Genomic DNA, 57,440 nt, shown 5'->3' on the forward strand with positions numbered 1-57,440 from the left:
ACCGCGCTCCGCCACCTGCTTGACCGCCGCGATCTTGAATTCCTCTGTGTACCGCTTTCCGCTCATACCTTCTCCTTGTGCCCAACATTATGGCTCAGGAGTGTCTACGGTAGTCGTGGCGATTCACGACACCATCATCAAGCAGCCAACCCTAGCGCATGCCCCACCCCACTCCCATCCACGCCATCGTCTTCGACGTCTACGGCACCCTGGCCGAAATTACCCAAAAACGCGCCCCATTCCGCCAACTGCTGCGCCTGGGCGAACAGCAAAGCCGTGTCATCACCGCGAACGACGCCGCCACGCTGATGAGCACCCCGCTCACCCTGCGCGAAGCAGCCCAGCACATGGCGATCTCGCTCAAGCCAGAAGAACTGGCACACCTCGAAGCCGACCTGCGCATCGAAATCGCCTCGCTACGCCTGTTCCCGGACACCACGCCCACCCTGCTCGCCCTGCGTGACCGCAACATCAAGCTGGCCCTGTGCTCGAACCTGGCCGCCGACTATGCGCCGCCGATCATGGAACTGCTGCCGCTGCGCCTGGATGCGTATGCCTGGAGTTTCGCGGCCGGCGCCATCAAGCCCGATCCCGCGATCTATGCCCACGTGTGCGCGGCGCTCGGCTGTGCGCCCGCGAACGTGCTGATGGTGGGCGATACGCCCGCCGCCGACGTCGACGGGCCGCGCGCCTTCGGCATGCAGGCCGTGCTGCTCGACCGCAAGGGCCGGCGTGGCGACGGCGACGCGCTGCGCTCGCTGGCGGAACTCCCTGCCCTGCTCTAGCTACAGCGCCGCCAGCGGCGGCATCCCGTCCTTGCCCAGCCAGGTCTTCGCGAAGCGCTCCTGCGCCTGCTTCAGCGACGCCTCGTCGCCGCGCCGCCGGTACACCTCCATCAGGCCGCGCAGCGCCCAGCCGTTGCTGGGCGTGCGCGCCAGCGCCGCGCGGAACACGTCCTCGGCGTCGTCGACCCGGCCGGCGCGCAGCAGCGCCACGCCGAGCGACTGGCGCGCCGGGTAGTACCAGTACGGCGGTTCCATGTAGGGCAGGCGGTCCTGCGTCTCGACGGCCGCCCGGTACGCGGTCAGCGCGGCCGCGGCGTCGCCGCGCGCGTCGGCCAGGCGGCCGGTGGCGACGTTGCGGGCGGTGGCGACGATGGCGCGCGCCGGCACGTGCCAAGCGTCGAACGGGCGGAAGTCGGCGTCGCGTTCGAGCGCCGCCAGCGCGCCGATCTCGTCGCGGCTTTCATCGACCATGTGCTTGCGTGCGAACCCGACGGCGCGCGCGTAGTGCCACATCGCCCGTACCAGCACGAGGTCCGGCCCCGGGTCGGGCAGCGCCAGCAGGGTGTCGGGACTGCTGAACTGCACGTGCGAGAAGTACACGGCCGATTTCACCGGCTGGATCAGCGGGAATTGCGCGACCAGGGCGTGCGGCAGCACCTTGTCCAGCTTGGCGGATGCCGCCAGCGCGGCCTGGCCGTCGCCCCCCATCAGGGCCGACACCATCACGAAGTGGATGTTGTGCGGGTAGTAGGCGCCCTTGTAGACCGGGTCGCTCCGTGCGCCGCGGAAGTAGCGTTCGTCGGTGGCGACGGCGTCCAGGTTGACGGCCAGCAATTCGCGGACCATGCCGAGCCGGTAGTAGATGTGCGCGGGCATGTGGACGATGTGGCCGGCGCCCGGGATCTGCCGGGCCAGCACGCGCGCCGCGGGCAGCGCGCGCTCGGGCGCCGACGAGGCTTCCACGGCGTGGATGTAGTAGTGGGCCGCGCCCGCATGCGTGGGATTGCGCGCCAGGACGCGCTCCAGCGTCGCGACCATCTCGCCGCTGCGGCCCTTCGGCCTGGCGCCGCCGCGTTCCCAGTAGTCCCAGGGCGACAGGTCCATCAGCGACTCGGCATACAGCACCTGGATGTGGTCGTCGGCGGGGAAGGCGTGCGCCGCTTCCATCATGGCGTCGGCATAGGCGCGGTCCAGCGCGGAGCGGTCTTCGAGCGGGGCGTCGGCGTAGCGCTGGACGATGGCGCGGATCAGCGCCCGTTCCTGCGGCCCGGCCCGGCCCGCGAGCAGCTGCGCGCGGGCGGCCGCGGCATGGGCCGGCGCCACCGCGTCGGGGAACATCGGCGCGTTGATGTTCGGGCCCAGCACCAGCGCCTCGCCCCAGTGGCACATGGCGCAGTGCGGGTCGAGCCGCTGGGCGGCGCGGAAGGCGCGCGCGGCCTCGGCATGGTTGAAGGCGAAGGCCAGGCGCAGGCCCTGGTCGAAGTAGGCCTGCGCCCCGCGGCTGTTCGTCGTGACCGCCATGTGCAGCCTGCCGAGGTTCCCGTACAGCGGCGGTGGCGACGTGTCGGCCGGCGCCGGCAGCTGCTGTCCGGGCTGGAAGGGGCGGGTTTCCGTCTGCGCCCGCACCAGGCGCGCCAGCAAGACCGGCGGTCCGGCCGCGGCCGCGGTACAGATGGCCCCTTGCACGAGCCGGACATCGGGGACGGCGCGGCCGGCCGCATACTGGCCGGCCGGGGCCGAAACGAGGGCCGCGCCTGCCAGCGCGGCCAGGATGCGATGGTGTCTCATGGCGTCATCTCCCGCAGTGGCAGGGTGGATGCCATTAGATGCGCGCGATTCTCCCCGGTTCCTTGAACGAGGCCGCTCAGCGCGCCTCCACCGTGCAGCGGTCGACCCCATCCACCCTGTCGAAGCGCAAGCGCACCGGCAGGAACAGTTCGATCACGCCGGCGTTGGTGCGCGCATGCATCGAGACCTCGTCCATCGTGAAGCCGCCGCCGCCGGCCAGCGCCAGCGGCAGCATCAGCTGGTCGGCCAGGTATTCGGCGAAGGCGGCCTGCGATGCCTGGTACTGGCGCGCCCGCTGCACGGCCTGGCGCGCCACCTGCTCGGACGAGACGGCCTTTTCGCCGAAGGCCGTGAACACTTCGCTCACGTGTTCGTAGTCGAGCGTCAGTACCAGCGCATTGCCCGGCCCCTGCTCGGCCGGCAGGACGCAGGCCTGCAGCTGGTCCGCGCTCCAGTTCATGGCCTGGCCGACGCATTCGAGCTCGCGCCGCGCCACGCGCTCCGGCACGCCAGCGACAAAGGCTTCGGCGCGGCCGCCCCTGCGTTCGCCGCGCGTCGTCCACGTGCGCGGTTCCAGGCGGGCGCAGGGTGCGACATGCGCCTCGACGATGCCGCCGCCGGCCGGGTAGAAGCCGAAGCGCTCGAGGCGCAGGTCGATGCGCGCGCCCATCTCGGCCAGGCGCGGGAGCCAGGCACGCTGCAGGAACTGCACCGGTGGCGCCATCGGGTTGTGCGTGCCGCCGACCAGGCGCAGCGTCGACGGCTGGCTGGCCGTCAGCAGCGCCGGCAGCACGGTCTGCAGCACCAGCGTGCAGCTGCCGGCGCTGCCGATCGCGAAGCGGTAGTCGCCGCCCGTCACCGGGCCCGGGCGGAATGCCAGCTCCTGGCTGCCGAGCGCCGCGCCGTCGACGGTGGCGCCGCAGATGCCGGCCGCGGCCTGCACCGCCACCAGGTGCTGGCGCATCAGGCCCGGCTTGGGGCGGTTGGCGCGGATGCACCGGATGCGGAACGGCCGGCCGGTGACCATCGCCAGCGTCAGCGCGCTGCGCAGGATCTGGCCGCCGCCTTCGCCGACCGCGCCGTCCAGTTCCAGCACGGCGGATTCGCTGCCCGTTGTGATGTCGCCGTCCATGTCAGCCCTTCACGCAGACGACCTGCTTGAGCGTGTGCACGACCTCGACCAGGTCGTCCTGCGCCCGCATCACGGCGTCGATGTCCTTGTAGGCCATCGGGATCTCGTCGATCACGGCGGCGTCCTTGCGGCATTCGACGCCCTCGGTGGCGCGCACCTGGTCCTCGACCGAGTAGCGGCGCTTGGCCTCGGTGCGGCTCATGGTGCGGCCGGCGCCGTGGCTGCAGCTGTGGAAGCTGTCCTCGTTGCCCTTGCCGCGCACGATGAAGCTCCTGGCGCCCATCGAGCCCGGGATGATGCCGAGTTCTCCCGCGCGCGCCGAGACCGCGCCCTTGCGCGTGACCAGCACGTCGCGGCCGAAGTGGCGCTCCCGCTGCACGTAGTTGTGGTGGCAGTTCACCGCCTCGACGTGGGTCTGGAACGGCTTCTTGATGACCGTGCGCACGGCCGCGATCAGGTTCTGCATCATGACCTCGCGGTTCATGCGCGCGAACTTCTGGGCCCAGCCCACCGCCTCGATGTAGTCGTCGTAGTGCCGCGTGCCCTCCTGCAGGTAGGCCAGGTCCTGGTCCGGCAGGTTGGCCATGTGGGTGCGCATGTCCTGCTTGGCCAGTTCGATGAAGTGGCTGCCGATCGCATTGCCGACGCCGCGCGAACCCGAGTGCAGCATGAACCAGACGGCGCCCTCCTCGTCCAGGCAGATCTCGATGAAGTGGTTGCCCGTGCCCAGCGTGCCCAGGTGCTTGTAGTTGTTGGTGTGCTTCAGCCTGGGCGTCTTCAGGCAGATCGTGTCGAACTCGTCCTTCAGCGTCATCCAGGCCGCGTCGACGGCCGACGGCGGCGTGTCCCACGAGCCCGCATCGCGTCCCATGCCGCGGCCCTTGAAGCCGCGCGTCTTGGGCGACATCCCGTGCGGGACGGCGCGCTCGATCGCGCTGCGCAGCAGGCCCAGGTTGTCGGGCAGGTCTTCGGCGCGCAGCGTGGTCTTGGCGGCCATCATGCCGCAACCGATGTCGACGCCGACCGCGGCCGGGATCACGGCGCCCAGCGTCGGGATCACGCTGCCGATCGTCGAACCCTTGCCCAGGTGGACGTCGGGCATCGCCGCCATGTGCTTGTAGATGAAGGGCATGCGTGCGGTATTGGCCAGCTGGCGCTTGGCCTCTTCCTCGACCGGGACGCCGCGCGTCCACATCTTGACCGGTTGGCCGCCGGCTACTTCCAGCACATCGTAATGCTCTTGTTTCGTCATGGTGTTCTCTCTGGTTCTCTCGTATCCGGGTGCCGCCGGACCGTCCCGGCGGCGATATCAGGGTGGCGACAAGATGTGGTGAAACACCGCCCTGCTCGGGCCACGATGTAGTTCCACCGGCATTCGCCATGAAGGGTGCGGCACTGCCGCTATTCGGTCCCGACCAGCGTGGACAGGACGTTCTGCCAGACGCGTTGCGCCTGCCAGGCCGGCATCGCACCGGCGTCACCCAATGTCGTCCTGTCGGCATTCGGGAAAACGGTTACCCGGGCCTTCAGGCCATGCGCGTCGATATCGATCGACAGCGCCTGCGCCTTGCGGCCCCGTGCTGCCGCTGTTGCCGTTGTGACTGCTTTTGCTGCCGCGCCGGCCGTGCCGACGCTGATCGTCCATCCCATCTTGACCTCCCCGCGCTCAAAGCGCAATCGATTCGATCTCGCCGACCCAGTGGCCGGCTCCCAGCCGTCCCGCCGCGAACGCGGCCAGGATGTCGAACACCGCGTCCGAGAAGCCGCCCACGTTCAGCACGTCCGGCGCTTCCGGCGCCTGCGTCGTCCCGTAGGGCGTGACGTCGATGCACGCCAGCTTCGCCTGCGGGTTGCGCTCCTTGAAGCGGCGCCACTCGCGCAGCGTCGCCGTCGCGCCGGCCCCGCGCGCGGCATCGATCCACGATGCGTTGTCGGACACGAATACCACCAGCTCGGCATCCACCTTGCGCCGGTTCAGCCAGGCCAGCGGCGCGCTGCAATCGGTGCCGCCGCCGCCGATGCCGGCCAGGACCTCGGCGTTGCGCATCACCGTGGCGTCGCGCTCCAGCGCCACCTCGACCACGCGCCGCGCGAACGGCAGCATGACGGTGTCCGGATTCCTGCGCGCCAGCGCCGCCGCGACCAGGGCCGCCACGTCGATGCAGCGCACCTTGCTGGTCGCCGCGCCGCGCCAGCCGGTGACGGGACTCGCCATCGACCCCGATACGTCCGGACACACGACGACCCGGCCGGCGATGCGCGGCACATTGGCCAGCGCGATGTCCAGCGCCTCCTCGAGCGCCGTGCGCAGCCGCGCCGGCAGTACCGCGCCGGCCGCGCGGCAGGCCGCCATCAGCTGGTAGGGGAACACCCTGGCCCGGGCGATCTCCTGCGGATCGCACAGGCGCGCCGCCACCGCGTCCGTCATGCCCGGCAGGGCGAACACGCCATGCCGCGCGAAGGTGTTCAGGTTCATGCGCAGCATCTGCCAGCCGCCCTGCAGCGCCAGTTGCGCCCAGTCCCGGTCCGCCAGCGGCAGCGCCGTCAGCAGCTGGAACGGCACCGCCGGCAGCGGCGCCGAACGGTCACGCTTCCAGGCGTCGAAGGCGGCGGTCAGCGGCGGCAGCGCCCGGGCGTCGTACGGCTTGCCCACCAGCCAGGCGAAGAAGGCCGCGCGCCAGGCTTGCGCAGGACGCGGATGGACCATCCTGACCACGTCCGCCAGCGACGGCGCGGTGCCCACGGCCGCCGCCAGCAGCGTCTTCTCGTCGGCCCGGTTCAGCCATTGCTGCACCAGCGTCTTCGGCCGGGTGCCGAGCGACTTGCGGCCGGTGGCGCCGGACCGGACGATCTGCACGAAGCTGCGCAGCATGCGGCCGTTGTCGATCACGCGGTCGAACGCCGGGGCCAGTTCGCGCGCGCCGCGGGCGGCCAGCAGCGCCACCAGCAGGGCCGGCATGTCCTTCATGTCGCCGCGCTCGCGGCAGTGGATCGCCGCCTGCGCCAGGAAGCGCGTGTCGAGGTCGCGGCCGAGTTCCAGCACGGTCGCGAGCTGGTCGCCGGCATCCGCGTAATACGTGTCGTTCAGGCAGCCGGTGGCGGCGTACTGCGCGAGCCGGTGCTTCGGCGGCAGCAGCCAGGCCGGCGCTCCGGCCACGTTGCGCGCATCGGCTTGCGGCAGCAGCTTGCCCCGCGGGGACTGGAACAGGTTCTGGTTGGCCATGATCGGTTTTCCTCGTCGTCTTCGTTCTTGTCCCTGTCCTTTGCAAGCGGCGTGCCAGGCCGTTGTCTCTTCGCGAAAAAGTATCTCAAGTGCTTGATTATTCGAATGAATTTTCTTGAATGCGTGGCTGGCACGCGTTTTACCCGATCGATCGCGAACGTGATAAATTTATCCTTGCTTATAAGGATTTATAAAAATGAAGAAGAAAAGAACGGTCGTCATCGGCTTCATCGGCACCCAGCTCGACAGCGGGCGCGGCAGCGCGCGCTGGGAAAAATGGCGGCCGACGGTGGCACTCACCCAGCACGAGGACGTGGTGATCGACCGGCTCGAACTGCTGTTCGACGGCAGGAGCGATGCCCTGGTGCGGCAAGTGGCCGAGGACATCGGCGGGGTATCGCCGGAAACCGAGGTGGTGCCGCGCCGCGTCGACATCGCCGATCCCTGGGACTTCGAGCAGGTGTACGGGGCGCTGTTCGATTTCGCGCGGGCGTACCCGTTCGATCCGGACCACGAGGACTACTGGATCCACATCACGACCGGCACCCACGTGCTGCAGATCTGCATGTTCCTGATGACGGAGGCGCGCTACTTCCCCGGCTGCCTGCTGCAGACGTCGCCGCCGCGCCGCCATGCGCCCGGCGCGGCCGGCTCGCTCGCGCTGATCGACCTCGACCTGTCGCGCTATGACCGCATCGCCCAGCGCTTCTCGCGCGAGCAGCAGGAGGGCGTGGCCTTCCTCAAGTCCGGCATTGCCACGCGCAACCCGCGCTTCAACGCGATGATCGACGAGATCGAGCGGGTGGCGATCAAGTCGCGCGCGCCGATCCTGCTGATGGGACCGACCGGCGCCGGCAAGTCCTTCCTAGCGCGCCGCCTGTACGAACTCAAGAAGGCGCGCCGCCAGGCCGGCGGCCGCTTCGTCGAGATCAACTGCGCGACGCTGCACGGCGACGGCGCCGCCTCGACGCTGTTCGGCCACGTCAAGGGCGCCTTCACCGGCGCCATGTCCGAGCGGGCCGGCCTGCTGCGCACGGCGGACAAGGGCGTGCTGTTCCTCGACGAGATCGGGGAACTGGGCCTGGACGAACAGGCGATGCTGCTCAAGGCGATCGAGGAGAAGCGCTTCCTGCCGGTGGGTGGCGACCACGAGGTGCACAGCGACTTCCAGCTGATCGCCGGCACCAACCGCGACCTGGCGCGCGAGGTGGCGCAGGGGCGCTTCCGCGACGACCTGTTCGCGCGCATCAACCTGTGGACCTACGCATTGCCGGGCCTCGTCGACCGCAGCGAAGACATCGAACCGAACATCGACTACCTGCTGCGCGAATTCGGCATCGAGGATGGCCAGCTGGTGCGTTTCAACAAGGAGGCGCGCGAACGCTACATGCGGTTCGCCATGTCGCCGCAGGCACGCTGGAGCGGCAACTTCCGCGACCTGTCGGCATCGGTGCAGCGCATGGCGACGCTGGCCGAGGCCGGCCGCATCACCGACGATATCGTGGCCGGCGAAACGGGACGCCTGCAGCGGCTGTGGGCGCCGCGGCGCGACACGCCGGGCGCGCGCGACGACGTCGACCTCGATGCGCTGCTGGGACAGGACGCGGCGGCGCGGCTCGATCCGTTCGACGCCGTTCAGTTGCAGGCGGTGGTCGCGGTGTGCCGGCGCGCGGCCTCGCTGTCGGATGCGGGACGCCAGCTGTTCGCCGTCTCGCGCCTGGCCAAGCGCCAGCCGAACGATGCCGACCGCCTGAAGAAATACCTGGCTCGTTTCGGGCTGGACTGGGATGCGCTGCGGAGTTGAGGCCGGGCGCCGACGGCGTTTCCGCCGATTTCGCGCTTCATTCCGCCGATCCTGCCGCCTGTCGCAATCCGCCGCCGCCGTGCCCGACGCCTGCCTATAGTGACGCCAACAGCACATTACCGGAGAACGCGCCATGAACAAATTGCTCGCCACCACCCTGCTTGCCACCACCCTCGCGCTGGCCTCGAACGCGGCCGCCGGCGCCGACGGCACCGTGCGCGAGAACCGCGCCATCGACGCCAGGGTATCGAAGGTCGTGCTCGGCGGCGTGGTGCGCCTGGACCTGCGCCAGGGACCGCCGTCGCTGGTGGTGTCGGGCGACAGCCGCTACGTGGCGAAGATCCGCACCACGCAGAACGGCGACACGCTGACGATCGACATGGACAACAATAGCCGCATCAACAACCCGAACGGCGAACTGCGCGCCGAGATGAGCGTGCCGAACCTGAAGGAATTCGTGTCGCAGGGCGTCGGCCGCAGCGAGGTGTCCGGCTTCCGGGGCGAGCGGCTGGTGCTGGCGCTGGATGGCGCCGGCGCGGTGAATTTCAGCGGGCAGTACCGCGACGTCGACGCGCGCCTGGGCGGCGTCGGCGGGCTGACGCTGAACCCCGGCCAGGCCGAGCGCGTCGAGTTGCACCTGGGCGGCGCCGGCCACATCACGGTCGCGGGCCAGACCAGGGTATTGCGCGCCCACCTGGGCGGCGTCGGCGGCCTCGATGCGCAGCAGCTGCATGCGGATACCGTCGACCTCGACCTGAGCGGCATGGGCGGCGCCAGCGTCTACGCCAGGACCACCGCCAACGTCAGCCTGAACGGCATGGGCTCGGCGACCGTGTACGGCAAGCCGGCGACGCGCAGCGCGACGACCAGCGGCTTCGGAAAAGTCCGCTGGCAGTGAGTCGTCGGCGAGGGCTTGCCCGCCGGCTGGCGGGCAAGCGGGTCAGCGGACCACCAGGTCGTTCTTGACCGACTTGACGCCCTTGACGCCGCGCGCCAGGTCGACGGCCTTCTGGGCGCTTTCGCGCGTGTCGACGAAGCCGCTCAGCTGGACGGTGCCCTTGAAGGTTTCGACGTTGACCTGGGTGGCCTTGACGGTCGGGTCACCGGCGAAGGCGGCCTTCACTTTGGTGGTGATGACGGCATCGTCCACGTACTCGCCCGTGCCTTCGCGCGTCGGGGTCGGCGCGCACGCGGCGACCGACACCAGCAGCGTGGTCGCGATGACGGATTGAGCAATTGCGGACTGGAAACGACGGGTCAGTTGCATGGCGATTCTCCAGAATGTGTTGAAGTTTTTTTATTATGACCATTCTCGAGCAAGGCTGTCGCCCGCTACTGTTGTGAAACCGATACTACCTTCCCGTCAGGGCGAACCGGCCATGTGCGCAAGGCCGGGCTGGCCGGCGGGCGCCGGCAGCGAGCGGCCGGCGACGCGTTGCGGCGCCAGGTCGTGGCCCAGCACCAGGCGCACGTCGGCGCGCCCGGCGCCCACCGCCACCGGCTGGCTCGCGCCGAAGCGCTGGGCCAGGCGTTCGGCCACGCCGCGGAAGGCCGGGCGGTATTCGATGCGGGTCTGGCGCACCGCGAACCCTTTTTCATTGCTCAGGCGCACTATCTTCACCTCGGGATCGCGGATGCGGCTGGCCAGCAGGCGCGCCAGGCCTTGGCGGCCGTTGCCGTTGCTGATCTCGAGCCCGGCGACGGCGCCCGCCCCGCCCGCGGTTGGCGGCTGGAACGGCGCCGCGGCCGGCGCGCCGCGCGGATGCAGCGCCGGCGTACGGCGCAGTTCGAGCATGCCGTTGCCCTTGTCGGCGATCTCGACGAACGCCCATTCCTGGTCCGGCCGGCGCGCGCCGTCGAGCGCCCGCGCGATCGTGGCGGGGCGCTCTCCCGGCACCATCGCGTAGTCGGCGCGCAGGTCGTGCTCGCGCAGGGCGCTGGCCTGGCGCAGCATCTGGCGGGCGCGCTCGTCCTGGCCGAGCCGTTGCAGCGCCTCGCCCAGGTTTTGCCAGGCGCGCCCGTTCAAGGGATCGAGCAGGCAGGCCTTTTCCAGCGCCGCCACGGCCTTTTCGTCGTCGCCGGCGAGCAGGTGGGCATAGCCGAGGTTGCTGAACAGGAAGGCGACGGCCGGACCGGAGGACAGCGTGGCGCCGCGCGTCATCTCTTGCCAGATCGGGATCGCGCGCGCGAATTCGCGCCGCTCGGCATACGCGATCGCCAGGCCGTTGCGGGCGTTCACATGGCCGGGATCGGCCTGCAGGGCCGCCTGGTAGGCGGCCACCGCCTCGTCGTAGCGGCGCGCCAGGTGCAGGGCGCGGCCGCGCGCATAGCGGTCGTCGGCGCGCGCCGGCGGTCCCGCCACGCCGGCGTCGGGCGCGGCGCCATCGGCGGCCGGGGCGTCGACCTGGGCGGGCGGCGCGGCGCATGCCAGCAGCAGCGCGCCGCACAGCAGGGACAGCGTGGTGGGCAGGATCCGGGAACGCGTGGTCAGGGGTCGCATGGCGGTTCTTTCGCAACGTGGGAACGGTGGACGGCGCGTCAGCGGGGGCCGAACGCCTCGCCCAGGGTGTGGGCGATCTGGATGCCGGCGGGGCCGAGCAGCACCATCAGCAAGGTCGGGAAGATGCAGAAGATCAGCGGGAACAGCAGTTTGAGGCCGATGCGCGCGGCGGCTTCCTCGGCGATCATGCGGCGCTTGGTGCGCAGGTTGTCCGAGTACACGCGCAGGGCGTCGCCGATGCTGGTGCCGAAGCGCTCGGACTGGATCAGCATCGCCACCAGCGAGTCGATGTCGTCGACGCCGACGCGCATCGCGAAATTGCGCAGCGCCTTGTCGCGGCTGAAGCCGGCGCGCATCTCCATCAGCACCAGCTGGAATTCCTGCGCCAGCGTCTCGCTCTTGATGTGGATTTCGGCAGCCACCTTGACCAGGCCGCGCTCCAGGCTCAGGCCGGCCTCGACGCAGACGGTCAGCAGGTCGAGCGCGTCGGGGATCGTCTCGAAGATCTCGCGCTTGCGGCGCTGGATGGTGCGCGCCAGCAGCGCGTTGGGCAGGTAGTAGCCGAACGCGCCCGCGGCCAGCAGCAGGAACAACACCTGGCTGCCGCCCGGCGTCCTGGGCGCCAGCGCCAGCACGATGCCGGCGCTGGCCGGGAACAGCAGCGCCAGGCCGCTCTTGGCGGCGAAGTACAGCGCCGGCGCGGACGGGTTGCGCCAGCCGGCGTTCATGAAGCGGATACGCAGCGCCGATTTTTCCCAGCCCTCTTCCGGCACCGACAGGCGGCTGAGAGGACGCGCGGCGCGGGCGACGCGCTCGATCCAGCCGGCGCCGTCCGGCGCGCCGTCGGGCTTGCCCATGAAGCGCGCCAGGCGCGCGCGCAACGCGCCGGGGGCGAACAGGATCATCGCCAGCCAGGCCAGGCCGCCGACGATCGCGAACACGATCAGCAGGAACAGCAACTGTGCGGCGCTCATCGACGGCTCCTCAGACGCGGATGCGGATCGCCTGGCGCAGCCAGGCCACGCCCAGGAGCAGCATCGCCAAGGCCAGCCACAGCAGCTTGATGCCGACCGGATCGGTCCACAGGATGCGGATGTAGGCCGGGTTCACCATCAGCATCATCCCGGCCACGACGAACGGCAGCAGGCCCAGGATCCAGGCCGACATGCGGCCCTCGGCCGACAGCACGCGCACCTGCGCCATGAGCTTCAGGCGGTCGCGGATGATGTGGCTGATGTTGCCGAGGATCTCGGCCAGGTTGCCGCCGGTCTCGCGCTGGATCAGGATCGCGATGACCAGGTAGCGCAGGTCGGTCAAGGGAATGCGCGCGGCCAGGTTGTGCAGCGCCTCGGCCATCGGCACGCCATAGTTAATCTCTTCGCGCACGACGCGCAATTCGCCGCCGAGCGGCTCGGACAATTCGTTGCCGACGATCTGCAGCACGTTGCTGAACGAGTGGCCGGCGCGCAGCGCGCGCGCGATGAAGTCGGCGGCGTCCGGCAGTTGCATCTCGATGCGCGCCAGGCGCCTGCGGCGCATGCGCCGCGCCAGCGCCAGCGGGAGAAGCGCGAACAACAGCGCCGCCACGACGCGCGCCGCCAGCGGCAGCGGCCAGCGCGCCGTCGCCAGCACGCCGGCCAGCAACGCGGCGCCGGACCACAGCAGGAACACCTCGACCGACCACTTCATTCCCGACTGCACCAGCAGGCGGTCGATGCGGGGCGCGAACGCGGCGCGGTGCAGCAGGCGGTCGAGCGCGTCCTGGCGGCTGTAGCGGCGCTGCTTGAGGATCGAGATGCGCTCGCCGGCGCGGCCCTGCCCGCCGGCCATCAGCTGCAGGCGGCGCGCCACGCGGCGCGACGCGGCGCCGTGCGCGCCGATCCACCACAGGTAGGCGCCCTCGACGCCCAGGATGATGGCGGCGAACAGGAACACGACGAAACCGTAGAAGAGGATGTCCATGCGAGGCTCCGCGCTGCCGTTCAGGCGAAGATGCGGTCGGGGTCGAAGGTGTCTTCCGGCACCGCCGCGCCGAACATGCGCAGGCGCTCGGCGAAGCGCGGGCGCACGCCGGTGGCGCAGAAGTGGCCCTGCACCTTGCCCTCGGCGTCGATGCCGGTCTGCTCGAAGCGGAAGATCTCCTGCATCGAGATGATCTCGCCTTCCATGCCGGTGATTTCCTGCAGGCTGACCAGCTTGCGGGTGCCGTCGGCCAGGCGCGACGCCTGCAGGATCACGGTGATGGCCGAGCAGATCTGCTGGCGCGTCGCGCGCGGGGTTAGGGTGACGCCGGCCATGCCGACCATGTTTTCCAGGCGCGCCAGCGCGTCGCGCGGGGTGTTGGCGTGGATCGTCGCCAGCGAACCCTCGTGGCCGGTGTTCATCGCCTGCAGCATGTCGAGCGCTTCCGGGCCGCGCACCTCGCCCAGGATGATGCGGTCGGGCCGCATGCGCAGCGCATTGCGCACCAGCGCGCGCTGCGTCACCTCGCCCTTGCCCTCGATGTTGGGCGGGCGAGTCTCCAGGCGCACCACGTGCGGCTGGCGCAGTTGCAGCTCGGCCGCGTCCTCGATCGTCACGATGCGCTCGCTGGCGGGGATGAAGCCGGAGATCAGGTTCAGCAGCGTGGTCTTGCCGCTGCCGGTGCCGCCCGAGATCAGGATGTTCACCTTGGCCAGGCCCAGGCTTTCCAGCACCTTGATCATGGGCGGCGTGACGCTCTTGTAGTCGAGCAGGTTCTGCACCGTCAGCGGGCTCGCGCCGAAGCGCCGGATCGATACCAGGGGACCGTCGACGGCGAGCGGCGGGATGATCGCGTTCACGCGCGAGCCGTCCGGCAGGCGCGCGTCGACCATCGGGCTCGACTCGTCGACGCGGCGGCCGACGCGCGAGACGATCTTCTCGATGATCTTCATCAGGTGCGCGTTGTCGTGGAAGCTGACGTCGGTGAGTTCGAGCCTGCCGCGCCGCTCGACGTACACGCGGTTGAACGTGTTGACCAGGATGTCGGAGACGGTCGGGTCGTTCAGCAGCGGCTCGAGCGGGCCGAAGCCGAGCATCTCGTGCTGGATGTCGAGCACCAGGTGGTGGCGCTCCTGCTGGTTCAGCACGATGCGCTCTTCCTCGATGATGCGCTGGACCAGCAGCGCCAGCTCGTGCTTGAACTGTTCGCTGGTCAGGCGCTTGAGGCGTTCCAGGTCGATCCGGTCGAGGATCATCTGGTGCATCGTCTTCTTCAGCTCCTGGTAGGCTTGGTGCGCCACCGCCGGCATCGGCTGGTGGTGGCGTTCCTCGTCCGTTCCGGACAGGCGCTCGCGCAGGGACATGGGATCTCCTTTGGTCAGTCGTCGCCGTCGCCGCGGCCGAACAGGCGGTCGAACAGGCCGCTCCTGGCTTCGACGACGCGGCGCGCGGTCAGCACCTCGACCAGGTCGGCCAGGCTGCGCGCCACGCTGCTGGCACGCGCCAGCTTCAGCACCGGAATGCCCTGGTTGACCGAATCGGTGACGGCGACGTAATCGTTGGGGATGGTATGCAGCACTTCGGCGCCGAGCGCCGAGTTCAGGTCGTGCAGGCGCAGCTTGCCGCCCTTCTCGTAGCGGTTGACGATCAGGCGGACGTGGTCGGTCACGTAGCCGAGCGAGCGGAAGATGTCGAGCAGGCGGCGCGCATGGCGGATGTCGGGCAGCGCCAGCTGCAGCACCGGGTAGATGGCATCGGTGCTGTCGAGCGCGCGCAGCGAGACGGCGTCGATCTGGCGTCCCACGTCGAGCAGGATGTAGTCGTAGTGCTGGCGCGCCACGCGCAGGATCGCGTCGATGTGCTCGGGCTTGGCCTCGCCGGCCTGGGCCGGGTCGTCGGCCGCGGCCAGCACGCCGAAGCCGGGCGCCACGTGCACCTGGCAGGAATCGAGGAAGGGGCCGTCGACGCGGCCGATCTGCTGGCACACGTCGGACAGCGTCATGGTCGGCTTCTGGTCCGACACGTACAGCGTGGCGTCGCCGAACTGGCGGTGCAGGTCGATCAGCAGCACCTTCTTGTCGGCCAGCGTCGACAGCGCATAGCCGAAATTGGTGGCGATGAAGGTGGCGCCGCTGCCGCCCTTGCAGGCGATGAAGGCCAGCACCTTGCCGTCGCGCAGGACGGCTTCGCCGGCGCTGGCGGCGATGCGGTCGATCGCCTCGTGCAGGGCGCGGTGCACCAGCGGCAGTTGCAGCACCTCGCGCACGCCGGCGCGCATGGCGCGGATCAGGAGGTCGGGCTGGTGGTCGTCGGTCAGCAGCATGAAGTGCGCGGCCGCGTAGTGGCGGGTCAGGCGCTCCAGCAGGTCGGCGTCGGCCGCGTCGGCGTCGCTGGCGTCGACGATGACGAGGGCCGGCGCGTCGGCCAGCGGACGGTCGAGCGCGTCGCGCAGGCCGGCGCGCCCGGCCGCCACGTGCAGCGGCGGCACGCGGGCCGCGCCTTGCGACGCGATCTCCGCGTAAAGCTGGGTGTCGCGGCTGATCAGCAGGGCTTTCATCGGGTTCCTCGGAGCGGCGTGCGGGCGGGACGGGGTTCGAGCGGGACGGCCGGCACCGGGCGGGCCGGCACGGACGTCATCGGGCGCCCGCGCCGATCAGCGGCCTGTCCAGCGCCGGCTCGGTTTCCTTGAAGGAGCGCTGGTAGCGCTCGATGCCGGCGCGGGCGGCGGCGCCGTCCACGCCCAGGGCCGGATCGGTATTCGCCGCCGCGGCCGGATCGAGGGCCTGGGCGGCGAGGTTCGCGCGCAAGGCGGCGCCGAAGTGCTCGTTGAAGCGCGGCGTGGTGCTGCAACCCTGCAGCGACGCGGCCAGCAGGAGGAGCGGCAGGAGCGCCGGCGCGAACCGGGGGCGTGCGGTGGACATCGCGTTCTCCTATTTCAGTTCGAAGCCGCCGGCATCGGGCGGCGGCACGGGCGGCGCCGAGGCCGCGGCGGTCGTGGCCCCCGGCGCCGGGCCGTCCAGGCGCCCGCCGAGCATCAACGCGGCGCGCGACGGCACGCCCACCTTGTCGGTCGGCAGGGCGTAGCCGGCGCCGGGCAAGGGCTTGACCAGGCGCGCGGTGATCACGAACACCAGTTCGGTACGGTCCTGCTGGTAGTCGGTGCTGCGGAACAGCGCGCCCAGCACGGGCAGTTCGCCCAGCAGCGGCAGGCCCTTCTTGTTGGTGACCAGGTTGTCCTTGATGAGGCCACCGATCGCGAAACTCTGGCCGTCGTACAGCTGCACGGTGGTGCTGGCGCGGCGCGTGGTCACCACCGGCAGGATCGCGGTGCCGGCGTTGCTGCCGGTCGTCAGGCCGATGCCTTCGCGCGACAGTTCCGACACCTCGGGCGCGACGCGCAGGTTGATGCGGCCGCCGCCCAGCACGGTCGGGGTGAAGCGCAGGCCGACGCCGTATTCCTTTTCTTCCAGCGTGACGCGGTTGTTGTCCTGCGCCACCGGGACGTAGAACTTGCCGCCGGCGAGGAAGCTGCCTTCCTGGCCGCTGATCGCCATCACGTTCGGCTCGGCCAGCACGCGCACCACGCCGTCCTGCGTCTCGGCGGCGGCGGTGATGCTCTTGCCGCCGGTCCTGGTCAGCTCGAGCGAGCCGCTGGCCTTGCCGCTGATGAAGTTCGACAGCAGCGTCGCGGCCCAGCTGCCGGAACCGAAGCGCCAGGTGGCGCCGGCCTCCAGGCGCTCGAGCAGGGTCTTCGACACCTCGGCGACCTTGACCTCGAGCTGCACCTGCTGCGGCGCATTCACCGACAGCAGGTTGACCACGCGCAGGCCCGCCACGGCCGCCGACCCTTGCTGGTTCTGGTTGCCGTCCTGGCCCTGGGGCGAATCGGCCTTGTCCGGCAACGGCAGCGCGCGCAATGGCCGGCGCACGTAGGCGGTGGCCAGTTCGACGGCGCGCGCCACGGCGGCGCCGTCGCTGACGGTACCGCTCAGGACCAGGCTGTCGGCCGCCGCCAGCACCCGGATGTTGCGCTCTTCCGGCATGGTGGCGGCCAGCGTCGCCTGCAGCGCCGCCGGGTCCATCGCCACCGTGATGTCGAGCACGCTGCACAGGCCGCTCCTGCCCTGCACGATCATATTGGTGGTGCCGACGTCGACGCCGGCGATGTACAGCGTGTCCGGCGCCACCAGCAGCGCCTGCACCACCGCCGGATTGCCGACGCTGCGGTGCTGCACGGCTTCCGGCAGGCGCATCAGGCTGGATTTACCGACGTGCAGCGCGAGCTGCGCCGGCTTGGCGGCCTCGCCCTGGCAGTTCGGGCCGGTCGGGCCATGCGCCGGCGCGGCCTGGCCGGCATTGCCGCCTTCCTGCGCCTTCCTGGCGGCGGCGCACGCCGGGCCTGCGGCCGCCAGCGCCAGGCCGGCGGCGAGGAGGCAGCGCAGCAGCGGCGCGCGCGTCGGGCTATCGTTCATGGCATCACCTCGAGCGGATTCAGAAGCATTCCTGCGTCATGCGCAGGCCATTGAGCACGCCGACGCAGTCGCGTTTTACCGGCGCGGACGTCCTGACCACCACCGGCCGCGACCGCGCGGGGGCCGGCGCGGCCGCGGGCCTGGGCGGGGCCGGCGGCGCGTTCTCGGGCAGCAGCGTCACCTTGGTCGCGCCCGTCGTGCTCGCCGGTTGCGGATCCACCTGGTTGCGCAGCGCCAGCGACAGCGTGCCGACGCTGCGCGCCAGGTCGAGCTTTTCGGCCTGCTCCGGCGTGACTTCCAGCGTGACGGCGTTGACGACCTTCGGCCTGGTCTCGTCGCGGTTGACTTCCTGCGCCACCGCCAGCACCAGGATCCGCTCCAGCACGATCTTCGAGATGTTCTGGTCGCGCTTGTTCGGGCCGGCGTTGTCCGGCGTCTCCTGCTCGGTGCTGACGATGATGTCGACGTAGTTGCCGGGCAGCGCGAAGCCGGCCACGCCGATCACGTCGTTGACGCGCACCGTCAGCGCGCGCTTGCCTTCCGAGATCAGCGCGGACAGGCCGCCCAGCGTGCCGGACGGCGCCAGCTTGACTTCGCTGATCGGCTCGCCCATCAGCAGGTTGCTCTTGAGGACGCGGCCGGCCAGTTGCTGCGGATCGGTGAACGCGCCTTTCGGCACGCTGTCGGTGGGCCACTCGACCAGCTTGACCATCTCGGGCGACAGGCGCTGGCCGAGGCTGATGTCGGCCGCGGCCACGACGATGCGGCCGGCCGAGCCACCCGGCTGGCTGAGCAGCCAGCGCGCGGCGAACGTCACCGCGGCCAGGCCGAACAGGATGGCGACGGCCATCACGAGCAATGCGCGGCGGTTTTTCATTCACGCCTCCGCGCCGCTGGCAATGAACATGCTGCGCCAGGCCTGCTCGACGGCGTCCACGGCCAGGCATGGCTCGACGCCCGCGGAGCCGGCGAAGTCGACGATCCGGTCGAGCAGCTCGCCCGGCCAGCAGGCCAGCAGCGCGCGGCCCGATTGCGGGTGCAGGCGCTCGACCAGGTAGTCGGCGGCCTCGTCGTCGTACTCGATGCGGCGCGCGCGGCACTGGCGCCGCAACAGCGCGCGGTAGGCGGCGGGCGCCAGCGGTCCGATCTCGGCCTTGTAGCCGATGCGGCGCAGCGCCGCGTCGTCCAGCACGCCGTGCGGCGCGAGGTTGGTGACGAATACCACGGCGGCGTCGAAGGGCAGCGACTCGGCCTGGCCGCCGTGCAGCGCGAGCCGGTCGGCGCCGGCGTCGAGCGGCGCGATGAAGCGGTTCAGCAGCTCGCCGGCCGGGATGCGCTGGCGGCCGACGTCGTCGAGCACCAGCATGCCGTTGTTCGCCTGCAGGTGCGGCGGCGCATGCCAGACGCCGTCCTCGGCATCGTGGCGCAGCTCGAGCATGTCGCGTCCGAGGCCGGCGCCCACGTGCACCAGCGGACGCTGGCACAGGGTCCAGCGCGCATCGCAGCTGCGCCGCTCTTCCTGGCGCGCCGGCGTGGCCGGCGGCAGGTGCACGGCCGGATCGAACAGCCGGATCACCTGGCGCCCGGCCAGCAGCGCGTACGGCACCGCGATGGGTCCCGGCAGCAGGCGCCCGAGGCGGCGCGCCAGCAGCGTCTTGCCGCTGCCGGACGGCCCGTGCAGCAGCAGCGAGCGGCGCGCGTACAGGGCGGCGCCCAGCACGGCGCGGGTGGCCGGCGCCAGGCCGTCCTCGCCCAGCACGCCGGCCAGCTGGGCCGGGGTGACGCGCGCGGCGGCATGGCGCAGCGCCTGGCGTTCGACCACGGCGCGGTAGTCGGCCAGCGTCACCGGCGCCGGCCCGAGGTAGCGGCAGCGCGCCAGCGCATCGGCGGCGGCGCGCTGGCCGGCCGGCGTCAGGTGGTATTGCATGTCGATGTCGGATTCGCCGCACCAGGCCACTTCCACCTGCTGTTCGGCGATCAGCGGATTCAGGACTTCGCGCAGCACGCCGATCGCCAGGCGCAGCTTGCCGGCCAGGACGGCCAGCGGCGACTTGCCGCCCGACTGGATCGCCTTGAGCACCAGGTCGGCCAGGAAGCGCGGCTCCAGGCCGGTGTCGCGCACGGTGCGGGCCTGGCGCGGCAGGATGGCGACGATGTCCGGCGCGGCGGGCAACGGTGCCGGCGCGGCGGGCGGCGCGCCATCGAACGCCGTCGCGATGCCCCTTGTCGATAAGGTGTCAATCATCGGAAATCCCCTTCGCCTCGCAACGTTTTCTTGCATGTTTTCCGAAATGGGTCGGAATCGATTCTAGCCACGGCGCCCAAGCCCGCCCTTGCGTTGGCCCAAAGCCGGACTCAAGCGTACTGGCGCACCAGCACGGCGATCGTGCCGGCCGCGATCGCCACGCCGTACGGGATCGCGCCGGCGCTGGTCCAGCTCCCGGCCGCCGGCAAGGCCATGCCCGGCACCAGGGCGCCGCGTACCACGGCGACGATATTGCGCACGGCCAGGCGCAGGCGGCCGCGCGCCAGCACCAGCAGCAGGGCCATCACGCCGCCGGCGCACCAGGCCAGCACGGCGATCGTGATGGCATCGCGCGGTCCGGCAAAGGCACCCACGACGGCCATCAGCTTGACGTCGCCGGCGGCCATGCCGCGCAACAGGTAGAAGGGCAGGAACAGCAGCAGCCCGACGGCGGCGCCGGCCAGCGCATCGAGCAGGGCCGCGCCGGGCGCGGCGGACAACAGGCGCAGCACCAGCGCGCCGGCCAGGCCGGCCAGCAGCAGGCGGTTGGGGATGCGGCGCGTGGCCACGTCGTTGATCGCGGCCGCGCACACCAGCAGGAGCAGCGCCGCTTGCAGCATGGGTTCGGTCGGCATGCCATCCTCCGTCAACGGAAAAAAACCCTCCGGGCAGGAGGCCCGGAGGGTTCGCGCCATCAGGCGCCGCTGCCGCTGCCGCTGCCGCCGCCGCTGCCCAGGGCGGCCATCAGGCGCTGGCCGATCGTGGTGAAGGCCGACGAGATGTTGGCACCCAGGGCATTGGCGCCGGTCACGATCGCCAGGCCGACGAGGGCGGCGAGCAGGCCATACTCGATGGCCGTCACACCGGCTTCGTCGGCGGCGAAGGTTTTGACTGCGGACACGAACTTGCTCATGACTTACTCCCATATGGTAGGTTAATGAAAACAACCTGGCAGGTTGGCGGCTGGCTGCTCCGTGTTCCGTGCCAGTGAAGTCACTGTATATTTCGATGCCGCACAGCAAGTTGACTGCACGCAACTTTCCTATTGGAAGCTTTTGTTGGTTTGAGGAATCTTTATTTTTCGAGACCGAAACTCGGTTGGCGACGATGCCAACCCACAGTTTAAAAAATTGCACTTGCGTAATTGCATAGAATGCAAAAAGGCGATATCCTCTTCAGCTTGCTCTTTGTGACATGCCAGATACCTGCGAACGCGACGGCGGCTGCTCCGGCCCGCAGGTCGGTTGATTACATTGCCGAGAACGACATGGATTCGCTTCTGAAACACATGGTGGACATGACCGGCCACCGCGATCACACGATGCTGGACCTTTCGGTGATCTCGGCGGTGCAGGAACTGGCCGGCGCCACGCGCACGCGCATCATGACCATTGCGACCGTGTCGGGAAGGTTGTACCTGCGTACCCGCGCCAGCATCGTCGCCGGCAAGACGGCGCGCGTCGAGGAATGCCTCGACGGCTCGCCGGGCGAGGCGCTCGCCGCCTATCCGGAACTGGAACGCTGCCTGGAAGAGCATGGCGGCAGCGCCGAGTCGATCGCGCCGGACGGCACGCGCACGCTGTGGCTGCCGATCTGGTTCGGCGACAAGGCCAGCACCTGCCTGGAACTGTGCGACCACAAGCCCTTCTGCAGCGACACCATCCACAACGTGGCCGGCATCGTCGCCGTCTACCGCAATTTCCAGAACCTGCTCGACTACAGCGAACGCGATTCGCTGACCGGCCTGCTCAACCGCAAGACCTTCGACGACCAGCTCGCACGCATGCTGCACGGCGCCCACGAGCCGGAAGGCTGCGTGCCCGGCATGCCCGAACGGCGCCAGCCGCAAGGCGAGGAAAAGCAGTGGCTCGCCGTCGTCGACGTCGACCACTTCAAGGCCGTCAACGACAAGTTCGGCCACCTGTACGGCGACGAAGTGCTGATCCTGATCGCCAACCTGCTGCAGTCCTCGTTCCGCGCCCAGGACCGTGTGTTCCGCTTCGGCGGCGAGGAATTCGTCGTGCTGCTGCGCTCGACCACGCTGGACAATGCCTGGAAGATCATCGAGCGTTTCCGCACCAACGTCGAACGCCACGACTTCCCCCAGGTGGGACGCGTCACGGTCAGCGTCGGCTTCGTCGGCATCCGTCCCTACGAGTCGCCGGTGGTCACGCTGGGCCATGCCGACCAGGCGCTGTACCACGCCAAGAGCACCGGCCGCAACCGCGTCTGCCACTACGACGACCTGGTCTCGCACGGCGTGCTGCAAGCGGTCGCCTCGAACGACACCGCGGAATTCTTCTGAATCCCCTGCGCGAGGCGCTGGTCGACGCCGCGCCGGCGGCCCGCAGCGCCTACTGCGCCTACTGCGCCTACTGCGCCTACTGCGCCAGCAACATGAAGCGCTGCGGGTCGACCTGCCACTTCGACGGCGACTCGTGGCGCACGATCCTGTCGCCGCCGCCGAAGCCCACGCCGCGCGACAGGTCGAGCGTCTCGGGCTTGATGTAGGCCTGGCTCCTGGTGCTGTAGAACACGTTGACCTTCGGGGTCAGCAGGCTGGTCTCGTGCGGCTCGACCACCACGCCCAGGCGCCCCGACTCCAGCAGCACCAGCGTGCCGACCGGGTAGATGCCGACGCAGCGCATGAATTCCTGGGTCAGCGCCGGGTCGAAGTGGAACTTGCTCCATTCGTACATCTTGCGCAGCGCTTCCGCCGCCGGCATGCCCTTGTGGTAGCAGCGGTCGGCCGTGATGGCGTCGTACACATCGACGATCGCCGCCATCTGCGCCAGCTCGCTGGTGGCCGCGCCCTGCTGGCGGTCCGGGTAGCCGCTGCCGTCGTGACGCTCGTGGTGGTGCAGCGTGATGTCGAGCGGGATCGCGCCGATGCCGTCGGTGCGCAGCAGGATGTCGTGGCCGTCCCGCGGATGGCGGCGCACCAGTGCGAACTCCTCGTCGGTCAGGCGGCCCGGCTTGTTCAGGATATGGTCGGGGATCAGCGCCTTGCCGGTATCGTGCAGCAGGCCGCCGATGCCGGCCTGGTAGATCGTGTCGGCATCCATCTTGCGCGAGCGGCAGAACGCGACCAGCAGCGTGCACACGCTGACCGAATGCAGGAAGGTGTAGTCGTCCTTGTTCTTGATGACGGACAGGCCCAGCAGCGCGCCGGCGTTGCGCAGGATCGAGGCCGTGATGTTCTCGACCACCGGCGAGACGCGGTCCAGCTCGACCGCCTTGCCCAGGCGCGCATCCTGCATCACCGTCCTGACCAGGTCGGCGGCCTGGCGCCGGATCGCCACCGCGCGCGCGAATTCCTCTTCCAGCGTGGCGCGCACCGGCGCCACCGGCCTGGCCGCGATCGCCGCGACCTCGGCCTCGGTGGCCGCCGCGGCCTCTTCCAGCGTCGGCGCGTCGTCCACGTCGAGCCCGCGCGCGCAGTCGATCGTCACGCCGCGGATGCCGGCGGCGCGGATCCGGCGGATCTCGTCCTCGGCGGCCAGCAGGAAGCGATTGCGCACGAACGGGTGCTCCATCCAGCCGCAATCGAGATCGTGGATGAACATCCCCACGCGCAGCTGTGAGGAATCGACTTTCTTCAACATGGGAACCAACCAGACGGTGTGTTAATCTCGCCGCGTTTCCGCGTCCCGAAAGTATAACCACTGGAGGAAGTCCAGGTTAACCCGCATTTCTACTTGGAATATTTTGTATCCCTAAAGATACGGATTGTTATTTATGGAACTCCGCCAGCTGCGCTATTTTGTTGCAATCGTCGACCACGGCTCGCTATCGCGCGCGGCGCTGGTCCTGCACGTGGCGCAGCCGGCGCTGACCCAGCAGCTGCGCCAGCTCGAGGATGAACTCGGCGTGCAGTTGCTGCATCGTTCGGCCCAGGGCGTGCTCAGCACCGACGCCGGCAAGCTGTTCTACGAGCACGCGCAGGCGATCCTGAAACAGGTGGCCGATGCCCAGGCGGCCGTGGTGCAGTCGGCCGAACGGCCGTCCGGCAGCGTCACCCTCGGCCTGCCGCACAGCATTTCGAATGCGCTCGCGCTGCCCCTGCTCACCGCGGTGCGCCAGCGCTATCCCGAGATCACGCTGCAGCTGACCGAGGAATTGACCGGCAACCTGGCCGAGCAGCTGCGCGCCGGCCGCGTCAACCTGGCCGTGCTGCTCGACGACGGCCAGCTGGCCGGCTTCGCCACCACCCCGCTGGTGGAGGAAGAGCTGCGCTTCATCTGCCGCGCCGACGCGCTTGTCGCCGCCGGCCAGGACGGCCTGACGCTGCGCGCCGCGCTCGACACCACGCTGATCCTGCCCGGCCTGCAGCACGGCGTGCGCCCGCGCATCGAGAGCACGGCGCGCGCCGCCGGGCTGCAGACGCGCGACATCATCGAGATCAACTCCATCGCGATCCTGAAGTCGGCGATCCTGGCCGGCATGGGCGCGACCATCCTGCCGGTGGCGCCGCTGCAGGCCGAGGTCGAACGCGGCGCCATGCGCGCGCTGGCGATCCGCGAACCGGCCATCTCGCGCCGCGTGGTGCTGTGCACCTCGCGCAACATCCCCCTCACCAATGCGGCGGCGGCGGTGGGCCGCCTGGTGCACCAGGTGACACGCGAACTGTGCGCCGGCGGCGCCTGGACCGGCGCCCACCCGGTCGACGCATGACGCCTCATGGCGCGGGGCCGTCCGGCCCCAGCGCGCGGCGCAGCGCATCGCGGTCCAGGCTGCCCTCGCGCGCGGCCAGCACCACGCAGGCCACGCCGTGGCCGATCACGTTCGTCAGCAGCCGGCATTTCATGGTGCGGTCGATGCCGAGCAGGATCGCCACCGTATCCACCGGCACCAGGTGCAGCACCGCCACCGTCGCCGCCAGCGTGGCGATGCCGGAGCCGGCCACGCCCATCGCGCCCTTGCTGCTGACCAGCGCCACGGCCAGCAGCGCCAGCATGTCCTGCCAGCCCAGCGCCACATGCGCGGCCTGGGCCAGGAACAGCAGCGCCAGCGCGATGTACAGGTAGGTGCCGGCCAGGTTCAGCGAATACGAGAACGGCAGCACGACGCCGGTCAGCGCCGGCGGGCAACCGAGCCGCTCGAGCCGCGCGGCGAGCGGCGCCAGCCCCACCATCGACGAACTGGTGACGAACACCAGCAGCAGCTCGGCGCGGATGAAGGACAGGTAGCGCAGCAGCGGCATGCCGGCCAGGCGCGCCGCGGCGCCGAAGACCAGCGCCACGAACAGCAGGCTGGCGGCGTTGACGGCCACGATGAAGCGCAGCAGCGGCAGCAGCGACGGCATGCCGTAGGCGCCGATCGTGTAGGCGATCGCGCCGAACGCGGCCAGCGGCGCCAGGCGCAGCAGCGCCTCGACGGCGCGCGCCAGCCAGGCATGCACGCGCATCGCCCCGCGCCGCGCGGCGCCGGCTCCGGCGCGTCCCAGCAGCAGTCCCGCCGGTACGGCCGCCAGCAGCAGCCCCAGGTTCGACGCCTGCGGCGCCGGCAGGCGTTCGAGGAAACCGAGCATGCCCAGCGCCGCGTCCTGCGTCGCCGGCAGCGCGGGATGCGCGAGGTCCAGGCCCCGCCCCGGCTGCAGCAACCAGCCGGCCGCCAGGCCCGCCAGCAGCGACAGCAGCGACATCGCGCCGAAGTACAGCAGCGCGCGCAGCCCGAGCCGGCCCAGCGAACGCGCGCGCGCCATGCCGGCCGTGCCCAGCGCCAGCATGCAGAACACCAGCGGCATCATCAGCCAGCCGAGCAGGCGCACGAACACATCGCTCAAGGGTTTCATCTGGACGGCCGCGCGTGGCGCGCCCAGGCCCAGCGCCAGCCCGGCGCCGACGGCCAGCACGAGCAGCAGGAAGCGGTGACGCCGCAGCGCACCCATGGTCAGGAACAGCTGCGCTGCGCCAGGTCGACCAGGTGGCGCAAGGTCGGCCGGATGCTGTCCGCGCGCCAGGCCAGCGTCAGCGGCGCCGCCAGCCGCGGCGGCGCGTCGGCGATCGCGCAGTACACCACGCTCTCGGCATGGAAACCCTGCATCGAAGCCGGCACCGCCGACACGCCGGCACCCGCCGCCACCAGGCTGATGTTGGTCAGCATGCGCTCGACCTCGATCGCCACGTGCGGCACGAAGCCGGCCTGCACGCAGGCCTCGACCAGGTCGGCGTACATGCCGGGGGCGCCGCTGCGGCGCACCAGGATGAACCGCTCGTCGCGCAGCGCCGCCAGCGGCACCGCCGGGCGCCGGCCCGCCTGCGCGCGCCGTCCCGCCAGCGCCGGGTGCCCGACCGGCAGCACCAGCAGCAATTCCTCTTCCAGCAGGCCGTGGAAGGCGATGCCGGGCGGCTGGCCGACCGGGCGGCGCAGGAAGGCCGCGTCCAGCTTGTCCTGCTCGATCGCCTCGGTCAGTTCGGCCGCGTTCCCCTCGCGGAATTCCAGTTCGACCTGCGGCCAGGCGTCGCGGTAGGCGCGCATGATGCGCGGGATCAGCGGATGCGCCGCGGCCGAACTGGTAAAGCCGACCGCCAGCCGGCCGTCGACGCCGTCGTTGGCGCGCGCGGCCCGCTCGACCGCGCGCTCGACGCCAGCCAGGATGGCGCGCGCTTCCTGCAGGAAGGCTTCGCCGCCGGCGGTCAGGGCCGCGCCCTTCGGATGGCGACGGAACAGCTCGAAGCCGAGTTCCTGCTCGAGCGCCCGGATCTGCTGGCTCAGCGGCGGCTGCTGCATGCCGAGGCGCTCGGCGGCGCGGGTGAAATGGCCTTCCTCGGCCACCACCACGAAATAGCGCAGGTGTCTCAGTTCCATCGCATCAGCCCCATCGTGTCTCCATATTTTTTATGTATCGAGAGCTTGCATTCGAGATATTTTACATTGAAGCGCGGCGTCGGTAGCATGTTTTCAACCACAACAAGGAGACGAGATGCACCGCTTATCGCACCACGCGGCGGGCCTGGCGCTGGCCACGCTGGCCGTGCTGACCCTGCCGGTCCGCGCCCAGGACAACCCCGCCGCCGCCCCGAACGACCCGAAGGACGGCGTCGCCTGCCCGGCCGAACTGAAGGACGTCGCGCGCTGCTGGCACGGCAGCGACGCCAACGGCGCCAACTACTGGATCGCGATTCCGCACCACTGGAACCGGATGCTGGTGGTGCACGCCCACGGCGGCCCGCGCATGTCGCACGCGACCAACGACGACAACGTCGAAGACCTGGCGCGCTTCGCCGTCACCGTCAAGCAGGGCTTCGCCTGGGCCGGCTCGTCGTACCGCCGTCCCGGCTACGGCGTGCTGATGGCGGCGGAGGACACCGACAACCTGCGCAAGCTGTTCGTCGCGCGCTTCGGCCAGCCCGAGCGCACCATCCTGCACGGCCAGTCGTGGGGCGGCAACGTGGCGGCCAAGGCGATCGAGCTGTATGCCCGTCCCGCCGGCGCGCCCAAGGATGCGAAGCCGAACTACGACGGCGTGGTGCTCACCGCCGGCATGCTCGCCGGCGGCACCATGAACTACCTGCACCGCGCCGACCTGCGCGCGGTCTACCAGTACTACTGCAACAACCATCCGCGCCCGGACGAGCCGCAATACCCGCTGTGGCAGGGCCTGCCGGCCGACTCGACGATGAAGCCCAAGGACCTGGAGGCGCGCGTCGAGGAATGCCTGGGCATCAAGCTCCCGGACAGCAAGCGCAGCGCCGAGCAGAAGCGCAAGCTGGCCAATATCCTGGGCGTGATCCCGGTGCCCGAGCGCACCCTGCAATCGCACCTGAACTGGGGCACGTTCACCTTCCGCGACCTGGTGCAGCGCATCGGCGGCGTCAACCCCTTCGACAACCGCCACGTCGCCTACACGGGTTCAGACGACAACGCCGCGCTGAACCGCGGCGTGCAGCGCTTCGACGCCGATCCGAAGGCGGTGGCGCGGCTGGCCGAGGAATCCGACCTGAGCGGCCGCATCGAGGTGCCGGTGCTGACCCTGCACGCGATCGACGACCCGACCGCGCTGGTCGAGTACGAGGCGGAGTATCGCGCCAAGGTCGCCGGCGCCGGCCGCGACAAGCTGCTGCTGCAGACCTTCACCCGCGAGGACGACCACAGCAAGCTGTCCGACGCCGAATACGCCGGCGTGTTCGACACGCTGGTGGCCTGGATCGCCGGCGGCGCCAAGCCGTCCGTGGCCGACGTCGAGCGGGCCTGCGCGCAAGAAGCCGGGCGCTTCTCGGGCGGCTGCCGCTTCGACGCGTCCTACCGGCCGCGCCGCCTGTTCGAACGCGTGGCCCCGCGCATGCCGGCTGGCGGCGGCAAATAAGCGCAGCAAATAAGCGCAGCAAGTAAGCGCATCAAGTAAGCGCATCAAGCAAGCACACGGAGCGGGCGCCAAGTCCCGCACGCAAAAAAACACATCCTCAGGAGACATCATGAAACACCCGCTCGCGGCGGCCGTGCTGGCCGCCCTCTCCCTGCACGCCCATGCCCAGTCCGACGAAGGCGGCCCTGCCCCGTCGCCGCGCGCCGGCGCCTCCGCGGTGGTGATCTACGGCTCGATCGACGGCGGCCTGCGCCACGAGACCAATGTCGACCCGGAAGGCAACAGCGACACCACGATGAGTTCGAACGGCACCTTCCGCTCGAACCGCCTGGGCTTTCGCGGCAGCGAGGACATCGGCGGCGGGAACCGCGTCAACTTCGCGCTGGAGATGGGCTTCAATGCCGGCACCGGCGCCCTGAACAACACCAGCAACACGATCTTCCAGCGCCAGGCCGTCGTCGGCCTGTCCGGCGACTGGGGCGCGCTCGACCTGGGCCGCAACTACACGGTGGCCTACCGCACCATCCTCGCGTTCGACCCGTTCCGCTACCGCTACCCCAGCATCACCTACGTGCTGTCCTCGACCAACGGCATCCGCAAGGACAACGACTTGCAGTACACCGGCCGCTTCGGCGACTGGACCGCGCGCGCCGAATGGGCGCTGGGCGAGGTGCCGGGCGACACCGACTACGGCACCACCAAGGCCGTCGGCCTGAACTATGCCCACGGCGGCCTGAAGGCGGGCGCCAGCTATTCGATCGCCAAGCAGAACGCCGGCACCGGCAGCGCGCCGGCCTGGCGCGACTACGACCACTACGCGCTGGGCGCGTCCTACGACTTCGGCGCGCTGACGCTGTCCGCCGGCCACATCAAGCAGGAGCAGAAGACCCTGACGGCGCGCGCCAATACCTCGGCCTGGGACTGGGCCGGCGGCCGCTACGAGATCACCCCGCGCTTCGACGTCACCGCCGCCTGGTACCGCAACAAGGCCTACAACACCAAGGCGACGGCGGCCGCCGCCGTCGGCGACGCCCGCAAGACCATGTACATCGCCGGCGTGACCTACTCGCTGTCCAGGCGCACCACGCTGTACGCCGAGATCGACCGGACGCGCCTGGAAGGCGGCTTCGCCAGCGGCGGCACCACCAAGCTGAACCAGACGCGCCAGAGCGGCATCGCGGCCGGCATCATGCACACCTTCTAGGACGGGGAAGCGGGGCCATCATTTTTTCTTATGGCCCCATCCCGATTCCGTATTTCCGTATACGTCAAGTTGTCTCTACACTGTCTTCATAAGCCGCAAGAGCGGCAACACGGCCAGTCCCGCCACGGCGCCTACCCGGCCGCCCGCCGCGGATCCGGACCGATCTAGAAGACCATTTTGGAGACACCATGCCTGACACCGTCCTGGGCCAGGGCGCGCCCGCGCCCATCCCCACCGTTCCCCACGAACCCGCCGTCCTGAAGGACGTCAGCCTCGACGACAAGTACACGGCCACTTCCGGCAAGATCTTCCTGTCCGGGATCCAGGCGCTGGTGCGCCTGCCGATGATGCAGCGCCTGCGCGACGAGCGCGCGGGCCTGGACACGGCCGGCTTCGTGTCCGGCTACCGCGGCTCGCCGCTGGGCGGCCTGGACGAGAACCTGTGGAAGGCCAAGGGCCACCTGGAAGCCAACCGCATCCAGTTCGTGCCCGGCGTGAACGAGGACCTGGCCGCGACGGCCGTCTGGGGCACCCAGACCGTCGACCTGATCGGCCCGGCGAAATACGACGGCGTGTTCGCCATGTGGTATGCCAAGGGCCCGGGCGTGGACCGCTGCGGCGACGTCTTCAAGCACATGAACCACGCCGGCACGAGCAAGCATGGCGGCGTGCTGCTGGTGGCCGGCGACGACCACGGCGCCTATTCGTCGACGCTGCCGCACCAGTCCGACCACATCTTCGCCGCCTGCATGATCCCCGTGCTGTACCCGTCGAACGTGCAGGAATACCTGGACCTGGGCGTGCACGGCTGGGCGATGTCGCGCTTTTCCGGCCTGGCGGTGGCGTTCAAGGCGCTGGCCGACACGGTGGAATCGAGCGCCTCGGTCGACGCCGATCCGTTCCGCGTGCAGGTCAGGCTGCCGCAGGACTTCGCGATGCCGGAAGGCGGCCTGAACACGCGCCTGTCCTCGATCCCGCTGGGCCAGCAGGCGCGCAACCAGGAAGCCCTGATGCAGGACTACAAGATCTATGCGGCCCTGGCCTATGCGCGCGAAAACAAGCTCAATCGCACGACGATCGACAGCCCGGACGCGAAACTCGGCATCATCGCCTCCGGCAAGTCCTATGTGGACGTGCTGGAAGCGCTGGAAGAACTGGGCATCGACGAGGCGATGGCGGCGAAGGTCGGCCTGCGCCTGTACAAGGTGGCGATGATCTGGCCGCTGGAGCCGGAAGGCGTGCGCGAATTCGCGCAGGGCCTGGAAGAGATCCTGGTGGTCGAGGAAAAGCGCCAGGTCGTCGAATACCAGCTCAAGGAACAGCTGTACAACTGGCGCGACGACGTGCGTCCGCACATCGTCGGCAAGTTCGACGACAAGGGCGAGTGGGTGGCGCCACGCGGCGAATGGCTGCTGCCGCCGAAGGCCGATTTCTCCGTCGCCCAGGTGGCGCGCGTGATCGCCGGACGCATCGCGCGCCTGGACCTGGACGCGCATACCCGCGACCTGATCAAGGCGCGGCTCGCCTTCCTGGAAGCCAAGGACGCGGTGCTGATGAAGGCCGTGACCACGCCGTTCCGCCCCGCCTTCTACTGCTCCGGCTGCCCGCACAATACCTCGACCAAGGTACCGGACGGCTCGTTCGCGCTGGCCGGCATCGGCTGCCACGTGATGGCGACGTCGATCTACCCGGAGATGAACAAGCTGACCACCCACATGGGCGGCGAAGGCACGCCGTGGATCGGCCAGGCCGCGTTCTCCAAGGTGCCGCACGTGTTCCAGAACCTGGGCGACGGCACCTATTTCCATTCCGGCTACCTGGCCATCCGCGCAGCCATCGCGGCGAAGGTCAACATCACCTATAAAATCCTGTACAACGACGCCGTGGCGATGACGGGCGGCCAGCCGGTCGACGGCATCACGTCGGTGCCGCTGATCGCGCGCCAGATGGCGGCCGAAGGCGTGCAGCGCATCGCCCTCGTCACCGAGGACCTGGCGCGCTACGAAGACAAATCGGGCCTGCCCGAGGGAATCACGATCCACGACCGCAAGCACATGGACGACGTCCAGCGCGAACTGCGCGAAGTGCCCGGCGTGACGGTCCTGATCTACGACCAGACCTGCGCGGCCGAGAAACGCCGTCGTCGTAAAAAGGGTGAGTTCCCAGACGTGGCCAAGCGCATGGTGATCAACGAAGCCGTGTGCGAAGGCTGCGGCGATTGCGGCGTGCAGTCGAACTGCGTCTCGATCCTGCCGAAGGAAACGGAATTCGGCCGCAAGCGCGCCATTGACCAGTCCGCGTGCAACAAGGATTATTCGTGCGCCAAGGGCTTCTGCCCGAGCTTCGTCACCGTCGAAGGCGGCGCCCTCAAGAAGCACAAGGCTGGCGTGGCGAAGCCCGGCGGCGACGACGACGGCTGGGGCGACCTGCCGACGCCCGCCCTGCCGCCGATCGACGCGCCCTACAACATCCTGGTCAACGGCATCGGCGGCACCGGCGTGATCACCGTCGGCGCGCTGATGGGCATGGCCGCGCACCTCGAAGGCAAGGGCGCCTCGGTGCTGGACATGACCGGCATGAGCCAGAAGAACGGTTCGGTGACCTCGCACGTGAAGATCGCCGCGTCGCCGGAGCGCCTGCGCGCCCAGCGCATCGCCACCGGCGAGGCGGACCTGGTGCTGGGCTGCGACATGCTGACCGCCGGCGCGGCCGATGCGATCTCGAAGATGCGTCCGGGCCGCACGATGGTCGTCGTCAACCTGCACGAGCAGCCGACCGGCACCTTCGCCCAGCAGCGCGACTGGGAATTCCCGGCCGCGCAGGTGCGCGGCCTGATCGAGGAAGCCGTCGGCGCCAAGGTGGGAGGACATGCCGGCGTCGACTTCCTCGACGCGACCAGGCTGGCCACCGCGCTGATGGGCGACTCGATCGCCGCCAACCTGTTCATGATGGGCTATGCCTGGCAGAAGGGCCTGATCCCGCTGTCGGAAGCGGCGCTGCACCGCGCGATCGAATTGAACGGTGTGGCCGTGGGCGCCAACAAGCGCAGCTTCCTGTGGGGCCGCCGCGCCGCCGTCGACCTGGCGCGCGTGGAACGCACGGCGGTGCCGGCGCAGCCCGTGCTGCTGCAGATGCCGCAGAGCCTCGATGGCGTGGTGAAGAAGCGCGTCGAATTCCTGACCGGCTACCAGGACGCCGCCTACGCGGCGCAGTACGCCGGCGTGGTGGCGCGCGTGCGCGAGCGCGAGTCGGCGCTCGGCCTGGGCAACAAGCTGTCGATGACGGTGGCGAAGTCGCTGTTCAAGCTGATGGCCTACAAGGACGAGTACGAGGTCGCGCGCCTGTACACGGACGGCCGCTTCGTCGAGCAGCTCAAGACCCAGTTCGAGGGCGATTTCACGCTGAAATTCAACCTGGCGCCGCCGCTGTTCGCGAAGAAGGACGCCAGGGGCCACTTGGTGAAGGCCGAATTCGGCACGTGGATGTGGAGCGCGTTCAAGCTGCTGGCCAGGCTGAAGGGCCTGCGCGGCACCGCGTTCGACCTGTTCGGCCGCACGGCCGAGCGGCGCATGGAACGCGCGCTGATCGTCGAGTACCGCGACATGGTCGAGGCGCTGCTCCCCGGCCTGGCCGCCGCCAACCACGCGCTGGCCGTCGAACTGGCGGCGCTGCCGGAACAGATCCGCGGCTTCGGACACATCAAGGAACAGGCCGTGGCCGCATACCGGGCGCGCAAGGAAGCGCTGCTGTCCGGCAGCGTCGCCAAACGCGCCGCGTGAACGCGTGGACGGGGAACCCGTCCACCCTACCGGGACGGCGACGTCGCAGGTAGCGTGGGCGGGTCTCCCGCCCACGCGTTCAACGTCCCTGCGCACATCAACGCATCCAACTTGACGTTTACGTTAACGTCATATACCGTACCAGAACGCGAGTTCATTTCCGATTCCAAAGGAACCCCATGAACGACATCACCCCCGCCGCCAAGCTCGACCTGCCCGAGCAGGCGCGCCTGGCCAATAAAGTCCGCTTCGTCACCGCCGCCTCCCTGTTCGATGGCCACGACGCCTCGATCAACATCATGCGCCGCATCCTGCAGTCGAACGGCGCCGAGGTCGTGCACCTGGGCCACAACCGCTCGGTCGACGAAGTCGTCACCGCGGCGCTGGCCGAGGACGTGCAGGGCATCGCCATCTCCAGCTACCAGGGCGGCCACGTCGAATACTTCAAGTACATGATCGACCTGCTGCGCCAGCGCGGCGGCGCCCACATCAAGGTGTTCGGCGGCGGCGGCGGCGTGATCGTGCCCAGCGAGATCGAGGAACTGCATGCCTACGGCGTGACGCGCATCTTCAGCCCGGAAGACGGCCAGCGCATGGGACTGGTCGGCATGATCCGCTCGATGCTGGAAGCCTGCGACGTCGACCTGTCGCCGTATGCCCCCACGTCGCTGGCGCCGCTGCAGGAGGGACCGGTCGCGCAGCACCACCGCCCGCTGGCCCAGCTGATCACGGCGCTGGAAAACGGCAAGGCCGACCCCGCGCTGCGCAAGCAGGTCGTCGACGCGGCCGAGGGCTCGCGCGTGCCCGTGCTGGGCATCACCGGCACCGGCGGCGCCGGCAAGTCCTCGCTGACCGACGAACTGATTCGCCGCATCCGCCTCGACCAGGGCGACCGCCTGGACATCGCGGTGATCTCGATCGACCCGTCGCGGCGCAAGTCGGGCGGCGCGCTGCTGGGCGACCGCATCCGCATGAACGCGATCAATCCGTGGAACGGCCAGGCGCGCGTGTTCATGCGCTCGCTGGCCACGCGCGAGGCGGGTTCCGAGATCTCGCAGGCGCTGCCCGACGTGATCGCCGCCTGCAAGGTGGCCGGCTTCGACCTCGTGATCGTCGAGACCTCCGGCATCGGCCAGGGCGACGCCGCCATCGTGCCGCACGTCGACCTGTCGATGTACGTGATGACGCCGGAATTCGGCGCCGCGTCGCAGCTGGAAAAGATCGACATGCTCGACTTCGCCGACTTCATCGCCATCAACAAGTTCGACCGCAAGGGCGCCCAGGATGCGCTGCGCGACGTCGCCAAGCAGTACCAGCGCAACCGCGAACTGTGGAGCATGCCGCCGGAGCGGATGCCGGTCTACGGCACGCAGGCCTCGCGCTTCAACGACGACGGCGTGACGGCCCTGTACCGCGGCCTGCTGCCGGCGCTGGCGCAGCTGGGCCTGCGCATCGAGGCGCCGAAGCTGCCCGACCCGGGCCAGCACTACTCCAGCGGCAGGAACGTGATCGTCCCGCCGGCACGCACGCGCTACCTGGCCGAGATCGCCGACACCGTGCGCGGCTACCACCGCAACACGGCCAGGCAGGTGAAACTCGCGCGCGAGCTCCAGCAGCTGAGCGAAACCAAGCGCATGCTGGCGGCGGCGAACCGCGACGTCGTGCTGGACGACCTGATCGCCGAGCGCGACAACGCCATGGACGGCGCGGCCAAGTCGCTGCTGGCGTCCTGGCCGCAGCTGCAGCAGACCTACGCGGGCGACGAGCACGTCGTCAGGATCCGCGACAAGGAAATCCGCACGCGCCTGACCTCGACCACGCTGTCCGGCAACAAGGTGCGCAAGGTGGCGCTGCCGAAGTACGAGGACCACGGCGAGATCCTGCGCTTCCTGATGCTGGAAAACGTCCCGGGCGCCTTCCCCTACACGGCCGGCGTGTTCCCGTTCAAGCGCGAGGGCGAGGACCCGACCCGCATGTTCGCCGGCGAGGGCGACGCGTTCCGCACCAACCGGCGCTTCAAGCTGGTTTCCACCGGCATGGACGCCAAGCGCCTGTCGACGGCCTTCGATTCGGTCACGCTGTACGGCGCCGACCCGGCGCTGCGTCCCGACATCTACGGCAAGGTCGGCAACTCGGGCGTGTCGATCGCCACGCTGGACGACATGAAGGTGCTGTACGACTGCTTCGACCTGTGCAGCCCGAGCACGTCCGTGTCGATGACCATCAACGGCCCGGCCCCGACCATCCTGGCGATGTTCATGAACACGGCGATCGACCAGCAGCTGGAAAAGTTCGAGGCTGACAACGGCCGCGCGCCGAGCGACGAGGAAGCCGCGCAGATCCGCGCCTGGGTGCTGGCCAACGTGCGCGGCACGGTGCAGGCCGACATCCTGAAGGAAGACCAGGGCCAGAACACCTGCATCTTCTCGACCGAGTTCTCGCTGAAGGTGATGGGCGACATCCAGGAATACTTCGTCCGGCACCAGGTGCGCAATTTCTATTCGGTGTCGATCTCGGGCTACCACATCGCCGAGGCGGGCGCGAATCCGATCTCGCAGTTGGCGTTCACGCTGTCGAACGGCTTCACCTTCGTCGAGGCGTATCTCGCGCGCGGCATGCACATCGACGATTTCGCCCCGAACCTGTCGTTCTTCTTCTCGAACGGCATGGACCCGGAATACACGGTGCTGGGACGCGTCGCGCGCCGCATCTGGGCGGTGGCGATGCGCGACAAGTACGGCGCCAACGACCGCTCGCAGAAGCTGAAATACCACGTGCAGACCTCGGGCCGCTCGCTGCACGCGCAGGAGATCGACTTCAACGACATCCGCACCACGCTGCAGGCGCTGATCGCGATCTACGACAACTGCAACTCGCTGCACACCAATGCCTACGACGAGGCGATCACGACGCCGACCGACGAATCGGTGCGGCGCGCGCTGGCGATCCAGCTGATCATCAACCGCGAGTGGGGCCTGGCGAAGAACGAGAACCCGAACCAGGGCGCCTACGTCATCGACGAGCTGACCGACCTGGTCGAGGAAGCGGTGCTGCAGGAATTCGAGCGCATCGCCGAGCGCGGCGGCGTGCTGGGCGCGATGGAAACCGGCTACCAGCGCGGCAAGATCCAGGAAGAGTCGATGCTGTACGAGCACCGCAAGCACGACGGCTCCCTGCCCATCATCGGCGTCAACACCTTCCGCAACCCGAAGGGCGAAGGCGCGCCGGCGACGATCGAGCTGGCCCGTTCCACCGACGACGAAAAGCAGTCGCAGCTGCAGCGCCTGGCGGCCTTCCACGCGCGCCACGCCGCCGCCGCCCCGGCCGCACTGGCCGCGCTGCAGCAGGCCGCGATCGACAACGAAAACGTGTTCGCGCGCCTGATGGACGCCGTGCGCGTGTGCTCGCTGGGCCAGGTGACGACGGCGCTGTTCGAAGTCGGCGGCCAATATCGCCGCAACATGTAAACCACAAGGCGGACCCGTTCCGCCTTTAATTTCGCTCAAACCGGGGTCAGAGCCCGGCTCTGACCCCGGCTCTGACCCCGGTTTGAAGTTTGTCAGGCAATCCTGTGGGCGGGGGTTGACGTCGTGGCCTAGAATGGTTCCGCGACCATCACGGAGCCACCCATGCCGATCCAGCCGGAACAACTCGCCGCCCTGATGCACGAAGTCGAGCAGGAAGATCCGATCGACTTCGCCGACCTCCCCTTCCCCGAAGACGATTTGCGCCAGCTGGTGGCCAGCCACCTGTGCGAGATGGCCGCGTCGATGGAGGGCTTCAGCACCGAGGACAAGCTGATGACCCTGCTGGCCGTCTCCGCCAAGCTGGTGCTGGAAAACATGGTGTTGCACGTGCAATTGCTGCGCCGTCATGGCTTGCCGGTCGGCGACGATGTCGAGGCGCTGCTGGGCCGCCTGCGCAAGGGCGGCGACGTTTCCTGACGGCAGCTTTTCTCTTCAGATATGCCATTCTTTCCAGATTTCGCCCTTTAATTGCCCTGGGGCTACATCCTTGGGGGCGTTTGCAACACACGTTACGAGTCGTGCGTTTTGCTGGCGAACCCTTCAGGTATGATTGTTAGCTAGAAATTTCGCACAAGACTTCCGGATTCGCCATCGATCGACACCGCACCCACCGGTCCGCGGTGCGACGCCCGATGGCCCGGACCACGAGCGATCCTCGCATTGCCAAACCAAAGGGATACCAGATGCCGCGTCATGCCAAGCTCAAACTCACCGCCGCCGTATTGTCCGGCGCCTTCCTGGTCGCGGGCCTGTCGGCCTGCGGTCGCACCCAGACGACCGAATCGCTGCTCGCCGAAGCGCGCCAGTACCAGCAGAAGGGCGACCTGAAGGCGGCCGTGATCCAGCTGAAGAACGCGGTCGAAAAGAGTCCGGAAAACGGCGAGGCGCGCCTGGAACTGGGCAACCTGCAACTGGCCATGGGCGACCTGCCGGCGGCCGAGAAGGAATTGCGCAAGGCGCGCTCGCTCGGCATCGGCGCCGACCGCGTGTTGCCGCAGCTGGGACGCGCGATGGCGCAGCAGGGCGAATTCAAGGAGTTGCTCGAACAGGTGACGCCGGACGTGGCCGCCAAGTCGGCGCCGCTGCTGGCGCTGCGCGGCGATGCGCTGCTGGCCACCGGCAAGCCGGACGAGGCCAAGCAGGCCTACGACCAGGCGCTGGCGCTGAACCCGAACGCGGGAGAAGCCCTGCTCGGCCTGGCGCGCCACGCGATGTTCTCGCAAGACCGCGACGCCGCCGACCGCTACGTGCTGGAGGCCGTTGCCAAGGATCCGAAGAATCCGGACGTGTTCATGACGCGCGGCACGATGCTGCGCCTGGCCGGCAAGAGCGACGAGGCGCTGGCCGCCTTCGACGAAGTCCTCAAGCTCAAGCCGGACCACCGCAGCGCCCACATCGAGAAGGCGTATGTCGAGATCAGCCGCGGCAAGTACGCGCAGGCGCAGAAGGAAATCGACGCCGCCGAGAAGAACTCGCCGGGCAACCTGCTGGTCACCTATACCCGCGCGCTGAACGATTTCTCGCAGGGTAAATTCGCCGCGGCCCAGGAGTCCCTGCAAAAAGTCCTGCGCGTGGCGCCGGACCACCTGCCCAGCGTGCTGCTGGCCGGCGCCTGCGACCTGAACCTGGGGTCGCTCCAGCAGGCCGAGCAGAACCTGCGCAAGTACCTGAGCAGCAACCCGAACGACATCTACGCACGCAAGCTGCTGGCCCAGACCCTGCTCAAGGGTTCGCAGCCGGGCGACGCCGCCGCCGCGCTGGCGCCGGTGCTGAAGGATGCGCCGCAGGATCCGCAACTGCTGGCCCTGGCCGGCGAATCGTACATGCAGGTGCGCGACTTCGGCAAGGCCAGCGCCTACCTGGAAAAGGCGGCCGAGCTGGCGCCGAAGGCGGCCGCCGTGCGTACCTCGCTGGGCCTGTCGCGCCTGGCCCAGGGCGACCAGGCGCGCGGCCTGAGCGAGCTGGAACTGGCGACCTCGCTGGACCCGAAGTCGGCCCAGGCCACCATGGCCCTGGTGCAGACCGAGATGAACCTGAAGCACTACGACAAGGCGCTGGCCGCCGTCCAGTCGCTCGAGAAGGCGCAGCCCGACAACCCGCAGGTGCAGAACCTCAAGGGCGCCGTCTACATGATCAAGGGCGACGCCGCCGCCGCCCGCGCCGCCTTCGAGAAGGCGGTGGCGCTGCAGCCGAACTTCTTCCCGGCCGTCACCAACCTGGCGCGCCTGGACATGCAGGACAAGAAGCCCGACGCCGCCAAGCAGCGCTTCGAGAAGCTGCTGGAAAAGGACAAGAACAACTACGGCGCCATGGCCGCGCTGGGCGACCTGGCGATGGTCCAGCAGCACACCGATGAAGCGACGTCCTGGTATGAAAAGGCCAGCGCCGCCAATCCGGACGCGGTGGTGCCGGCCCTGAAACTGGGCGTGCATTACCTGCGCATCGACCAGCCGCAGAAGGCGCTGACGCTGGCGCGCAAGTTCCAGACCGCCAACCCGACCAATGCCGACCTGCTCGAGCTGCTCGGCCAGGCCCAGGTGGCGACGAAGGACACGGCCGGCGCGCTGGAAACCTACAGCAAGCTGGCCAATGTGCTGCCGAAATCGGCCCAGCCGCAGCTGCGCCTGGCCGGCGTGCGCATGCTCCAGCAGAACAATGCCGCCGCCGCCGAGGACCTGCGCCGCGCCGTCGAGCTGCAGCCGGACTTCATCCCGGCGCGCCTGGCCCAGATCGAGCTGGCGGTGCGCAGCAACCGTCCGGACGAGGCGCTCGATACCGCGCGCCAGATCCAGAAGCTGGATGCCAAGGCCCCGGTCGGCTATGCCGTCGAAGGCGACCTGCTGATGATGCAGAACAAGCCGGCGCAGGCGCTGCCGGCCTACGAGAAGGCGCTGGCGATCTCCAAGTCGCCGGAGCTGATGCTCAAGACGCTGCAGGCCATGAAAGTGGCCGGCAAGGAGAAGGAAGCGCAGGTACGCGCGGGCCAGTGGCTGAAGGAGAAGCCCGACAACGTCGCCATCGCCATGTTCGTGGCCGAGGGCAGCCTGGCGCGCAAGGACTACAAGGCGGCCATCGCCCAGCTGCAGGACGTGCTCAAGCGCGGTCCGAACAATGCGGTCGCCCTGAACAACCTGGCCTGGGCCTACCAGCAGGAAAAGGACCCGCGCGCCCTGGAGACGGCCGAGCAGGCGTACAAGCTGGCCGGCGGGAACGCAGGCGTGCTCGACACGCTCGGCTGGCTGCTGGTCGAGCAGGGCAATACCGCGCGCGGCCTGCCGCTGCTGCAGAAGGCCAGCGGCCTGGCGCCGAACGCCGCCGAGATCCGCTACCACCTCGCCGTCGGCCTGCACAAGTCGGGCGACAAGCAGGGGGCGCGCAAGGAACTCGACAAGCTGCTGGCCCAGAATACGCCCTTCCCGCAAATCGAAGAGGCGCGCGCATTGCTAAAGGCAATGTAAAGGGTTAATATATTATTATTATAAAAATTTTAACGCCGGTGCCGTTTCGCGTGATGCGGATACGGGCCGGCGGCAGCGGTGTCCGCCCGCCGGTGCGGACCGCATGACGGATCGGGGGTGCTTGCGATGACGACTTTCGAAGATTTCAATAATCCAGAGGGTGAATCGGACGCATCCCTATCGGACGCTCATGTTTTCAATGAACGCGATAATATGGCGCCCTCGCAATTTGAGGATGTTATCGTGAACCACGATTCGTATGGAATCCGGCTTACCGATACCGCGGACGGTCGTAATTCGGCCAGCATGCTGATCAACAAGATGTATGCATGGCGCGGATATGCCGGCACGCATCAATTTACGGACGACCCCAACCGCATCACCCTCACGGCGACCGACAAGGGCGACGTCGTCGGCACCCTCACCATCGGCATCGACTCGCCGATCGGCCTGATGGCCGACCAGATCTTCAAGGAAGAACTGGACGCCCACCGCAATGCCGGCGCGCGCCTGTGCGAATTCACCAAGCTCGCCTTCGATCCGTCGGTGCGCTCGAAAACCTCGCTGGCCAACCTGTTCCACCTGGCCGTCATCTATGCGCGCGATATCCACCATTGCACGGACATCGTCATCGAGATCAATCCGCGCCACCGCCGTTTCTACGAGCGCATGCTAGGCTTTCGCCAGGAAGGGGAACTCAAGACCAATCCCCGCGTCGATGCGCCGGCCTACCTGCTGCGCGTGAATTTCGAATACGTGACGGAACAGATCCGCAAATTCGGCGGCACTTTCAGCGCCGATCCCGATGCCGCCGTCGCCGACAAGTCGTTCTATCCGTATTTCTTTTCGCCGCGCGAAGAGCGCGGCATCATCAATCGCCTGCTGCGCATGGACGAGCACCACGCCTAGCCGGCGCCTTGCGTCGGCGGCGCATCCCGACAACCCTTTCCGCGATACCGATGAGCAATCCGTTCCACTATGAACAAGCGTTTTCGCGCAATATCGGCTGGGTGACGCCGGCCGAGCAAGCCATCCTGCGCGGCAAGCGCATCGCGATCGCCGGCGGCGGCGGCGTCGGCGGCGTGCACCTGCTGACGCTGGCGCGCCTGGGCGTGGCCAATTTCCACATCGCCGATTTCGACACCTTCGACATCGTCAATTTCAACCGCCAGGTAGGCGCGATGATGTCCACCGTCGGCCAGCCGAAGGCCGAGGTGCTGGCGCGCATGGCGAAGGACATCAACCCCGAGATCGACATCAAGATCTTCCCGGACGGCGTGAACAAGGGCAACCTGCAAGCCTTCCTGGACGGCGTCGACCTGTACGTCGACGCGCTCGACTTCTTCGCCTTCGACGCGCGCCAGCAGACCTTCGCCGCCTGCGCCGAATACGGCATCCCGGCCACGACGGCCGCGCCGCTGGGCATGGGCGCGGCGCTGCTGAACTTCCTGCCGGGGCAGATGACGTTCGAGGAATACTTCCGCTGGGGCGACCTGCCCGAGCTGGACAAGGCGATCCGCTTCGTCGTCGGCCTGGCGCCGGCCGGGCTGCACCGGCCCTACCTGGTCGTGCAGGAAGCGGTCAACTTCGCCGAACGGCGCGGCCCGTCCACCTTCATGGCCTGTCAGCTGTGCGCCGGCATCGTCGCCACCGAGGCGCTGAAGATCCTGCTGGGACGCGGCAAGGTGCTGGCGGCGCCGCACGGCGCGCAGTTCGACGCCTACCGCAACAAGCTGGCCCGCACCTGGCGTCCCGGCGGCAACGGCAACCTGCTGCACCGCCTGATCATCGCCGTGGCCAGGCGCCAGATGACGCGCGAACTGGCCGGCAAGGCGGCCCGGGCATGAGCGCCGCGATCCCCGAAGGGATGCACCGCATCCTCGACCTCGCGCGCTGGGCGCCGAGCGGCGACAATACCCAGTGCTGGCGCTTCGAGGTGCTCGCGCCCGACCTGCTGCGCGTGCACGCCTTCGACACCCGCGCCGACACCGTCTACGACCTGGACGGCCACCCGAGCCAGATCTCGATGGGCGCGCTGCTGGAAACCATCGCCGTCGCGGCCAGCGCCCAGGGCTTGCGCGCCGACACCACGCGCCTGACGATCCTGCCGGGCACCACCGACGAGCCCGTCCCCATCGAGGCACCGCTGTTCGACGTGCGCTTCGTGCCCGACCCGGCCATCCGGCCCAGCCCCCTGCTCGACGCCGTCAAGGCGCGCACGGTGCAGCGCCGCGCGATGAGCACGCGGCCCTTGCGCGCGGACGAGAAGCGCGCGCTGGAAGCGGCCGTCGGCCCCGGCTACGACGTGCGCTGGATCGAGGGCTTCCGCCCCAAGTTCAAGGTCGCGCGCCTGATGTTCAACAATGCCCGGCTACGCCTGACGATGCCCGAGGCGTTCGAGGTCCACCGCCGCATCATCCACTGGAACGCCGTGCGCAGCCCGGACAAGGTGCCGGACCAGGCGCTCGGCGTCGACAAGGGCACGCTCAAGCTCATGAAATGGGCGATGGTCAGCTGGAAGCGCATGTCGACCGTGAACGCCCTGCTGGGCACCTGGGCGCCACGCCTGCAGATGGACCTGGTGCCGGGCGTCGCCTGCGCCGCCCATTTCGTGCTCAAGGCCAGGCGCGCCCCGCAGGGCATCGACGACTACGTCGAGGCCGGACGCGCGGTGCAGCGCTTCTGGCTGACGCTGACGCAACTGGGCCTGTTCATGCAGCCGGAAATGACGCCGCTGATCTTTTCCAAATACGTGCGCGACAACAAGATGGAGTTCACGCGCGCCACCAGGCTGCACGAACCGGCGCGCCGCCTGCAACGGGAAGCTGCCGCCCTGATCTTCGACGACGACCTGTTCCCCGTCTACATGGGCCGCCTCGGCGCCGGCCCGGCGCCCCACGCGCGTTCCGAACGCCTTCCCGTCGAGCAATTGCTCAAGTAAACCATGCCGGCCACGCGCCGGCATGGCCCGCGAACGACTGTTTCTCCTCATACTTATTCATTGCGCATGATTAACTAAGTGTGACAACGCACTGTCGGAATGGCTTACACCGTGTCACAAAAATATAATTTCTATAACATAACTTCTTTTAAAATCAAAGACTTGGATCATGTGGCACAGAATCTGCTAAAGGAGAGGTGTACAGGACAAAAGCCTTTTCACCGATCAAACGAGGAGATTCACATGAAAGCAGTCTGGAACACGTTGGCAGGTATCGCGGCATCGGCAACCATTATGGCGTCCGCAAGCGCAGGCACGCTGGTCGACGGCTATACCCTCAACCTGCCGGCCTACGGCGGCAGCAATGCGCAAGTCGTCAAGGGCGTGGGTGCGCTGGGCTTCAACGGCGAAAGCTACGTGACCACCACCGGCAATATCAACAATCCGACCGCGCCGTTCACGTTCACCGACAACGGCATCTTCAACGTCACCACCAACAACGGCGGCGCATCCCTGCTGGACTTCGGTCAGCTGACCGCCAACTACACCGGCGGCACCGGCACCGGCACCCTGGCCAGCGGCCAGATCACCTTCGATGCCGGCGGCAAACTGGACATCTACTACAACCCGGTCAAGGAATACGCCAATGCCGAAAAAGGCGGCGGCACCGACGACCGCTTCGGCGCCACTTCGGGCATCCTGATCGCCTCGTTCACCCAGCTGGCCGGTGGCGGCGGCAAGATCAACCCGGACGGCAGCCCGTCGTCGAACGGCGACCTGACCCTGCTGTTCCAGTCGACCTTCTTCGCCGACGGCGTCTGGCTGGACAAGGATGGCAATAACCTGATGGCTGGCCTGACCTTCGGCTTCGTCACTTCGAACGCCTCGCAGGACGTCAATACGATCGACCCGATCATGAAGGAAGTGCTGAGCGGCTCGGCAAGCAACGGCAACAACCCGCCGGCGGCCTTCTTCGTGCAGAACGGTGGCCAGCTGAAGCTGGAAACCAACGAAGTGCCGGAACCGGCAACCCTGGCCGTGTTCGGCATCGGCCTGGCCGGCCTGGCAGCGATGCGCCGCCGCAAGGCCTAAGCGTCGCCACATGAAAAAAACCGGCTCCGGCCGGTTTTTTTTCGTCCGGCGCCGGCGCGTCAGGCCTGGCCGGGGCCCTTGTGCAGGTGCCGGTTGAGCTGGTCGATCAATTCCGAGGCGGCATTCACGATCTGGCCCGACTCGAAGCCGGCCCTGGTCATCTCGCGGAAGAACGAGCGCGCCAGGATGCGGGCGACGTCCTCCGGGTTGCGGTAGGCGGTGCGCACCGACTCGCCCACCTTCTGCTGGGCTTCCTGCAGCAGGGCCAGCTGGGCGAAGCGAGAGTCGAGCACGCGCTGCAGCTGCTGCACCTGGATCGACTTGCCGATCCACAGCGCCGCGACCTCGATCAGGCGCAACGCCGTCTCGTCGAACGGCGCCTGGCCGGGGTCGCCGGCGACATTCACCACGCCGACGATGCGGCCGTCGATGCGGATCGGTGCGCAGATCAGGCTGCCGCCGGCGGGGCCGTCGCGGCGCGCCAGCCCGGCCAGTCCGGAGCTGGCGATGTCGGCGACCAGGAGCGCCTCGCCGCTGGCCAGCACGCGCCCGGCGATGCCCTCCCCGCGCGCCACCGACGCTTCCCGCGCCGCCGCCGGCACGGGGCCGTGGCGCGCGTACACGCTCATGCGCATGTCTTCCCCGGTGCCGCTGCCGAGCAGCATGATCGAGCAGCTGGCCGCGCCGGCCAGCGCCGCCGCCATGGCGGCCTGCCGTTCGAGGTTTTCCTCCAGCGTGCCGGAGGCCAGGAAATGCTGCAGGTCCTGCAGCCGCACCAGCGGATCGCGCGCCTCGCTCATTCGATGCCACCTTGTCCGGATTGCATGATTTTCGACATCCCATGCCCATGGTAGGCGATTGCCGACGCCGCGGGCGCGCCGCTCGGGACGGCCTTCACGACGCCGTCTCGCCGCGCGACGATACGAAGGCTTTGTGCAACAGGTGGCGCGCCAGCAGCAGCGGCGGCATGCGCAGCCAGGTGCCGCGCAGGTACAGCAGGAAGCGCGCCGTGCCGGCGAACGCGTCCGCGCAGCTGGCGTGCGGCGGCAGCAGCGCGCGGCCGAACAGGCGGTCCATCAGCCACAGCAGCGCGGCCGGCGGCGCCTGCGCGGCGGCGGCGTCCAGGACCGGCTGCGGCACGGTCGTGCCCAGCAGGCGCCGGCAGTAGCGCAGCGCATAGAACAGCGGCCGGCCGAGCTGCAGCTGGCGCGCGCGCGGCACCAGGTCGTCCCAGAAGCCGGGCATGGCGCCGAACTCGCCCAGCAGCAGGTGCAGGTCGAACAGGTCGCGCATACCCTTGTCGAGTTCGCTCTCGAAGAACAGGTGGGTGGCGCTGTGCAGCACCATGTCGACGGGCGCCAGCACGGCCAGGCCGGGCACGCGCGGCAGCGCGCGGGCGGCGCCCAGCAGCAGCGCCGGCGCGGGACGCACGGGCGCGGTCTCGGGCAGGATCGCGTGGTGCACGTCGATGCCGGTGCGGCGGCGCAGGTGCTGCATCGGCGGCAGCTCGTGCATCCATTCGCGGTAGTAGCGCTGGTCGTAGGGATCGTGGTGGGTCGTGGCCCAGCCGTGCAGCATCAGCGCCGACTCGACGTCGTCCAGGCGCGCCTTCGGCACCAGGATGTCGACGTCGCCATACAGCCGCCCGGCGCCCGCGCGCAGGCCCGCCGTCGTATAGGCGGCGCCCTTGAGCAGCAGCACCGGCAGGCCCGTGGGATGCAGCGCTTGCGCGATGTTCTCGACCTCGAAGCGCACGGCCTGGCGCTGGCGCCGGTCCTGCGCGCGCGCCCACTCGAGATGGGTGCGCGCCTGCGCCGGGATGCGCTCCAGCAGTTCCTGCTCCTCCACCAGCACCAGCAGGCTGGCCGTCAGGTTGACGCTGGCGCACTGGCGCAGCAGCAAGTCCCAGTCGGCCAGCGACAGGTCGGCCAGCCGGGCCGGGTCGCGCAGCACGCGCGGCAGGAGCGGGAGCGCGGACGGCGTGCGCATCATGGGGCAGGCGACGCCAGCGCGTCGAACGTGGCGATGGCGTCGTCCAGGTCGCTGTAATGGAATTCGAAACAGGCGCTGCGCCCGACCGTGTCGGCCAGCGTGCGAAAGCCCGCCGCGCCCAGGTGGCTGTAGTTGAACGCATTCTCGGCCACGCGCATGAAGGCGCGCGCGCGCGCCAGCGGCACGAGCGTGGTGGCGACGCCCGCCGCGTAGCGCGGAAACACGATCCAGGCCGGCAGCGCCGGGCGCTGCGCCTGCGCGACGCTGTCCGGCGGCGCCTTCAGGTGCGCCACCGTGCCCTTCGCGGTGTCGCTGACCGGGCGGCTGAGCACCGGGTCGCGCGCGAACGCGCGGATCACGTCGATCGAACGGTTCTTCAGGCTCACCGGGCGCGGCACCGGCACCAGCAGGCCGTCGTCGGGACGCAGCAGGGCCAGTTCGTCGGACAGCAGGCGCCAGCCGCGGCTGATCAGCGCGGCGCACAGCGTGCTCTTGCCGGAGCCGGGCGGCGCGGGCAGGATGGCGGCGCGGCCGCCGCGCTCGACGACGGCCGCATGCACGATCAGCCAGCCGTGGGCGCGCGTGGAGATGCACCAGTTCAGCGCCCATTCCAGCATCGGGAAGGCGTGGTTCAGCGGCAGCGATTCGAACGGCGCCAGGCCGTCGACGTCGAAGCTGACCTGCGGCCGGTACCAGCGGCGCAGCCCGCCCGAAGGACGCAGGCGCACGTGGAAGTCGGCGAAGCCGTCGTCGCGCAGCGGATAGTCGCCGTACAGCAGGGCGATGCCCTCGGCGACCTGGGGGATCGGCGTGCGGATGCGGCTGACGAAGGGGCCGGTCTCGACGGCCAGGCCGGGACCGGCCAGGCGTCGCGCGAGTTCGGCGGGCGTGAGCGATGCCACGGTCGGCGGCGCGGCCATCAGCATGCGGACGGGGCGATCAGCCAGAGGCGCTGCAGGAGCTGCAGCAGTTCGCCGGTCTCGAAGCGGACCTCGTCGGGATCGATGTCGAATTCCGCCTGCAACAGGGCAACCAGCGCCGCGCGCGTGGCGGGGCCGCGCGCCAGGGCCAGCAGGATCTCGATGGCGGGGCCGCCCAGCAGGTGGGTGTCGCCGGACAGGTCGTTGTACAGCACGTACTCGTCGTCGCCCTGCCCATCGTCCCACTGCCGGTACTGCAGCGCCTGTCCGGGACGCAGGCACCAGGTATCGCCGGCACTCACGCGCTGGCCATGGTCCCGCTCAGGTAAGTGACGATCTCGTTCGCGTACCATTTTTTCCCGGCGATCGGGGCATAGTAGCCCTGCAAGCACCATTCGTTCCAGATCTGCTGGACCATGGAGGTGGTCAGGAAACTCGTGTACCCGGCCGCCGCGTTGAGGTAGGCGGCCATGACGTAGCGGCCCAGGTTGCCGTTGCCCCAGTCGATGACATTGGCGCCGGAAAGCAACACGCGGGCATTGAACAGCGCGTAGGCGGCCCCGTTCCTGCTGCACGAAAAGAAGGTCTTGAAATCGTTCGAATCGCAACCGCTCGGCCACGGACGCGACGACCACCAGGTCGGCCCCTGGCCGCTGCAGACGGGCGCTTCGCCGCGGTAGCTGACCTTGCCGTTCATCGTTTTCTGGTTGATCACCGAAAAGGCGGCCGACGGCGCCATGCCGCAGAATTGCGTGGCCATGCCGGGGGTGCTGTGCAGCGTCATCAGCACGCCGGCGGCGCCGGCGCCGGTCTTGGCGAAGCGACGGCGCGACGCGCCCTTGGCCGACAGCCCGTCCGCAGGCGCGGGCGCCGCGGACCCCACCTGGGAATCCGGCACATCGCCTGCATTGTCCTGCGGGTCACGGTCTTGGTCAGCCACTTCGGGTCCTCGTCGGTCGTAAAAAGATCGGCAATCCGTACAATGCCAGATTCCTTGAGGGCAAGCAATCCTTGTGCCACGCAATGGCGGCTAAAAACAACGCTATGAAATCAACAACTTAGCATAGCCCAGGCAGGGACGGCCAGGAAGCCGGCGGCGTGCCTGTAAAAAATCCCGACAGCGGTCAGAAATAGCTTTCCGGGATGACCAGCACGTCGCCCGGCTGCATGCGCACATTGGCCGAGATATCGCCTTCCTTGATCAGGTCGTCCAGGCGCACGTTGAACTTCTGCTGCCGGCCATCCACCGTGCGGATCAGGCTGGCACGGTTGCCGGCCGCGAACTCGGTCGTGCCGCCGACGGCGATCAGCACGTCCATCAGGCTCATCTCGTTGCGGTACGGCAGGGCCTGGGGCTTCGCCGCCTGGCCGATCACGCGGATCTGCTCGCTGTAGTTGCCCACGAAGTTGGTCACGACCACGGTCACCACCGGCTGCTGGATGAACTTCGCCAGTGCCTTCTCGATGTCGCGCGCCAGTTCCGTCGAGGTCTTGCCGGCGGCCGGCAGGTCTTCGACCAGCGGCGTGGTGATCTTGCCGTCCGGACGGACCGGCACCGCCATCGACACTTCCGGATTGCGCCAGACGATGATGTTGACGGTATCGCCAGGGCCGACCCGGTATTCCGGGGCGCTCGCCTGGGTATCGACCGGTTGCGGCGCGCGCGTCGCGCAGCCGCCCAGTACCAGCGTGCACGCGGCCGCGAGCGCCATTGCCGAATGTTTGATCAGGTTCGCCTTGTCCTTGCCCACTTTCCAATCCCTTTCTGCTGACGATGGCCGCAGCGCCTTTTAATATTGCGCCAATGTTATTAAGCCATTAACAACGACCTATTGTATAACAGAGTTTCCGGCGCACAGGGCGCGCACGATAGAATTGTCTTTCGACATTTTTATTTTTGTTGCAATAAGTCCTGCACGTACCTGGCCGGGATGGCATACGTGATTCCGCTGGGATTGCTGATCGCCGTTTCCTTCAGTCCCTTGACGAAGACTGCATTCACCACGCCCCAGACCCGGCCGCTGGCCGGATCGTAGACCGGGCTGCCGCTATTGCCCGGATACGCGGTGCCGTCCAGCTGGAAGATGCTGAACGGCGCGCGCTGCAGGGCCACGATCTGGCGCGGGTCCAGGCCGCGCGAGTTGAGCGACGGCGTCACGATCGGCGTGATGGCCGCCAGCGTGGCGCGGTGCGTGGCCGCGTGCAGGCCCAGCACCATGCCCAGCGGGTAGCCGGTGAACGCCAGCTCCTGTCCTTCCTGCACGCCGTCCGAATCCCCCAGCTCCAGCGCCGGCAGCGGCGCGCCGGACAGGCGCAGGTGCGCCAGGTCGTGGGCGGCGTCGCGCGCCACCAGGCGCGCCGCGCGGAAGCGGATCGCATCGCCGTCGGACGTGACGATGCCGAGTTGTTCGACCTTGCCGCCCGCCCCCAGGGTATCGGGGACCACGTGCGCGTTGGTGATCACGCTCAAGCCGTCGCCCACCACGAAGCCGGTGCCGAAGAACACCGTGGCCGGGCTGCGCGTGGGTTCGAACGTGCCCACGCCCACCACCGAGCGCTTGACCACGGGAATGATCGCCTTCAGTTCCGCCGCCGGCGCCGGGCCCACGACGCAGCCGGCGGCCAGCGCCGCCAGTCCCGCCAGCGCCCGGCGCCGCGTCATATTTCCTGATGGCAGGTTATTTCGATTCGGCATCAACCGTGCACCCCTTTTTTATTTGAAACATTACAATGAAGCGTTTGAATTTAGACAACAACTTGCATGGCTAGTGTATGCGATGCTGTGGCGCGCCGCATCCGCCGGATTGCTCCGAAGCATGCGACACGCCGCCGATTTTGTTTGTATAATTACAATTATTGACGCTGGTTAACGGTAGTTTCGGCAATTTCGTGGCGATCTTGAATTGATTTGTGTTGTAGGCGCGGTACTCGCCGTCAACCCCGTCAATTTTTTCTCGCGCGTAATTGCAATTGCCCCGGCTACAAGCGATCATGCAAGGCATTTGATTATTTTTCCGCCCCGTCCGACCTGGTACGGGGCACTCTAGGCGAGACTGACGACATGGCGGAAATCACGGCCGTACTTCTTAATTTTCTGAAAGCGATCGGCAAGTACCGCTGGTATGCCGTCGTCATTACCTGGACGATCGCCCTGGTCGGCTGGGCGGTGGTGCTGCGCCTGCCGAACCAGTACGAAGCGTCGGCGCGCGTCTACGTCGATACCCAGAGCATCCTCAAGCCGCTGATGTCGGGCATGACGACGATGCCCAACCTGGACCAGCAGGTCATGTTCATGCGCCGCACCCTGATCAGCCGCCCGAACGTCGAGCGCCTGATGCGCATGGTCGACCTGGACGTGCGCGCCAAGACCACCAAGGAACACGACAAGCTGGTCGACGAACTGATGACGACCATCAAGTTCAGCGGCACCGAGCGCGACGACATCTACACGATCACCTACGTGTCCGACGACCCCAAGCTGGGCAAGGACATCGTGCAGGGGCTGCTGCAGATCTTCGTGGAAGGCAGCTTCAGCGGCAAGAAGCAGGATTCCGAAAAGGCCGTCCAGTTCATCGACGACCAGATCAAGAGCTATGAAAACAAGCTGGCCAGCGCCGAGAACGCGCTCAAGGAATTCAAGATCAAGAACATGGGCCTGCTGCCGCGCGACGGCGGCGGCGACTACGGTGGCCAGCTGCAGCAGGCGAACGACCAGCTGAGCCAGGCGCGCCTGCAACTGGCCGAGGCCGAACAGGCACGCAATGCGATCAGCCGCCAGATCAAGGGCGAGCCGGCCAGGCCGGGCGTGGAGAAGGTCGATCCGGGCATGGTCGATCCCGAGCTGGAGAGCCGCATCGCCGTGGCCCAGAAGAACCTCGACGCGCTGCGCCTGCAGTACACCGAGCAGCACCCGGACATCATCGCCAACCGCCGCCTGCTCGACCAGTTGCTGGCCCAGCGCGCCGAGCTGGCCAAGACCAAACGCAGCATCGACCCGGGCGCCGGCTACAGCCCGATGCTGCAGCAGCTGAACGTGTCGCTGTCGGCCGCCGAGGCGCAGGTGGCGTCGATGCGCGCCCGCGTCGACGAATACGCGGCCCGCGTGGCGCGCCTGCGCGCCCAGAGCGCCGAGGCGCCGGAAGTCGAGGCCCAGCTGGCCCAGCTCAACCGCGACTACCAGGTCAACCGCGACAACTACCAGAAGCTGGTCGAGCGCCGCGAATCGGCGCGCCTGTCGGGCGACCTGTCGTCGGCCACCGACATGCTGACCTTCCGCGTCATCGATCCGCCCACCGTCCCGGCCCAGCCGAGCGGCCCGAACCGCCTGCGCCTGTTCTCGCTGGTATTCGGCGCCGCCCTGGTCGCCGGCCTGGCCGTCGCCTTCCTGATGAGCCAGGTGCGTCCGACCTTCATGAGCCAGGGCGCGCTGCGCGAGGTGACCGGCCTGCCCGTGCTGGGCGCGATCGGCATGAACTGGACGGCCGAGCAGACCGTCAAGCGCAAGCGCCGCCTGGTGGCCCTCGGGGTCTCGGTCCTGATGCTGTTCGGCGCGTACGGCGCCGGCATGGCCGCGATCCTGGTCCGCCCCACGCTCTAAGATCACAAGGAGTACAACGTGAGCATCATCGAAAAAGCGGCAAGCCGGATCGACCTGAAACGCGCGGCCCCGGCGCCGGACGCCGTGCAGCCCGTGCAGCCCGTGCAGCCGGCGCCCGTCGCCGCCGCGGCGCCCGCGGTCGTGGTCGCGCCGTCCCCGGTTCCTCCCGTGGCGCCGGCCCTGGCGGTTGCGGAACCGGTCGCGGAACCGGTCGCGGAAACCCCGGCCCCGGCGTCGCGCGGGAGCACGCGCCGCGTCGAGCTGGACCTGGCGCGCATGCGCGACCTGGGCATGGTTACCGCCGCCTCCGGCCGCACCCGCCTGCTGGAAGACTTTCGCATCATCAAGCGCCCGCTGCTGCAGCGCGCCTTCGCGCCGCGCCAGCCGGGCGAGAAGCCGGGCAACCTGATCATGATGACCAGCTCGCTGCCGGGCGAAGGCAAGACCTATTGCGCGATCAACCTGGCCATGAGCATCGCCATGGAACTCGACCACACCGTGCTGCTGGTCGACGCCGACGTGGCGCGCCCGAACGTGCTGCGCACGCTGGGCCTGCCGCCGCACCGCGGCCTGATGGACATCCTGCTGGACGGCAAACTCGACATGGCCGACGTGATGCTGCGCACCAATGTCGATACCCTGTCGATCCTGCCAGCCGGTAACAGCAATGCGCGCGCCACCGAGCTGCTGGCCAGCTCGACGATGAGCAACCTGGTCGACGAGATCGCCAACCGCTACCCGGACCGCGTCGTGATCTTCGATTCGCCGCCGCTGCTGCTGACCAGCGAATCGCGCGAACTCGCGTCGCACATGGGCCAGATCGTGATGGTGGTCGAGGCGCAGACCACGACCCAGCACGCGGTCAAGGAAGCGCTGCACCAGCTCGAAGGCTGCAAGAACGTCAACCTCATCTATAACAAGACCAGGGAATTCCCCGGCATCGAAGAGACGTATGACTATCACTACGGCTGAGCTGCCGCACCCACGCACGGCCGGCGCCGGCCTGGCGCCGGCGCTGAAGCTCGCGCCGCTGGCGCTAGCGGCCATGCTGCTGTCGGCCGAGTGCCGCGCCGACTGGAAGGTCACTCCCCTCGCGGAGCTGCGCGAGACCTATTCGACCAACGTCGCGACCGAACGCGACGACGTCGCCCACAATTCCTTCGTCACCGAAGCCGCGCCCGGCCTGGCCGTGAGCAGCAACGGGCCGCGCCTGACGCTGAACGCGTCCGCGCAGTGGCGTGTTTTCTCGTACAGCAACAAGGAAGCGCCGAACGTGCAGGACAGCGACCGCCGCTACCAGGCCGACGCCCGCGCCATGCTGGTCGACGAGTTCCTGTACGTCGACGCCGGCGCCGGCAGCCAGCGCCAGAACGTGTCCGCCTTCGGTCCGCTGGCCGGCAATCCCTACAGCGGCGCCAACCGCACGCAAGTGAGCACCTGGCGCATCAGCCCCTACCTGCGGCACCGCTTCGGCAATACCGCCACCGCCACCGCGCGCTTCACGCGCGACTCGGTCGACTCGAGCTACAACGGTTTCGGCAGCAGCGTCGCCAGCACCACGCTGCTGGACTTGTCCAGCGGCACCTCGTCCACCAACCTCGGCTGGAACGTCTCGTACAACCGCCAGGAGCAGAACAACCGCATCGGCGGCCGTTCCTCGCTCGACAACGGCATCGTCGGCCTGCGCTACCGCGTGCTGCCGCACCTGAGCCTGACCGCCAGCGCCGGCTACGACAGCTACGACTACGCGAGCCTGAACGACAGTACCTCGGGCGCCAGCTGGAGCGCCGGCTTCGTCTGGACGCCCTCGACGCGCACCAGCGTGCAGGCCTCGTTCGGCCACCGCTATTTCGGCAAGACCGGCGCGCTCGACGCCAGCCACCGCACCCGCCACACGGTGTGGAGCGCGACCTACAGCGACGAGATCACGACGACGCGTTCGCAATTCCTGCTGCCGGCCGCCTTCGACACGGCCGCGATGCTCGACGGCATGTTCGCCAGCGCGTATCCGGACCCGGTCCAGCGCCGCGCGGCGATCCAGGCCTACATGGCCGCGGCCGGCCTGCCGGCCAGCCTGGCCGACAGCATCAACTTCCTGAGCAACCGCTACGTGCGCGCCAAGCGGCTGCAGTTCGCCGCCGTGCTGCGCGGCGCGCGCAGCAACCTGGCGCTGTCGGTGTTCCAGGACCAGCGCGCCGCCTTGTCCCTGCAGCAGAGCGACAGCGCCCTGCTGGGCAACCAGCTGGCCTCGATCAACGACAACGTGCGCCAGCGCGGCGCGTCCGCCGACGCCGAATACCGGCTGTCGACGCGCACCACCATGCGCGCCGGCGTCTACGCGGTGCGCGCGCAGTCGCTCGACACCGGCGTGGCCAGCACCAACCGGCGCTGGCAGGTGGGCATGAACCGCCAGATCGACCGGCACGTGAGCGGCGTGCTGGAACTGCGCCACGTGGTCGGCAGCTTCGGCGTGGTCAGCAACGACAGGTACCACGAGAACGCCATCGCGGCCGCCCTTTCTGTCCAGTATTAAGCGGAGCCACAGATGTACGAGACTTACTACGGATTTTCCGCCAAGCCCTTCCAGCTGCGCCCGGACCCGCACTTCTTCTTCGGCAGCAAGGGCCACAAGCGCGCCATGGCCTACCTCGAGTACGGCCTGTCGCAGGGCGAAGGCTTCATCGTCGTCACCGGCGAAGTCGGCGCCGGCAAGACCACGCTGGTGCGCAACCTGTTCAACCGGCTGCCGTCGGACCAGATCGTCGCCGCCCACATCGTCAACACCCACCTCGACCCGGACGACACGCTGCGCATGGTGGTGTCGGCCTTCGGCCTGCCGTACGAGGGCGCCAGCAAGACCGACCTGCTGACGCGCCTGGAAAAATTCCTGTGCGACGTCGACCACCAGGGCAAGCGCGCCCTGCTCGTGATCGACGAGGCCCAGAACCTGTCGGCGCGCACGGTCGAGGAACTGCGCATGCTGTCGAACTTCCAGACCGACGACAAGTCGCTGCTGCAGACCTTCCTGCTCGGCCAGCCCGAGTTCCGCGCCACGCTGCACAGCCCCGGCATGCAGCAGCTGCGCCAGCGCGTGATCGCCAGCTACCACCTCGGGCCGCTCGACGCGCAGGAAGCCCGCGCCTACGTCGAGCACCGCCTGGCCACCGTCGGCTGGCAGGGCGACCCGGCGTTCGACGAGGGCGCCCACGCGGCGGTCTACGCCTACAGCGGCGGCATCCCGCGCAAGATCAACACGCTGATGGACCGCGTGCTGCTGATGGGCTACCTGGAAGAGCTGCACGCGTTCGGCGCGGAAGAGATCGAGACCGTCATCCGCGACATCGACGAGGAATACCGGCTGCCGGAGCCGCTGGCCGCCGCGGGCGCGCCGGCCGCGACGGCGGCCCCCGCCACGCATGCCGAGCATGCCGGGTATGCGCAGGCCGGCCCGGCGCCGGCGCGCGACCCGAACCTGGACGAGCGCCGCGGCGAGCGCCGCGCCAGCAGCGTCGAGATGCTGGACGAGCGCATGATGCGCCTGGAAAAATCGATCGTCTCGGTGCTGTCGATCCTGAAGAAGATCGTCGCCACGCCGAACGAGACGGCAACCCCTCACGTGGACAACCAGAAATGAACATGTACGAACTCGCCGCGCGCCCGGCGCCGGCCCCCGGAGAACGCATCCGCAACGCCATGACCTGCGACGTCGAGGACTACTTCCAGGTCTCGGCCTTCGCGCCGTACATCGACCGCGCCAGCTGGCCCACGCGCGAATGCCGCGTCGAGGCGAACATGGACCGCATCCTGGCCCTGTTCGACCGCCACGGCGTGCGTGCGACCTTCTTCACGCTGGGCTGGATCGCCGAGCGCCATCCGAACGTGGTGCGCCGCATCGTCGCCGGCGGCCACGAACTGGCCAGCCACGGCTACGGCCACCTGCGCGCCTCCGACCAGGACCGCGCCCAGTTCATGCAGGACGTGCGCTCGGCCAAGGCCCTGCTGGAAGACATCGGCGGCCAGGAAGTGCTGGGCTACCGCGCGCCCAGCTTCTCGATCGGCCGCGACAACCTGTGGGCGCTGGACGTGCTGCGCGAAGCCGGCTACCGCTACAGCTCGAGCATCTACCCGGTCGTGCACGACCACTACGGCATGCCGGAAGCGCCGCGCTTCGCCTTCTACCCGAACGGGCCGGACGGCCTGCTCGAAGTGCCGATCACCACCGTCCAGATGATGGGCCGCAACCTGCCGGCCGGCGGCGGCGGCTACTTCCGCCTGCTGCCCTACGCGCTGTCGCGCTGGATGATGGCCAAGGTCAACCGCGACGACCGCCAGAGCGCCCTGTTCTACTTCCATCCGTGGGAAGTCGACCCCGGCCAGCCGCGCCCCGAGGGCATCGGCGCCAAGGCGCGCTTCCGCCACTACGTCAACATCGACCGCATGGAAAGCCGCATCGACGCCCTGGCGCGCGACTTCGCCTGGGACCGCATGGACCGCATTTTCCTGGGACGCCCATGAACTCGATCATCGAAGCCGCCCAGGCCAAGCTCGCCACCCCCGCCCCCGCCGCTCCCGCCCCCGCGGCCGGCCCGCTGACGCTGCACCTGCTCCAGCCCGCGGACTACCCGCGCTGGGACGCGTTCGTGCGCGCCTGCCCCGACGCCACCTTCTTCCACCTGTCCGGCTGGCAGACGGTGATCGAACGGGCGTTCGGCATCAAGACTTTCTTCTACTACGTGCAGCAGGACGGCCGCATCGTCGGCGTGCTGCCGCTGGCCGAGATCAAGAGCCGCCTGTTCGGCCACTCGCTGGGCGCGATGCCGTTCTGCGTGTACGGCGGCCCGGCCACCAACGGCGCCGCGGGCGTCGCCGCCATGCTCGACGGTGCCGCCGACGCGCTGGCGCAGAAGCTCGGCGTGGGCCACCTCGAATACCGCGGCATGCAGCGCTTCCACCCGGACGACGCCAGCTGGCACACCAAGGAACTGTACGTCACCTTCCGCAAGGAGATCAGCGGCGACGACGAGGCCAACCTGAACGCCATCCCGCGCAAGCAGCGCGCGATGGTCCGCAAGGGCATCAAGCTGGGCCTGCGCGGCGTGGTCGAGGACAACGTCGAGCGCATGTTCGAGGCGTACGCGCACAGCGTGCACCGCCTCGGCACCCCGGTGTTCCCGAAAAAATACTTCGCCCTGCTGCAGCAGACCTTCGGCGACGAGTGCGAGGTGCGCACCATCTATACCTCCGACGACCGCCTGGTGGCGGCCGTGCTGTCGTTCTACTGGCGCGACGAGGTCGTGCCCTACTACGGCGGCGGCATGGACCTGGCGCGCGAGGTGGCCGGCAACGACTTCATGTACTGGAACCTGATGCAGGCCGCCAGCGCGCGCGGCTGCCGCGTCTTCGACTTCGGCCGCAGCAAGCTGGGCACCGGCGCCTACGACTTCAAGAAGAACTGGGGCTTCACCGCCCAGCACCTGCCCTACGAGTACAAGCTGTACGGCGCCGCCGCCCTGCCCGACAACAATCCGCTGAACCCGAAGTACCAGCTGTTCATCAAGATGTGGAAGAAGCTGCCGCTGCCGCTGGCGAACTTCATGGGACCGTACATCGTCCGCAACCTGGGCTGACCATGGAAGACCTGCTGCTGCTGATCCACCGGATCCCCTACCCGCCCAACAAGGGCGACAAGATCCGCTCCTACCACCTGCTCA

At 68.8% G+C, this 57,440-nt stretch carries 49 protein-coding genes (1 of these 49 running past the window's edge); 22 read left to right on the top strand and 27 right to left on the bottom strand.

Annotated elements, in window-relative coordinates; all coding sequences use genetic code 11:
- Window positions 1–158: 158 nt before the first annotated feature.
- On the top strand, window positions 159–785 hold the full coding sequence (locus QZ749_RS21810) for an HAD family hydrolase (RefSeq protein ID WP_296951396.1): 627 nt from the start codon (window positions 159–161) through the stop codon (window positions 783–785).
- Here QZ749_RS21810 and QZ749_RS21815 read toward each other — a convergent pair whose 3' ends face one another.
- The 5 genes from QZ749_RS21815 to QZ749_RS21835 all read right to left on the bottom strand — a co-directional run bounded on the left by QZ749_RS21815 (window position 786) and on the right by QZ749_RS21835 (window position 6,928).
- A complete protein-coding gene (locus QZ749_RS21815; RefSeq protein WP_296951397.1) occupies window positions 786–2,573 on the bottom strand; it encodes a lipopolysaccharide assembly protein LapB in 1,788 nt (595 codons plus the stop codon).
- Window positions 2,574–2,649: 76 nt separating this feature from the next.
- Complete coding sequence (rtcA, locus tag QZ749_RS21820) at window positions 2,650–3,705, bottom strand: RNA 3'-terminal phosphate cyclase (protein WP_296951399.1); 1,056 nt, start codon at window positions 3,703–3,705, stop codon at window positions 2,650–2,652.
- 1 nt (window position 3,706) lies between these two features.
- Window positions 3,707–4,957, bottom strand: a complete 1,251-nt coding sequence (locus QZ749_RS21825) for an RtcB family protein (RefSeq protein ID WP_296951402.1) — start codon at window positions 4,955–4,957, stop codon at window positions 3,707–3,709.
- Between the two features lie 149 nt (window positions 4,958–5,106).
- Entirely contained in the window at window positions 5,107–5,355 is a 249-nt protein-coding gene (locus QZ749_RS21830; protein WP_296951404.1) for a hypothetical protein, read from the bottom strand.
- Window positions 5,356–5,371: 16 nt separating this feature from the next.
- A complete protein-coding gene (locus tag QZ749_RS21835) occupies window positions 5,372–6,928 on the bottom strand; it encodes an RNA-binding protein (RefSeq protein ID WP_296951407.1) in 1,557 nt (518 codons plus the stop codon).
- Between the two features lie 196 nt (window positions 6,929–7,124).
- Here QZ749_RS21835 and rtcR point away from each other — a divergent pair, with 196 nt between their 5' ends.
- On the top strand, window positions 7,125–8,732 hold the full coding sequence (rtcR, locus tag QZ749_RS21840) for an RNA repair transcriptional activator RtcR (RefSeq protein ID WP_296951408.1): 1,608 nt from the start codon (window positions 7,125–7,127) through the stop codon (window positions 8,730–8,732).
- A 133-nt stretch (window positions 8,733–8,865) separates the two neighbouring features.
- Window positions 8,866–9,630: a GIN domain-containing protein gene (locus tag QZ749_RS21845; RefSeq protein ID WP_296951411.1), complete on the top strand. Its 765-nt coding sequence runs from the start codon at window positions 8,866–8,868 to the stop codon at window positions 9,628–9,630.
- Between the two features lie 42 nt (window positions 9,631–9,672).
- On the opposite strand, the gene QZ749_RS21850 is transcribed toward QZ749_RS21845, so the two are convergent.
- The 12 genes from QZ749_RS21850 to QZ749_RS21905 form a co-directional block, all read right to left on the bottom strand.
- A complete protein-coding gene (locus tag QZ749_RS21850) occupies window positions 9,673–9,999 on the bottom strand; it encodes a BON domain-containing protein (protein WP_296951413.1) in 327 nt (108 codons plus the stop codon).
- A 96-nt stretch (window positions 10,000–10,095) separates the two neighbouring features.
- Window positions 10,096–11,232, bottom strand: a complete 1,137-nt coding sequence (locus tag QZ749_RS21855) for a LytR C-terminal domain-containing protein (protein ID WP_296951416.1) — start codon at window positions 11,230–11,232, stop codon at window positions 10,096–10,098.
- Window positions 11,233–11,270: 38 nt separating this feature from the next.
- The gene (locus QZ749_RS21860) at window positions 11,271–12,206 is read right to left on the bottom strand and encodes a type II secretion system F family protein (protein ID WP_296951419.1); all 936 of its coding nucleotides are present in this window, start codon (window positions 12,204–12,206) and stop codon (window positions 11,271–11,273) included.
- A 10-nt stretch (window positions 12,207–12,216) separates the two neighbouring features.
- Window positions 12,217–13,194: a type II secretion system F family protein gene (locus QZ749_RS21865; RefSeq protein WP_296951422.1), complete on the bottom strand. Its 978-nt coding sequence runs from the start codon at window positions 13,192–13,194 to the stop codon at window positions 12,217–12,219.
- A gap of 20 nt (window positions 13,195–13,214) precedes the next feature.
- On the bottom strand, window positions 13,215–14,558 hold the full coding sequence (locus QZ749_RS21870) for a CpaF family protein (protein WP_296951427.1): 1,344 nt from the start codon (window positions 14,556–14,558) through the stop codon (window positions 13,215–13,217).
- 14 nt (window positions 14,559–14,572) lie between these two features.
- A complete protein-coding gene (locus QZ749_RS21875; protein ID WP_296951431.1) occupies window positions 14,573–15,751 on the bottom strand; it encodes an AAA family ATPase in 1,179 nt (392 codons plus the stop codon).
- A 76-nt stretch (window positions 15,752–15,827) separates the two neighbouring features.
- Window positions 15,828–16,115: a hypothetical protein gene (locus QZ749_RS21880; protein WP_296951434.1), complete on the bottom strand. Its 288-nt coding sequence runs from the start codon at window positions 16,113–16,115 to the stop codon at window positions 15,828–15,830.
- Between the two features lie 9 nt (window positions 16,116–16,124).
- Window positions 16,125–17,666, bottom strand: a complete 1,542-nt coding sequence (locus tag QZ749_RS21885) for a type II and III secretion system protein family protein (RefSeq protein ID WP_296951437.1) — start codon at window positions 17,664–17,666, stop codon at window positions 16,125–16,127.
- Window positions 17,667–17,685: 19 nt separating this feature from the next.
- Window positions 17,686–18,543, bottom strand: coding sequence for a Flp pilus assembly protein CpaB (cpaB, locus tag QZ749_RS21890; protein WP_296951439.1), 858 nt, complete (start codon window positions 18,541–18,543; stop codon window positions 17,686–17,688).
- Complete coding sequence (locus tag QZ749_RS21895) at window positions 18,544–19,911, bottom strand: ATP-binding protein (RefSeq protein ID WP_296951441.1); 1,368 nt, start codon at window positions 19,909–19,911, stop codon at window positions 18,544–18,546.
- A gap of 110 nt (window positions 19,912–20,021) precedes the next feature.
- Window positions 20,022–20,546: a prepilin peptidase gene (locus QZ749_RS21900; RefSeq protein WP_296951444.1), complete on the bottom strand. Its 525-nt coding sequence runs from the start codon at window positions 20,544–20,546 to the stop codon at window positions 20,022–20,024.
- A 59-nt stretch (window positions 20,547–20,605) separates the two neighbouring features.
- Window positions 20,606–20,812 carry a Flp family type IVb pilin gene (locus QZ749_RS21905; protein WP_373896847.1) on the bottom strand — a complete coding sequence of 69 codons (207 nt, stop codon included), beginning with the start codon at window positions 20,810–20,812 and terminating at the stop codon, window positions 20,606–20,608.
- Window positions 20,813–21,178: 366 nt separating this feature from the next.
- Here QZ749_RS21905 and QZ749_RS21910 point away from each other — a divergent pair, with 366 nt between their 5' ends.
- The gene (locus QZ749_RS21910; RefSeq protein ID WP_296951447.1) at window positions 21,179–22,216 is read left to right on the top strand and encodes a GGDEF domain-containing protein; all 1,038 of its coding nucleotides are present in this window, start codon (window positions 21,179–21,181) and stop codon (window positions 22,214–22,216) included.
- Between the two features lie 76 nt (window positions 22,217–22,292).
- Here the strand turns inward: QZ749_RS21910 and QZ749_RS21915 are convergent, their stop codons facing one another.
- Complete coding sequence (locus tag QZ749_RS21915; RefSeq protein ID WP_296951450.1) at window positions 22,293–23,516, bottom strand: HD-GYP domain-containing protein; 1,224 nt, start codon at window positions 23,514–23,516, stop codon at window positions 22,293–22,295.
- A 133-nt stretch (window positions 23,517–23,649) separates the two neighbouring features.
- On the opposite strand from QZ749_RS21915, the gene QZ749_RS21920 reads away from it, so the two are divergent.
- Window positions 23,650–24,585 carry a LysR substrate-binding domain-containing protein gene (locus tag QZ749_RS21920; RefSeq protein WP_296951453.1) on the top strand — a complete coding sequence of 312 codons (936 nt, stop codon included), beginning with the start codon at window positions 23,650–23,652 and terminating at the stop codon, window positions 24,583–24,585.
- A 4-nt stretch (window positions 24,586–24,589) separates the two neighbouring features.
- Here QZ749_RS21920 and QZ749_RS21925 read toward each other — a convergent pair whose 3' ends face one another.
- Together QZ749_RS21925 and QZ749_RS21930 are read right to left on the bottom strand one after the other, a co-directional pair.
- Complete coding sequence (locus QZ749_RS21925) at window positions 24,590–25,801, bottom strand: cation:dicarboxylate symporter family transporter (protein ID WP_296951455.1); 1,212 nt, start codon at window positions 25,799–25,801, stop codon at window positions 24,590–24,592.
- 2 nt (window positions 25,802–25,803) lie between these two features.
- Complete coding sequence (locus tag QZ749_RS21930; RefSeq protein ID WP_296951458.1) at window positions 25,804–26,721, bottom strand: LysR family transcriptional regulator; 918 nt, start codon at window positions 26,719–26,721, stop codon at window positions 25,804–25,806.
- Window positions 26,722–26,836: 115 nt separating this feature from the next.
- Between QZ749_RS21930 and QZ749_RS21935 the strand changes: the two genes are divergently transcribed.
- From QZ749_RS21935 to pepA, 10 genes are all read left to right on the top strand, one after another.
- Complete coding sequence (locus tag QZ749_RS21935) at window positions 26,837–28,219, top strand: hypothetical protein (protein ID WP_296951460.1); 1,383 nt, start codon at window positions 26,837–26,839, stop codon at window positions 28,217–28,219.
- Between the two features lie 109 nt (window positions 28,220–28,328).
- A complete protein-coding gene (locus tag QZ749_RS21940; protein ID WP_296951462.1) occupies window positions 28,329–29,423 on the top strand; it encodes a porin in 1,095 nt (364 codons plus the stop codon).
- A 188-nt stretch (window positions 29,424–29,611) separates the two neighbouring features.
- Window positions 29,612–33,202, top strand: a complete 3,591-nt coding sequence (locus QZ749_RS21945; RefSeq protein ID WP_296951464.1) for an indolepyruvate ferredoxin oxidoreductase family protein — start codon at window positions 29,612–29,614, stop codon at window positions 33,200–33,202.
- A 179-nt stretch (window positions 33,203–33,381) separates the two neighbouring features.
- Window positions 33,382–36,669: a fused isobutyryl-CoA mutase/GTPase IcmF gene (gene icmF, locus QZ749_RS21950; protein ID WP_296951466.1), complete on the top strand. Its 3,288-nt coding sequence runs from the start codon at window positions 33,382–33,384 to the stop codon at window positions 36,667–36,669.
- 162 nt (window positions 36,670–36,831) lie between these two features.
- A complete protein-coding gene (locus tag QZ749_RS21955; protein ID WP_296951469.1) occupies window positions 36,832–37,146 on the top strand; it encodes a hypothetical protein in 315 nt (104 codons plus the stop codon).
- Window positions 37,147–37,412: 266 nt separating this feature from the next.
- Window positions 37,413–40,187, top strand: a complete 2,775-nt coding sequence (gene prsT, locus QZ749_RS21960; RefSeq protein WP_296951471.1) for an XrtA/PEP-CTERM system TPR-repeat protein PrsT — start codon at window positions 37,413–37,415, stop codon at window positions 40,185–40,187.
- Window positions 40,188–40,430: 243 nt separating this feature from the next.
- On the top strand, window positions 40,431–41,096 hold the full coding sequence (locus QZ749_RS21965) for an N-acetyltransferase (RefSeq protein WP_296951473.1): 666 nt from the start codon (window positions 40,431–40,433) through the stop codon (window positions 41,094–41,096).
- 50 nt (window positions 41,097–41,146) lie between these two features.
- Complete coding sequence (locus QZ749_RS21970) at window positions 41,147–42,034, top strand: ThiF family adenylyltransferase (RefSeq protein WP_296951475.1); 888 nt, start codon at window positions 41,147–41,149, stop codon at window positions 42,032–42,034.
- Window positions 42,031–43,128, top strand: coding sequence for a molybdopterin biosynthesis protein MoeY (locus QZ749_RS21975; protein ID WP_296951477.1), 1,098 nt, complete (start codon window positions 42,031–42,033; stop codon window positions 43,126–43,128). The genes QZ749_RS21970 and QZ749_RS21975 overlap by 4 nt, the downstream gene beginning before the upstream one ends.
- A 243-nt stretch (window positions 43,129–43,371) precedes the next feature.
- Complete coding sequence (gene pepA, locus QZ749_RS21980; RefSeq protein ID WP_296951478.1) at window positions 43,372–44,220, top strand: flocculation-associated PEP-CTERM protein PepA; 849 nt, start codon at window positions 43,372–43,374, stop codon at window positions 44,218–44,220.
- 59 nt (window positions 44,221–44,279) lie between these two features.
- Here the strand turns inward: pepA and QZ749_RS21985 are convergent, their stop codons facing one another.
- From QZ749_RS21985 to QZ749_RS22015, 7 genes are all read right to left on the bottom strand, one after another.
- A complete protein-coding gene (locus QZ749_RS21985) occupies window positions 44,280–45,020 on the bottom strand; it encodes a GAF domain-containing protein (protein WP_296951481.1) in 741 nt (246 codons plus the stop codon).
- A 94-nt stretch (window positions 45,021–45,114) separates the two neighbouring features.
- Window positions 45,115–46,212: a nucleotidyltransferase family protein gene (locus QZ749_RS21990; RefSeq protein ID WP_296951484.1), complete on the bottom strand. Its 1,098-nt coding sequence runs from the start codon at window positions 46,210–46,212 to the stop codon at window positions 45,115–45,117.
- Complete coding sequence (locus tag QZ749_RS21995) at window positions 46,209–47,132, bottom strand: HprK-related kinase A (protein ID WP_296951486.1); 924 nt, start codon at window positions 47,130–47,132, stop codon at window positions 46,209–46,211. The genes QZ749_RS21990 and QZ749_RS21995 overlap by 4 nt, the downstream gene beginning before the upstream one ends.
- A complete protein-coding gene (locus tag QZ749_RS22000) occupies window positions 47,132–47,434 on the bottom strand; it encodes an HPr-rel-A system PqqD family peptide chaperone (RefSeq protein ID WP_296951487.1) in 303 nt (100 codons plus the stop codon). The genes QZ749_RS21995 and QZ749_RS22000 overlap by 1 nt, the downstream gene beginning before the upstream one ends.
- Entirely contained in the window at window positions 47,431–48,072 is a 642-nt protein-coding gene (locus tag QZ749_RS22005) for a hypothetical protein (protein ID WP_296951490.1), read from the bottom strand. Before QZ749_RS22005 ends, QZ749_RS22000 begins: the two co-directional genes overlap by 4 nt.
- A 184-nt stretch (window positions 48,073–48,256) precedes the next feature.
- Window positions 48,257–48,844: an XrtA/PEP-CTERM system exopolysaccharide export protein gene (locus QZ749_RS22010; RefSeq protein WP_296951491.1), complete on the bottom strand. Its 588-nt coding sequence runs from the start codon at window positions 48,842–48,844 to the stop codon at window positions 48,257–48,259.
- Between the two features lie 179 nt (window positions 48,845–49,023).
- Complete coding sequence (locus tag QZ749_RS22015) at window positions 49,024–49,794, bottom strand: serine protease (RefSeq protein ID WP_296951495.1); 771 nt, start codon at window positions 49,792–49,794, stop codon at window positions 49,024–49,026.
- A gap of 399 nt (window positions 49,795–50,193) precedes the next feature.
- Here QZ749_RS22015 and QZ749_RS22020 point away from each other — a divergent pair, with 399 nt between their 5' ends.
- The 7 genes in view from QZ749_RS22020 to QZ749_RS22050 are tightly spaced (at most 18 nt apart) and all read left to right on the top strand, a layout consistent with a single transcriptional unit that may run on beyond the window.
- Window positions 50,194–51,729: an XrtA system polysaccharide chain length determinant gene (locus QZ749_RS22020; RefSeq protein WP_296951498.1), complete on the top strand. Its 1,536-nt coding sequence runs from the start codon at window positions 50,194–50,196 to the stop codon at window positions 51,727–51,729.
- A gap of 18 nt (window positions 51,730–51,747) precedes the next feature.
- Window positions 51,748–52,701 (top strand): XrtA-associated tyrosine autokinase, encoded by a 954-nt coding sequence (locus QZ749_RS22025; protein WP_296951501.1) that lies wholly within the window; start codon window positions 51,748–51,750, stop codon window positions 52,699–52,701.
- Complete coding sequence (locus QZ749_RS22030; protein WP_296951504.1) at window positions 52,682–54,262, top strand: TIGR03016 family PEP-CTERM system-associated outer membrane protein; 1,581 nt, start codon at window positions 52,682–52,684, stop codon at window positions 54,260–54,262. Before QZ749_RS22025 ends, QZ749_RS22030 begins: the two co-directional genes overlap by 20 nt.
- Before the next feature lie 12 nt (window positions 54,263–54,274).
- The gene (locus tag QZ749_RS22035) at window positions 54,275–55,363 is read left to right on the top strand and encodes an XrtA/PEP-CTERM system-associated ATPase (protein ID WP_296951507.1); all 1,089 of its coding nucleotides are present in this window, start codon (window positions 54,275–54,277) and stop codon (window positions 55,361–55,363) included.
- Window positions 55,360–56,244 (top strand): XrtA system polysaccharide deacetylase, encoded by an 885-nt coding sequence (locus QZ749_RS22040; RefSeq protein ID WP_373896848.1) that lies wholly within the window; start codon window positions 55,360–55,362, stop codon window positions 56,242–56,244. The genes QZ749_RS22035 and QZ749_RS22040 overlap by 4 nt, the downstream gene beginning before the upstream one ends.
- On the top strand, window positions 56,241–57,356 hold the full coding sequence (locus tag QZ749_RS22045; protein WP_296951513.1) for a FemAB family XrtA/PEP-CTERM system-associated protein: 1,116 nt from the start codon (window positions 56,241–56,243) through the stop codon (window positions 57,354–57,356). The genes QZ749_RS22040 and QZ749_RS22045 overlap by 4 nt, the downstream gene beginning before the upstream one ends.
- A 2-nt stretch (window positions 57,357–57,358) precedes the next feature.
- A protein-coding gene (locus tag QZ749_RS22050; protein WP_296951515.1) for a TIGR03087 family PEP-CTERM/XrtA system glycosyltransferase crosses the window boundary here: on the top strand, window positions 57,359–57,440 show its 5' end (the start). 1,121 nt of this gene lie beyond the right edge of the window; the window shows 82 of its 1,203 coding nt (coding positions 1–82); the start codon lies at window positions 57,359–57,361; its stop codon lies beyond the right edge, outside the window.

The sequence above is a fragment of the uncultured Massilia sp. genome (genome assembly GCF_913773735.1).
Classification (GTDB): Bacteria; Pseudomonadota; Gammaproteobacteria; order Burkholderiales; family Burkholderiaceae_D; genus Telluria.

Bases quoted from the DNA above. Each gene is read 5' to 3' on its own strand.
- QZ749_RS21810 (WP_296951396.1), top strand. From the start codon at position 159: ATGCCCCACCCCACTCCCATCCACGCCATCGTCTTCGACGTCTACGGC.
- QZ749_RS21815 (WP_296951397.1), bottom strand. From the start codon at position 2,573: ATGAGACACCATCGCATCCTGGCCGCGCTGGCAGGCGCGGCCCTCGTT.
- rtcA (WP_296951399.1), bottom strand. From the start codon at position 3,705: ATGGACGGCGACATCACAACGGGCAGCGAATCCGCCGTGCTGGAACTG.
- QZ749_RS21825 (WP_296951402.1), bottom strand. From the start codon at position 4,957: ATGACGAAACAAGAGCATTACGATGTGCTGGAAGTAGCCGGCGGCCAA.
- QZ749_RS21830 (WP_296951404.1), bottom strand. From the start codon at position 5,355: ATGGGATGGACGATCAGCGTCGGCACGGCCGGCGCGGCAGCAAAAGCA.
- QZ749_RS21835 (WP_296951407.1), bottom strand. From the start codon at position 6,928: ATGGCCAACCAGAACCTGTTCCAGTCCCCGCGGGGCAAGCTGCTGCCG.
- rtcR (WP_296951408.1), top strand. From the start codon at position 7,125: ATGAAGAAGAAAAGAACGGTCGTCATCGGCTTCATCGGCACCCAGCTC.
- QZ749_RS21845 (WP_296951411.1), top strand. From the start codon at position 8,866: ATGAACAAATTGCTCGCCACCACCCTGCTTGCCACCACCCTCGCGCTG.
- QZ749_RS21850 (WP_296951413.1), bottom strand. From the start codon at position 9,999: ATGCAACTGACCCGTCGTTTCCAGTCCGCAATTGCTCAATCCGTCATC.
- QZ749_RS21855 (WP_296951416.1), bottom strand. From the start codon at position 11,232: ATGCGACCCCTGACCACGCGTTCCCGGATCCTGCCCACCACGCTGTCC.
- QZ749_RS21860 (WP_296951419.1), bottom strand. From the start codon at position 12,206: ATGAGCGCCGCACAGTTGCTGTTCCTGCTGATCGTGTTCGCGATCGTC.
- QZ749_RS21865 (WP_296951422.1), bottom strand. From the start codon at position 13,194: ATGGACATCCTCTTCTACGGTTTCGTCGTGTTCCTGTTCGCCGCCATC.
- QZ749_RS21870 (WP_296951427.1), bottom strand. From the start codon at position 14,558: ATGTCCCTGCGCGAGCGCCTGTCCGGAACGGACGAGGAACGCCACCAC.
- QZ749_RS21875 (WP_296951431.1), bottom strand. From the start codon at position 15,751: ATGAAAGCCCTGCTGATCAGCCGCGACACCCAGCTTTACGCGGAGATC.
- QZ749_RS21880 (WP_296951434.1), bottom strand. From the start codon at position 16,115: ATGTCCACCGCACGCCCCCGGTTCGCGCCGGCGCTCCTGCCGCTCCTC.
- QZ749_RS21885 (WP_296951437.1), bottom strand. From the start codon at position 17,666: ATGAACGATAGCCCGACGCGCGCGCCGCTGCTGCGCTGCCTCCTCGCC.
- cpaB (WP_296951439.1), bottom strand. From the start codon at position 18,543: ATGAAAAACCGCCGCGCATTGCTCGTGATGGCCGTCGCCATCCTGTTC.
- QZ749_RS21895 (WP_296951441.1), bottom strand. From the start codon at position 19,911: ATGATTGACACCTTATCGACAAGGGGCATCGCGACGGCGTTCGATGGC.
- QZ749_RS21900 (WP_296951444.1), bottom strand. From the start codon at position 20,546: ATGCCGACCGAACCCATGCTGCAAGCGGCGCTGCTCCTGCTGGTGTGC.
- QZ749_RS21910 (WP_296951447.1), top strand. From the start codon at position 21,179: ATGGATTCGCTTCTGAAACACATGGTGGACATGACCGGCCACCGCGAT.
- QZ749_RS21915 (WP_296951450.1), bottom strand. From the start codon at position 23,516: ATGTTGAAGAAAGTCGATTCCTCACAGCTGCGCGTGGGGATGTTCATC.
- QZ749_RS21920 (WP_296951453.1), top strand. From the start codon at position 23,650: ATGGAACTCCGCCAGCTGCGCTATTTTGTTGCAATCGTCGACCACGGC.
- QZ749_RS21925 (WP_296951455.1), bottom strand. From the start codon at position 25,801: ATGGGTGCGCTGCGGCGTCACCGCTTCCTGCTGCTCGTGCTGGCCGTC.
- QZ749_RS21930 (WP_296951458.1), bottom strand. From the start codon at position 26,721: ATGGAACTGAGACACCTGCGCTATTTCGTGGTGGTGGCCGAGGAAGGC.
- QZ749_RS21935 (WP_296951460.1), top strand. From the start codon at position 26,837: ATGCACCGCTTATCGCACCACGCGGCGGGCCTGGCGCTGGCCACGCTG.
- QZ749_RS21940 (WP_296951462.1), top strand. From the start codon at position 28,329: ATGAAACACCCGCTCGCGGCGGCCGTGCTGGCCGCCCTCTCCCTGCAC.
- QZ749_RS21945 (WP_296951464.1), top strand. From the start codon at position 29,612: ATGCCTGACACCGTCCTGGGCCAGGGCGCGCCCGCGCCCATCCCCACC.
- icmF (WP_296951466.1), top strand. From the start codon at position 33,382: ATGAACGACATCACCCCCGCCGCCAAGCTCGACCTGCCCGAGCAGGCG.
- QZ749_RS21955 (WP_296951469.1), top strand. From the start codon at position 36,832: ATGCCGATCCAGCCGGAACAACTCGCCGCCCTGATGCACGAAGTCGAG.
- prsT (WP_296951471.1), top strand. From the start codon at position 37,413: ATGCCGCGTCATGCCAAGCTCAAACTCACCGCCGCCGTATTGTCCGGC.
- QZ749_RS21970 (WP_296951475.1), top strand. From the start codon at position 41,147: ATGAGCAATCCGTTCCACTATGAACAAGCGTTTTCGCGCAATATCGGC.
- QZ749_RS21975 (WP_296951477.1), top strand. From the start codon at position 42,031: ATGAGCGCCGCGATCCCCGAAGGGATGCACCGCATCCTCGACCTCGCG.
- pepA (WP_296951478.1), top strand. From the start codon at position 43,372: ATGAAAGCAGTCTGGAACACGTTGGCAGGTATCGCGGCATCGGCAACC.
- QZ749_RS21985 (WP_296951481.1), bottom strand. From the start codon at position 45,020: ATGAGCGAGGCGCGCGATCCGCTGGTGCGGCTGCAGGACCTGCAGCAT.
- QZ749_RS21990 (WP_296951484.1), bottom strand. From the start codon at position 46,212: ATGATGCGCACGCCGTCCGCGCTCCCGCTCCTGCCGCGCGTGCTGCGC.
- QZ749_RS21995 (WP_296951486.1), bottom strand. From the start codon at position 47,132: ATGGCCGCGCCGCCGACCGTGGCATCGCTCACGCCCGCCGAACTCGCG.
- QZ749_RS22010 (WP_296951491.1), bottom strand. From the start codon at position 48,844: ATGGCGCTCGCGGCCGCGTGCACGCTGGTACTGGGCGGCTGCGCGACG.
- QZ749_RS22015 (WP_296951495.1), bottom strand. From the start codon at position 49,794: ATGACGCGGCGCCGGGCGCTGGCGGGACTGGCGGCGCTGGCCGCCGGC.
- QZ749_RS22020 (WP_296951498.1), top strand. From the start codon at position 50,194: ATGGCGGAAATCACGGCCGTACTTCTTAATTTTCTGAAAGCGATCGGC.
- QZ749_RS22030 (WP_296951504.1), top strand. From the start codon at position 52,682: ATGACTATCACTACGGCTGAGCTGCCGCACCCACGCACGGCCGGCGCC.
- QZ749_RS22035 (WP_296951507.1), top strand. From the start codon at position 54,275: ATGTACGAGACTTACTACGGATTTTCCGCCAAGCCCTTCCAGCTGCGC.
- QZ749_RS22040 (WP_373896848.1), top strand. From the start codon at position 55,360: ATGAACATGTACGAACTCGCCGCGCGCCCGGCGCCGGCCCCCGGAGAA.
- QZ749_RS22045 (WP_296951513.1), top strand. From the start codon at position 56,241: ATGAACTCGATCATCGAAGCCGCCCAGGCCAAGCTCGCCACCCCCGCC.